This window comes from Streptococcus sp. SV2 (assembly GCF_030440175.1).
Taxonomy (GTDB): domain Bacteria; phylum Bacillota; class Bacilli; order Lactobacillales; family Streptococcaceae; genus Streptococcus; species Streptococcus raffinosi.
Window position 1 is genome coordinate 1 of the sequence record NZ_JAQFJQ010000003.1, and the last position, 57,538, is coordinate 57,538.

At 40.4% G+C, this 57,538-nt stretch carries 58 protein-coding genes and 1 other annotated feature (1 of these 59 cut by a window edge); of the genes, 49 read left to right on the forward strand and 9 right to left on the reverse strand.

What is annotated here, in order from left to right; translation table 11 throughout:
• Positions 1-164 precede the first annotated feature (164 nt).
• A complete protein-coding gene (locus PCY14_RS02230; RefSeq protein WP_004184049.1) occupies positions 165-698 on the reverse strand; it encodes a DUF402 domain-containing protein in 534 nt (177 codons plus the stop codon).
• A 70-nt stretch (positions 699-768) separates the two neighbouring features.
• Positions 769-1,545, reverse strand: coding sequence for a recombination regulator RecX (recX, locus tag PCY14_RS02235; protein ID WP_164376545.1), 777 nt, complete (start codon positions 1,543-1,545; stop codon positions 769-771).
• Positions 1,546-1,579: 34 nt separating this feature from the next.
• On the opposite strand from recX, the gene rlmD reads away from it, so the two are divergent.
• Positions 1,580-2,938 (forward strand): 23S rRNA (uracil(1939)-C(5))-methyltransferase RlmD, encoded by a 1,359-nt coding sequence (gene rlmD, locus PCY14_RS02240; protein WP_301363110.1) that lies wholly within the window; start codon positions 1,580-1,582, stop codon positions 2,936-2,938.
• 109 nt (positions 2,939-3,047) lie between these two features.
• The gene (gene asnA / locus PCY14_RS02245; RefSeq protein WP_004184045.1) at positions 3,048-4,040 is read left to right on the forward strand and encodes an aspartate--ammonia ligase; all 993 of its coding nucleotides are present in this window, start codon (positions 3,048-3,050) and stop codon (positions 4,038-4,040) included.
• Between the two features lie 413 nt (positions 4,041-4,453).
• Here the strand turns inward: asnA and PCY14_RS02250 are convergent, their stop codons facing one another.
• Positions 4,454-5,812 (reverse strand): aspartate kinase, encoded by a 1,359-nt coding sequence (locus tag PCY14_RS02250; protein ID WP_004184043.1) that lies wholly within the window; start codon positions 5,810-5,812, stop codon positions 4,454-4,456.
• Positions 5,813-5,939: 127 nt separating this feature from the next.
• On the opposite strand from PCY14_RS02250, the gene PCY14_RS02255 reads away from it, so the two are divergent.
• The 14 genes from PCY14_RS02255 to PCY14_RS02320 all read left to right on the forward strand — a co-directional run bounded on the left by PCY14_RS02255 (position 5,940) and on the right by PCY14_RS02320 (position 17,473).
• Positions 5,940-6,578, forward strand: coding sequence for an HAD family phosphatase (locus PCY14_RS02255; RefSeq protein WP_021145999.1), 639 nt, complete (start codon positions 5,940-5,942; stop codon positions 6,576-6,578).
• A 210-nt stretch (positions 6,579-6,788) separates the two neighbouring features.
• Positions 6,789-7,580 (forward strand): enoyl-CoA hydratase, encoded by a 792-nt coding sequence (locus PCY14_RS02260; RefSeq protein WP_021152290.1) that lies wholly within the window; start codon positions 6,789-6,791, stop codon positions 7,578-7,580.
• A gap of 103 nt (positions 7,581-7,683) precedes the next feature.
• On the forward strand, positions 7,684-8,118 hold the full coding sequence (locus tag PCY14_RS02265) for a MarR family winged helix-turn-helix transcriptional regulator (protein ID WP_004184037.1): 435 nt from the start codon (positions 7,684-7,686) through the stop codon (positions 8,116-8,118).
• On the forward strand, positions 8,118-9,080 hold the full coding sequence (locus PCY14_RS02270; RefSeq protein ID WP_021145997.1) for a beta-ketoacyl-ACP synthase III: 963 nt from the start codon (positions 8,118-8,120) through the stop codon (positions 9,078-9,080). The genes PCY14_RS02265 and PCY14_RS02270 overlap by 1 nt, the downstream gene beginning before the upstream one ends.
• A gap of 63 nt (positions 9,081-9,143) precedes the next feature.
• On the forward strand, positions 9,144-9,368 hold the full coding sequence (locus tag PCY14_RS02275) for an acyl carrier protein (RefSeq protein ID WP_004184034.1): 225 nt from the start codon (positions 9,144-9,146) through the stop codon (positions 9,366-9,368).
• Between the two features lie 104 nt (positions 9,369-9,472).
• Positions 9,473-10,438 (forward strand): enoyl-[acyl-carrier-protein] reductase FabK, encoded by a 966-nt coding sequence (gene fabK / locus PCY14_RS02280; RefSeq protein ID WP_004184032.1) that lies wholly within the window; start codon positions 9,473-9,475, stop codon positions 10,436-10,438.
• 22 nt (positions 10,439-10,460) lie between these two features.
• Complete coding sequence (gene fabD / locus PCY14_RS02285) at positions 10,461-11,381, forward strand: ACP S-malonyltransferase (RefSeq protein ID WP_042767051.1); 921 nt, start codon at positions 10,461-10,463, stop codon at positions 11,379-11,381.
• A gap of 12 nt (positions 11,382-11,393) precedes the next feature.
• Positions 11,394-12,128 carry a 3-oxoacyl-[acyl-carrier-protein] reductase gene (gene fabG, locus PCY14_RS02290; RefSeq protein ID WP_004184028.1) on the forward strand — a complete coding sequence of 245 codons (735 nt, stop codon included), beginning with the start codon at positions 11,394-11,396 and terminating at the stop codon, positions 12,126-12,128.
• A 61-nt stretch (positions 12,129-12,189) separates the two neighbouring features.
• Positions 12,190-13,422 carry a beta-ketoacyl-ACP synthase II gene (gene fabF / locus PCY14_RS02295; RefSeq protein WP_004184026.1) on the forward strand — a complete coding sequence of 411 codons (1,233 nt, stop codon included), beginning with the start codon at positions 12,190-12,192 and terminating at the stop codon, positions 13,420-13,422.
• A gap of 3 nt (positions 13,423-13,425) precedes the next feature.
• Positions 13,426-13,923 carry an acetyl-CoA carboxylase biotin carboxyl carrier protein gene (accB, locus tag PCY14_RS02300; RefSeq protein ID WP_008533844.1) on the forward strand — a complete coding sequence of 166 codons (498 nt, stop codon included), beginning with the start codon at positions 13,426-13,428 and terminating at the stop codon, positions 13,921-13,923.
• Positions 13,920-14,345, forward strand: coding sequence for a 3-hydroxyacyl-ACP dehydratase FabZ (fabZ, locus tag PCY14_RS02305; RefSeq protein WP_002885470.1), 426 nt, complete (start codon positions 13,920-13,922; stop codon positions 14,343-14,345). Before accB ends, fabZ begins: the two co-directional genes overlap by 4 nt.
• Positions 14,346-14,463: 118 nt before the next feature.
• Positions 14,464-15,834, forward strand: coding sequence for an acetyl-CoA carboxylase biotin carboxylase subunit (locus tag PCY14_RS02310; RefSeq protein WP_293936943.1), 1,371 nt, complete (start codon positions 14,464-14,466; stop codon positions 15,832-15,834).
• A 5-nt stretch (positions 15,835-15,839) separates the two neighbouring features.
• A complete protein-coding gene (gene accD / locus PCY14_RS02315; RefSeq protein WP_021152287.1) occupies positions 15,840-16,706 on the forward strand; it encodes an acetyl-CoA carboxylase, carboxyltransferase subunit beta in 867 nt (288 codons plus the stop codon).
• A complete protein-coding gene (locus tag PCY14_RS02320; RefSeq protein WP_004184009.1) occupies positions 16,703-17,473 on the forward strand; it encodes an acetyl-CoA carboxylase carboxyl transferase subunit alpha in 771 nt (256 codons plus the stop codon). Before accD ends, PCY14_RS02320 begins: the two co-directional genes overlap by 4 nt.
• A gap of 31 nt (positions 17,474-17,504) precedes the next feature.
• Here PCY14_RS02320 and PCY14_RS02325 read toward each other — a convergent pair whose 3' ends face one another.
• Complete coding sequence (locus tag PCY14_RS02325; protein WP_008533857.1) at positions 17,505-17,987, reverse strand: S-ribosylhomocysteine lyase; 483 nt, start codon at positions 17,985-17,987, stop codon at positions 17,505-17,507.
• A 143-nt stretch (positions 17,988-18,130) separates the two neighbouring features.
• Here PCY14_RS02325 and PCY14_RS02330 point away from each other — a divergent pair, with 143 nt between their 5' ends.
• From PCY14_RS02330 to gorA, 5 genes are all read left to right on the forward strand, one after another.
• Entirely contained in the window at positions 18,131-19,738 is a 1,608-nt protein-coding gene (locus PCY14_RS02330; RefSeq protein WP_293936945.1) for a ribonuclease Y, read from the forward strand.
• 206 nt (positions 19,739-19,944) lie between these two features.
• The gene (locus PCY14_RS02335; protein WP_008533859.1) at positions 19,945-20,691 is read left to right on the forward strand and encodes a DeoR/GlpR family DNA-binding transcription regulator; all 747 of its coding nucleotides are present in this window, start codon (positions 19,945-19,947) and stop codon (positions 20,689-20,691) included.
• Positions 20,688-21,599 carry a 1-phosphofructokinase gene (gene pfkB, locus PCY14_RS02340; RefSeq protein ID WP_008533860.1) on the forward strand — a complete coding sequence of 304 codons (912 nt, stop codon included), beginning with the start codon at positions 20,688-20,690 and terminating at the stop codon, positions 21,597-21,599. The genes PCY14_RS02335 and pfkB overlap by 4 nt, the downstream gene beginning before the upstream one ends.
• Positions 21,596-23,572, forward strand: coding sequence for a fructose-specific PTS transporter subunit EIIC (locus tag PCY14_RS02345; RefSeq protein WP_301363112.1), 1,977 nt, complete (start codon positions 21,596-21,598; stop codon positions 23,570-23,572). The genes pfkB and PCY14_RS02345 overlap by 4 nt, the downstream gene beginning before the upstream one ends.
• Before the next feature lie 158 nt (positions 23,573-23,730).
• Entirely contained in the window at positions 23,731-25,083 is a 1,353-nt protein-coding gene (gene gorA, locus PCY14_RS02350; RefSeq protein ID WP_021145982.1) for a glutathione-disulfide reductase, read from the forward strand.
• Between the two features lie 265 nt (positions 25,084-25,348).
• On the opposite strand, the gene PCY14_RS02355 is transcribed toward gorA, so the two are convergent.
• Together PCY14_RS02355 and PCY14_RS02360 are read right to left on the reverse strand one after the other, a co-directional pair.
• Positions 25,349-26,605: a folylpolyglutamate synthase/dihydrofolate synthase family protein gene (locus tag PCY14_RS02355; protein ID WP_021145981.1), complete on the reverse strand. Its 1,257-nt coding sequence runs from the start codon at positions 26,603-26,605 to the stop codon at positions 25,349-25,351.
• A gap of 44 nt (positions 26,606-26,649) precedes the next feature.
• Positions 26,650-27,129 (reverse strand): DUF6556 family protein, encoded by a 480-nt coding sequence (locus tag PCY14_RS02360; RefSeq protein WP_060933614.1) that lies wholly within the window; start codon positions 27,127-27,129, stop codon positions 26,650-26,652.
• Positions 27,130-27,238: 109 nt separating this feature from the next.
• On the opposite strand from PCY14_RS02360, the gene PCY14_RS02365 reads away from it, so the two are divergent.
• From PCY14_RS02365 to PCY14_RS02425, 13 genes are all read left to right on the forward strand, one after another.
• The gene (locus PCY14_RS02365) at positions 27,239-28,384 is read left to right on the forward strand and encodes a cysteine desulfurase family protein (protein ID WP_021152283.1); all 1,146 of its coding nucleotides are present in this window, start codon (positions 27,239-27,241) and stop codon (positions 28,382-28,384) included.
• A gap of 42 nt (positions 28,385-28,426) precedes the next feature.
• On the forward strand, positions 28,427-29,650 hold the full coding sequence (gene thiI / locus PCY14_RS02370; protein ID WP_004183994.1) for a tRNA uracil 4-sulfurtransferase ThiI: 1,224 nt from the start codon (positions 28,427-28,429) through the stop codon (positions 29,648-29,650).
• A gap of 98 nt (positions 29,651-29,748) precedes the next feature.
• Positions 29,749-31,260 (forward strand): accessory Sec system glycosyltransferase GtfA, encoded by a 1,512-nt coding sequence (gtfA, locus tag PCY14_RS02375; protein ID WP_004183993.1) that lies wholly within the window; start codon positions 29,749-29,751, stop codon positions 31,258-31,260.
• A complete protein-coding gene (gtfB, locus tag PCY14_RS02380; RefSeq protein ID WP_004183992.1) occupies positions 31,253-32,572 on the forward strand; it encodes an accessory Sec system glycosylation chaperone GtfB in 1,320 nt (439 codons plus the stop codon). Before gtfA ends, gtfB begins: the two co-directional genes overlap by 8 nt.
• A gap of 4 nt (positions 32,573-32,576) precedes the next feature.
• The gene (locus PCY14_RS02385) at positions 32,577-33,113 is read left to right on the forward strand and encodes a GNAT family N-acetyltransferase (RefSeq protein WP_004183990.1); all 537 of its coding nucleotides are present in this window, start codon (positions 32,577-32,579) and stop codon (positions 33,111-33,113) included.
• 110 nt (positions 33,114-33,223) lie between these two features.
• Positions 33,224-33,298: a sequence feature (ribosomal protein L21 leader region), on the forward strand.
• 40 nt (positions 33,299-33,338) lie between these two features.
• Positions 33,339-33,653: a 50S ribosomal protein L21 gene (rplU, locus tag PCY14_RS02390; RefSeq protein ID WP_002885597.1), complete on the forward strand. Its 315-nt coding sequence runs from the start codon at positions 33,339-33,341 to the stop codon at positions 33,651-33,653.
• A gap of 35 nt (positions 33,654-33,688) precedes the next feature.
• The gene (rpmA, locus tag PCY14_RS02395) at positions 33,689-33,979 is read left to right on the forward strand and encodes a 50S ribosomal protein L27 (RefSeq protein ID WP_004183988.1); all 291 of its coding nucleotides are present in this window, start codon (positions 33,689-33,691) and stop codon (positions 33,977-33,979) included.
• A gap of 58 nt (positions 33,980-34,037) precedes the next feature.
• Positions 34,038-34,733, forward strand: a complete 696-nt coding sequence (locus PCY14_RS02400; protein WP_286644103.1) for a GNAT family protein — start codon at positions 34,038-34,040, stop codon at positions 34,731-34,733.
• Positions 34,734-34,959: 226 nt separating this feature from the next.
• Positions 34,960-35,334, forward strand: a complete 375-nt coding sequence (locus PCY14_RS02405; RefSeq protein ID WP_002885550.1) for a DUF1149 family protein — start codon at positions 34,960-34,962, stop codon at positions 35,332-35,334.
• Position 35,335: 1 nt separating this feature from the next.
• On the forward strand, positions 35,336-36,178 hold the full coding sequence (locus PCY14_RS02410) for a DegV family protein (protein WP_301363113.1): 843 nt from the start codon (positions 35,336-35,338) through the stop codon (positions 36,176-36,178).
• Positions 36,179-36,239: 61 nt separating this feature from the next.
• Positions 36,240-37,007 (forward strand): 4-hydroxy-tetrahydrodipicolinate reductase, encoded by a 768-nt coding sequence (dapB, locus tag PCY14_RS02415; protein ID WP_004183981.1) that lies wholly within the window; start codon positions 36,240-36,242, stop codon positions 37,005-37,007.
• Complete coding sequence (locus tag PCY14_RS02420; protein WP_021145967.1) at positions 37,004-38,206, forward strand: CCA tRNA nucleotidyltransferase; 1,203 nt, start codon at positions 37,004-37,006, stop codon at positions 38,204-38,206. The genes dapB and PCY14_RS02420 overlap by 4 nt, the downstream gene beginning before the upstream one ends.
• 83 nt (positions 38,207-38,289) lie before the next feature.
• Positions 38,290-40,170, forward strand: coding sequence for an ABC-F family ATP-binding cassette domain-containing protein (locus tag PCY14_RS02425; RefSeq protein WP_021145966.1), 1,881 nt, complete (start codon positions 38,290-38,292; stop codon positions 40,168-40,170).
• 78 nt (positions 40,171-40,248) lie between these two features.
• Here PCY14_RS02425 and PCY14_RS02430 read toward each other — a convergent pair whose 3' ends face one another.
• From PCY14_RS02430 to PCY14_RS02440, 3 genes are all read right to left on the reverse strand, one after another.
• Positions 40,249-40,752 (reverse strand): HdeD family acid-resistance protein, encoded by a 504-nt coding sequence (locus tag PCY14_RS02430; protein ID WP_021145965.1) that lies wholly within the window; start codon positions 40,750-40,752, stop codon positions 40,249-40,251.
• A 77-nt stretch (positions 40,753-40,829) separates the two neighbouring features.
• The gene (locus PCY14_RS02435) at positions 40,830-41,582 is read right to left on the reverse strand and encodes an NUDIX domain-containing protein (RefSeq protein WP_293916798.1); all 753 of its coding nucleotides are present in this window, start codon (positions 41,580-41,582) and stop codon (positions 40,830-40,832) included.
• A 57-nt stretch (positions 41,583-41,639) separates the two neighbouring features.
• Positions 41,640-42,746 (reverse strand): AAA family ATPase, encoded by a 1,107-nt coding sequence (locus tag PCY14_RS02440; protein WP_021145962.1) that lies wholly within the window; start codon positions 42,744-42,746, stop codon positions 41,640-41,642.
• Positions 42,747-43,105: 359 nt separating this feature from the next.
• Here PCY14_RS02440 and gdhA point away from each other — a divergent pair, with 359 nt between their 5' ends.
• The 15 genes from gdhA to PCY14_RS02515 all read left to right on the forward strand — a co-directional run.
• Positions 43,106-44,458, forward strand: coding sequence for an NADP-specific glutamate dehydrogenase (gene gdhA / locus PCY14_RS02445; protein ID WP_021145961.1), 1,353 nt, complete (start codon positions 43,106-43,108; stop codon positions 44,456-44,458).
• A 241-nt stretch (positions 44,459-44,699) separates the two neighbouring features.
• On the forward strand, positions 44,700-46,343 hold the full coding sequence (locus PCY14_RS02450) for a hypothetical protein (RefSeq protein ID WP_021152278.1): 1,644 nt from the start codon (positions 44,700-44,702) through the stop codon (positions 46,341-46,343).
• Positions 46,344-46,507: 164 nt separating this feature from the next.
• On the forward strand, positions 46,508-46,918 hold the full coding sequence (locus tag PCY14_RS02455; protein ID WP_021145959.1) for a peptide deformylase: 411 nt from the start codon (positions 46,508-46,510) through the stop codon (positions 46,916-46,918).
• 172 nt (positions 46,919-47,090) lie between these two features.
• A complete protein-coding gene (locus tag PCY14_RS02460; RefSeq protein WP_008533888.1) occupies positions 47,091-47,534 on the forward strand; it encodes a MarR family transcriptional regulator in 444 nt (147 codons plus the stop codon).
• A 3-nt stretch (positions 47,535-47,537) separates the two neighbouring features.
• On the forward strand, positions 47,538-49,352 hold the full coding sequence (locus tag PCY14_RS02465; protein ID WP_301363114.1) for an ABC transporter ATP-binding protein: 1,815 nt from the start codon (positions 47,538-47,540) through the stop codon (positions 49,350-49,352).
• A complete protein-coding gene (locus PCY14_RS02470) occupies positions 49,342-51,120 on the forward strand; it encodes an ABC transporter ATP-binding protein (protein WP_301363115.1) in 1,779 nt (592 codons plus the stop codon). Before PCY14_RS02465 ends, PCY14_RS02470 begins: the two co-directional genes overlap by 11 nt.
• Positions 51,121-51,229: 109 nt before the next feature.
• Entirely contained in the window at positions 51,230-51,853 is a 624-nt protein-coding gene (locus tag PCY14_RS02475) for a GNAT family N-acetyltransferase (protein ID WP_021145954.1), read from the forward strand.
• Positions 51,854-52,001: 148 nt separating this feature from the next.
• Positions 52,002-52,625, forward strand: coding sequence for a GTP pyrophosphokinase family protein (locus PCY14_RS02480; RefSeq protein ID WP_004183960.1), 624 nt, complete (start codon positions 52,002-52,004; stop codon positions 52,623-52,625).
• A 1-nt stretch (position 52,626) separates the two neighbouring features.
• Positions 52,627-53,313, forward strand: a complete 687-nt coding sequence (locus PCY14_RS02485) for a response regulator transcription factor (RefSeq protein WP_004183958.1) — start codon at positions 52,627-52,629, stop codon at positions 53,311-53,313.
• A 3-nt stretch (positions 53,314-53,316) separates the two neighbouring features.
• Positions 53,317-54,540, forward strand: coding sequence for a HAMP domain-containing sensor histidine kinase (locus tag PCY14_RS02490; RefSeq protein WP_004183955.1), 1,224 nt, complete (start codon positions 53,317-53,319; stop codon positions 54,538-54,540).
• A 224-nt stretch (positions 54,541-54,764) separates the two neighbouring features.
• Positions 54,765-55,502, forward strand: coding sequence for a UMP kinase (gene pyrH, locus PCY14_RS02495; RefSeq protein ID WP_004183953.1), 738 nt, complete (start codon positions 54,765-54,767; stop codon positions 55,500-55,502).
• 14 nt (positions 55,503-55,516) lie between these two features.
• On the forward strand, positions 55,517-56,074 hold the full coding sequence (frr, locus tag PCY14_RS02500; RefSeq protein WP_004183951.1) for a ribosome recycling factor: 558 nt from the start codon (positions 55,517-55,519) through the stop codon (positions 56,072-56,074).
• Positions 56,075-56,162: 88 nt separating this feature from the next.
• On the forward strand, positions 56,163-57,020 hold the full coding sequence (cvfB, locus tag PCY14_RS02505; RefSeq protein ID WP_301363116.1) for an RNA-binding virulence regulatory protein CvfB: 858 nt from the start codon (positions 56,163-56,165) through the stop codon (positions 57,018-57,020).
• Positions 57,021-57,028: 8 nt separating this feature from the next.
• Positions 57,029-57,244, forward strand: coding sequence for a YozE family protein (locus PCY14_RS02510; protein ID WP_004183949.1), 216 nt, complete (start codon positions 57,029-57,031; stop codon positions 57,242-57,244).
• A 241-nt stretch (positions 57,245-57,485) separates the two neighbouring features.
• A protein-coding gene (locus PCY14_RS02515; protein WP_301363154.1) for a LysM peptidoglycan-binding domain-containing protein crosses the window boundary here: on the forward strand, positions 57,486-57,538 show its 5' end (the start). The gene runs 1,276 nt beyond the window's last position; only the first 53 of its 1,329 coding nucleotides appear in the window; its start codon is at positions 57,486-57,488; its stop codon lies beyond the right edge, outside the window.

Sequence of the window (57,538 nt, forward strand, 5' to 3'; positions counted from 1 at the left end):
CTTATCAAAAAGAAAAGGCGCTAGGACTTAGGAAACAGTTCTAACGCCAAAACTAAAAAATTTTCAATTACAGTATAGCACAGGAAGTGATTTTTTGCGCTTTTTTACTGTTTTTTTCAAATAAAAAGACTAGTGATAATTTACTAGCCTTTTTTATGACAACTTTAACGATTCCTTAGTTCAAGATAACGTTTGTACCAGATGTTAACATAAGATTGTGAAAATGGACCCTTTCCATTGTTAATCCAGTCTACCAAGATTTTAACATGTTCCTTTAAGATATAGTCAATGTCGTGAGAGTAATGCATTTCTTTTTTATGGGTTTCATACTCATCTACATCCAGCAATTTTTTTTCACCATCAGCAAAGACTTTGACGTCTAGGTCATAGTCAATATATTTTAGAGCTTCTTGATCCAAAACATATGGACTGGCTAAATTGCAGTAGTAGGAAATGCCGTTATCCCTAATCATGGCTATAATATTAAACCAGTATTTTTTGTGGAAATAAACAATAGCAGGTTCACGTGTAACCCATCTCCTCCCGTCTGCTTCAGTAACGAGGGTATGGTCGTTAACGCCAATAACAGCATTCTCAGTTGTCTTTAGTACCATAGTATCGCGCCAAGTACGGTGCAAACTACCATCATGCTTATAACTTTGAATTGTGATAAAGTCGCCTTCCTTTGGTAATTTCATGGCGTCCTCTTTCTACAATAAAGGTTATCCCCATTATTGTATCATAATTTTGTAAAAAGAGGGGGAATTCCTATAAATATTCTCTAAGAGCAGATGCTATAGCATCAAAATCATAGCCTTTACGAGCTAAAGATTGAGTCAAACGTTGTTTTAGTTCATATCCATTATATTTTTTGCTAAATTTGTTATATTGTTTATCTATTTCCTTATATAGCAAGGCTTGCTCAGTTTCTTCATCTGGTTCCAATTCTAATTGATTGATAGCAAGCTTACTTTCTTGAAATGAGAATCCTTTGTTGATGAGGCTCTGAGTCAATTTATCTTTGAGCGCTTTTGCCGGTAATTTTCCTTGATATTTTCGTAATAGTTTTTCTGCTACTTTCATTGCTACTTCTGAAAAATCAAATTGGATTAAAATATCGTCAATAACTTGTTTGTCGCAACCTTTTTGTCGCCACTTTTGTTTAAGGACATAAGCCCCCTTATCACCTGAGTTAAGATTCTGTTGGGCTAGACTCTCTAGTAGTTTGTAATCATCTATCCAATGGTCTTTTTTAAGATTAGTAATGATTTTTGGGATTATGTGTGGATTGATATCATGTTTAAACAGATAATCTTTTACTTCTTTCTCGGTTCGTTGTTTGAAGGAAATATAATAGAGAGCAAGGTTTTTACCGTGTGAAAATTGGGCAAAAATCTTAATATCTTCTAGTTGTTTTTTGTCAATAGTCATGCCTTTAGTTAGCATGTATTTGACGATAGTGTCTTCAGTAACATACAGACTTTCTTTTTGGTCTATCTCAAGGAGATAGAGTCTTTTTTTCTTCTCGATTTTTGTGATTTTCATAGTTATTATTATATCAAAATGTTAGAATGGTAGTATGAATTTACAAGTGAAACAGCGAATCCCGCTTAAGATTAAACGTTTGGGAATCAATGGTGAAGGTATTGGGTTTTATAAGAAAACTCTGGTCTTTGTCCCTGGGGCTTTGAAGGGTGAAGAGGTGTTCTGTCAGGTTGTTTCTGTTAGAAGGAACTTTGTTCAAGCCAAATTATTGAAGATTAATAAACCTTCTAAGTTTCGTGTAGAGCCAGAATGTGGCGTCTATAAAGAATGTGGTGGTTGCCAATTAATGCACCTTCGTTATGATAAGCAATTGGAGTTTAAAACAGACCTGTTAGGACAAGCTTTGAAGAAGTTTAAACCAGAACATTTTGAGTCTTATGATATTCGTCCAACAATAGGAATGAAGGAACCTCGGCATTACCGTGCCAAATTACAATTTCAAACACGTTCATTTGGTGGTGGCTCAGTTAAAGCTGGTTTATTTGCTGAGGGAAGCCATCGTCTCATTAATATCAACAATTGCGTCGTACAAGATAAGCTAACACAGGCTATTGTGAACCAAGTGGTAGTTTTATTGGATAAGTACAAGCTACCGATTTATGATGAACGTAAAATTTCTGGTATTAGGACGGTAATGATTCGACGTGCCTTAGGGTCTAATCAGGTACAGTTAATCTTTGTCACCTCTAAATCGGTTTCTTTCGCTAAGTTGGTCAAGGAGTTAACTGCAATCTACCCTGAAATCGTAACCATTGCTATCAATTATAATTATTCGAAATCTAGTGAGATTTATGGACAGGAGACAGAAATTATTTGGGGACAGGATACAATTAGAGAAGAGGTACTTGATTATAGTTTTGAACTCTCTCCCCGTGCCTTCTATCAGTTAAATCCACAGCAAACAGAAGTACTCTATGGTCAGGCAGTTAAGGCTTTGGATGTGGACAAGAATGACAATCTTATTGATGCCTATTGCGGTGTTGGTACTATTGGTCTTGCTTTTGCAAATAAAGTTAAGGACATTCGAGGTATGGACATTATTCCAGAAGCTATTGACGATGCACGGAAGAATGCTGAAGCACTTGGGTTAGAGAATTATCACTATGAAGTCGGTAAAGCTGAGGATATTATTCCACGATGGTACAAGGAAGGGTATCGAGCAGATGCTCTTATTGTAGATCCACCTAGAACAGGTCTTGATGATAAGTTACTTCAGACTATCTTAGAGTATGTACCAGAGAAGATGGTATACGTTTCATGTAATGTCTCTACGTTATCCAGAGATCTTGTTTCTTTAACTCAGGCTTATGAAGTAAATTACATCCAGTCGGTAGACATGTTCCCTCATACTGCTCGAACAGAGGCCGTCGTGAAGTTGACAAGGAAAATGTAATAAAACCTAACATAAAAAACAAGAAATTTTCCAAATTGTTGGAAAATTTCTTTATTTTTCCAATGAATAGGAGTATAATAGGACTATCGATTTTTTAAAGGAGGAGCGTATGAAAAAGAGCTTCATTCATCAACAAAAGGAGATTTCTTTTGTTAAAAATACTTTTACACAGTATTTGATTGATAAACTTGACGTCATCGAAGTGCAAGGGCCTATTTTAAGCAAGGTCGGGGATGGTATGCAGGATAATTTGAACGGTATTGAAAATCCTGTAACTGTTAATGTGCTTCAAATCCCAGACGCTACATACGAAGTTGTTCACTCATTAGCAAAATGGAAACGCCATACATTGGCTCGTTTTGGTTTTAATGAAGGTGAGGGGCTTGTAGTTAATATGAAAGCTCTTCGTCCAGATGAAGATTCGTTGGATGCAACGCACTCTGTTTATGTTGACCAATGGGACTGGGAAAAGGTTATTCCCGATGGACACCGTAATATTGCTTACTTGAAAGAAACTGTTGAAACTATTTATAAGGTCATCCGTTTGACTGAGCTCGCAGTTGAAGCACGTTACGATATTGAAGCCATTTTGCCTAAGAAAATCACCTTCATCCACTCAGAAGAACTTGTTGAGAAGTATCCTGATTTGACACCGAAAGAGCGTGAAGATGCTATTACTAAGGAATATGGGGCTGTATTCTTGATTGGTATTGGTGGTGTTCTTCCTGATGGCAAACCACATGATGGTCGTGCACCTGACTATGACGATTGGACTACTGAGTCAGAAAAGGGTTATCATGGCTTAAATGGAGATATCTTGGTTTGGAATGAACAGTTGGGTCACGCTTTTGAGTTGTCATCTATGGGTATTCGTGTGGATGAGGATGCTCTTAAACGTCAGGTTGAAATCACTGGCGACCAAGATCGTTTGAAATTAGATTGGCACCAAGCCTTGTTACATGGTCTTTTCCCACTTACAATTGGTGGTGGTATCGGTCAATCACGTATGGCTATGTTCTTACTTCGTAAAAAACATATCGGTGAGGTACAAACGTCAGTTTGGCCAGATGATGTTCGTGAAACTTACGAAAATATCTTGTAACTAAAGAAGAGTTAATATGTACTAACCTCAAAAAGTTAGACAATTTATTTAAGCAAAGGATTTGGTTCTGTATTATAGAGGACCGAGTCCTTTTAGTTTTACTTTTATTCGTTTCTTGTTATATGGGAACAGTTGATAAACTAATTCGCTAAGTGAATCTTATTTTATCTAAAGGGGACCATGTCCGTGCCTATAAGAAAAAGGAGTGATACAGAATAATCGTACTCAGATTATTCTGTATCACTCCTTTAAATTTCAAAGGGGCTCATAGTTCTTTTTAAACCTGTAGATAAAGGGAAAGTTACTTTGAGAGATTTATACCTCAACCTCATCTTGAACAATTAGCTACTGTATCATACAGTTATTGCTACACTTATTCAGCCCTTGGAGCTTTTTGTTAAACTGGTAGAAAATTAGTCTTTATTACGGAAGAAGGCATCATAAAGTGCTCTAACGGCTTCTTTTTCTTGCACAGTATCAATAACAAACATAACAGAAACCTCACTAGATCCTTGAGAAATCATTTCTAGGTTAATGTGTTTTTCAGAAAGTGCCTTGGCAGCTGTTGCTGTAACACCTATATGATCTCGCATATTCTCACCTACAATCATAAGAATAGAAAGGCCGTGTTCAAATTCTACATCATCAACACCTAGTTCACGAGTCAAGTATGAGTAGATTTCTTGTTCTTTAATAGGGGTGAGTTCACGTTCACGAATAATGACTGAGAGGTCATCAATTCCAGAAGGCATGTGTTCCCAACGAATATTTAAATCTTCCAAGATTTGAAGTACCTTACGACCAAAACCTACTTCACGGTTCATAAGATACTTAGTCATGTTAATGCTAACAAATTTATCATCGCTGGCGATACCTACAACAGGTACAGTTGCACCCTTGTGTTCTAGAATAATACGTGTACCTGGGTGCTCAGGATTGTTAGTGTTTTTGATAACCAATGGAATTTTACCACGGTAAGCAGGAAGAAGAGCTTCATCATGCAAGACTGAGAAACCAGCATATGCCAACTCACGCATTTCCTTGTAGGTCAATTCTGGAATCGAATGAGGCTCGTGAACCACACCAGGGTGGGCAGCAAAAATACCGTCTACATCAGTGAAGTTTTCATAAAGGTCTGCTTTAACCCCAGCCGCAACGATAGAACCAGTGATGTCAGAACCTCCACGTGAGAAGGTACAGATTTGATTGTCAGTGGTAACACCAAAGAACCCAGGAATAACAAGCACCTCATCTGATTCACGGAGTTCTTCTAGTTTATCATAGGCTCCTGGAAGAATACGGGCATTTCCTGGTTCGTTTGAGACAAAGATACCGGCTTGGCGAGGATGCACATAACGTGCCTCAATGCCATTATTACGGAAATACTCAGCAACCAGTTTAGCATTATTGTCTTCTCCGGCTGCTAGAAAAGTATCATAGAGAAAATCGTTATTATCAATGGGAAGCGTAGCGAGATCAGTAATCGATTTGGCAATTTTAGCCATTTCTGCTGATTTGAAACCTAATTCATCCACCATAGCTTGGTAGCGATTAATAATCCATTCCTGATCAGCTTTAACATCAGCTCCCTTTGTATAATGTTTGTAGTATTTAATCAAAGCGTCTGTTACTTTAGTATCTTCATCGTTTCGTTTACCAGGTGCGGAAACAACGACGAAACGACGTTCAGGATCAGATTTTACAATGTTTAAGACTTTTTCTAATTGTGTGGCTGAAGCGAGTGAGCTTCCACCGAATTTGATGACTTTCATATGTTCTCCAAAAAATTTAAATTACTCTACAATTATAGCAAAATTCTGACAATTTGTCACATTGTTTTTAAAGCCAGTACGATTTACTTTGATTATGGTACAATAAAATAAAAAAGGAGAAACTCCAGTGGTTGAGGCAATTATTTTTGATATGGATGGTGTCCTTTTTGACACGGAAAAGTATTATTATGATCGACGAGCTAGCTTTTTAAACCAAAAGGGAATATCTATAGACCATTTACCTCCATCTTTCTTTATAGGAGGTAACACCAAACGGGTTTGGGAAAATATTTTAAGAGATGATTATGATAAATGGGATGTCTCAACCTTACAGGAAGAGTACAATGCTTATAAGAAAAATCATCCCCTACCTTATAAAAAATTGATTTTTCCTGATGTTTTAAAGGTTTTGAATGAAGTCAAATCTCGAGGGTTAAAAATCGGTTTAGCCTCTAGCTCAGTAAAAGCAGATATCCTAAGAGCTTTGGAGGAAAACCATTTGCAAGGTTTCTTTGATGTGGTGCTCTCTGGAGAAGAATTCAAAGAAAGTAAACCCAATCCGGAGATTTATTTAACCGCATTGAAGCAATTAGGGGTGGAAGCTAATAAAGCTCTCATTATCGAGGATAGTGAAAAGGGAATTGCTGCTGGGGTTGCTGCAGGTGTTGAGGTTTGGGCGATTAAAGATAATCGTTTCGGCATGAATCAAGAAGATGCAAATGGCTTATTAGACAGTCTTAAAGATGTTTTAGATTTATTGAAGTGAAAGAAAGCACCGAGTTTTAATGCTCGGTTTTTTGGTATATTAACCAAAAAACTTAAGTTTATGTTGACCTTTATGTTGACTATGGTATACTAGAAAATAATGGTGAATGATTTGATTATCAAATTATCTATTCATCAAATAAAATATGACAAAAAAGTCAAATAACATGCGGTTTTTATATAGGAACTAGTTATCGGAGGAATGCTAAAAATGGCTTACGAAACAATTCTTTATAGTGTCGAAGAGGGAGTGGCAACTTTGACGCTCAATCGTCCAGAAGTTCAAAATGGGTTTAATATCCCTGTTTGTGATGAAATTATGGCTGCCATTGAGGAAGCTGGTCAGGATGCCTCAGTGAAGTTCTTGGTTATTAAGGCTAACGGAAAGGTCTTTTCTGTTGGTGGTGATCTTGATCAAATGCAAAAAGCGGTTGCCGTAGATGATGTCCAATCTTTGGTTCGTATTGCTGAGCAGGTAAATGAAATTTCTTTTGCTCTTAAAAAATTGCCTAAGCCAGTCATCATGGTAGTTGATGGACCATGTGCAGGTGCTGCAGCTAACTTAGCTGTTGCAGCAGACTTTACGATTGCATCTGATAAAGCTAAATTTATCCAAGCTTTTGTAGGTGTTGGTTTGGCACCTGACGCTGGAGGTCTCTACCTTTTGACACGTTCAATCGGTATTAACCGTGCTACTCAAATTACGATGACTGGAGAACCTGTGTCTGCTGACAAAGCTTTAGATTGGGGAATTGCTTATAAAGTTGTTGAATCAGAAAAACTTGAAAAAACTGTCAGCCAATTAATTAAGAAATTAAATCGTTCTTCAGTAAACTCATTTAAGGCAATTAAAGAAATGGTTTGGGAATCTGAATTTGCAGGTTGGGAAAATTATGCCAAGTTAGAGCTTGATTTGCAGAAATCACTTGCATTTACAGAAGATTTCAAGGAAGGTGTTCGTGCTTATAGTGAACGTCGTCGTCCGAAGTTTCAAGGAAAATAAACTCATTTTCTGAAATTAAAACTAAGGTTTTCTAATTCGACTTGCTAAATTAGTTTGAGTCTGATATAATTTGAAAGTCAAAGTTTATTGAAAGGAGTCTGGTGTGAATTACGATAAAATTGATGGCTATCTTGTTGATATTTTTAATAACGTGGTTATTATCGAAGAAGCAAGTTTGAAAAATTCAAAATTTAATGATGTTTCCCTCAAGGAAATGCATACCATTGATGTGATCGGTACACATCCAGATACAACACCGAGTGCTGTGGCTAAAGAACTTATGCTAACTCTAGGTACTGTGACAACTTCTCTCAATAAACTAGAAAAGAAAGGGTATATTATCCGTACGCGTTCATCTGTTGACCGACGTGTGGTTCATTTGTCACTTTCTAAAAAGGGTCGTCTAGTATACCGTCTTCATCGTCGTTTCCATAAGTCAATGGTGATGAAGATTACAGATGGCTTTAATGACGAGGAATTGAAGGTTATGAGCAAGGGATTGGAAAATCTCCACGCCTTTCTTGAGGAGTTGAAATAATGGCATTTGCAAAAATTAGTCAGGTTGCCCATTATGCACCTGCTCAGGTCGTGACCAATGATGACCTATCAAAAATCATGGATACCAGTGATGAGTGGATTCGTACACGCACAGGTATCCAAGAACGTCGCATCTCATTGACCGAGAATACGAGTGATTTGGCTACTCATGTTGCTCAACAGCTATTAGAAAAGTCAGGAGTATCTCCTGAAGATTTGGACTTTGTTTTAGTTGCAACGATTTCACCAGATAGTTCGATGCCATCGGTGGCAGCGCGTGTTCAAGGAATAATCGGAGCGGTCAATGCTTTTGCCTTTGATATTACTGCAGCTTGTAGTGGTTTTGTCTTTGCTTTGGCAACTGCTGAAAAATTGATTCGTTCGGGTGTCTACAAAAAGGGTCTCGTTATTGGAGCAGAGGTTCTTTCCAAAACTTTGGATTGGTCTGATCGTACTACAGCTGTTCTCTTTGGAGATGGTGCAGGGGGTGTCCTCCTAGAAGAATCTGATGAAGAACATTTCTTTGGAGAGTCCCTAAATACCGATGGTAGCAAGGGTGGTCTGGAGTCAGGAGCTTCGGCGGTAATCTCACCTTATTCTGCTCAAACTGAACAGTCTAACCCATACATGAAAATGGATGGAAAAGCAATTTTTGACTTTGCAGTGAAGACTGTTTCAAAGAGCATCAAAACATTGGTTGAAGAAAAAGGTGAACCGGATTACTTCCTTCTTCATCAAGCCAATATTCGTATTTTAGATATTATGGCTAAGAAAATTGATGTTAGTCGTGACAAATTCTTGGCAAACATGATGTCTTATGGTAATACCAGTGCGGCAAGTATCCCGATTTTGCTTTCTGAAAACGTAGCAAATGGGACCCTTAAATTAGGCAGCGGTCAAACAATTCTACTATCAGGTTTTGGTGGGGGTTTGACATGGGGCAGTCTTATTGTTAAAATCTAGTTATATAAATTATGCACCAGCATAGATTATAAGAAATATATTTATCTTAAAGGAGAATGTAAAATGGCAGTATTTGAAAAAGTACAAGAAATCATCGTTGAAGAACTCGGGAAAGATGCAGAAGAAGTAAAATTGGAAACTACTTTTGACGAACTTGATGCTGACTCTCTTGACGTATTCCAAGTTATCTCAGAAATCGAAGACGAATTCGATATCCAAATCGAAACTGAAGAAGGTCTTAACACTGTTGGTGACCTTGTTGCTTACGTAGAAGAAAAAACTAAATAAGCAGGGCATAGAGAATATTCTTATTAGGGATATTCTCCTTTGTTTATACAATTACTTTGATTATTAAACTATTTATTTGATTAGAAAATCGAAAAAGGTGAAAAATGAAATCTCGTATTACAGAACTGTTAGGAATTAAATATCCAATCTTCCAAGGTGGTATGGCCTGGGTTGCCGATGGTGACTTGGCTGGAGCCGTTTCAAATGCTGGTGGACTCGGAATTATTGGTGGTGGTAATGCCCCTAAAGAAGTGGTAAAAGCTAATATTGATAAAGTAAAATCAATTACTGACAAACCATTTGGTGTTAATATTATGCTTTTGTCACCATTTGCAGATGACATCGTTGACCTTGTTATTGAAGAGGGTGTAAAAGTTGTTACAACTGGTGCAGGAAACCCAGGTAAATATATGGAACGACTCCATGAAGCTGGTATCACAGTTATTCCAGTTATTCCATCAGTAGCACTTGCTAAACGTATGGAAAAACTAGGCGCTGATGCCGTTGTTGCGGAAGGTATGGAAGCTGGTGGTCATATTGGTAAATTAACAACTATGACCTTGGTTCGTCAGGTCGCAGACGCAGTTTCAATTCCTGTAATTGGTGCTGGTGGTGTTGCCGATGGTCATGGTATGGCAGCGGTACTTATGTTGGGTGCGGATGCTGTTCAAGTTGGAACACGTTTTGTTGTTGCCAAGGAATCTAATGCACACCAAAACTTCAAAGATAAGATTTTGAAGGCTAAAGACATTGACACTGTTATCTCTGCCTCTGTTGTGGGACACCCAGTTCGTGCGATTAAGAATAAATTGGCTACAGAGTACAATCAGGCTGAAAAAGATTTCTTGGCTGGTAAGAAAACTCAAGAGGAAATTGAAGAGCTTGGTGCAGGTGCACTTCGTAATGCCGTTGTTGATGGAGATGTGGAATATGGTTCAGTTATGGCTGGACAAATTGCAGGTCTTGTTCGTAAAGAAGAAACTTGTGCAGAAATCTTGGAAGATTTGTACACAGGTGCTGCTAAGGTAATTAAAGAAGAAGCTGCTCGTTGGGCAGATGTAAACGTCTAAAAACGTCGAAAGGATTAGGATAGTGACAAAACGTGCGTTCTTATTTGCTGGTCAAGGAGCTCAGAAATTGGGTATGGCAAGCGATTTGTATGCGACTTATCCAATTGTCAAAGAAACATTTGATACAGCTAGTCGTATTTTAGGTTATGATTTGCGTGAATTGATTGATTCTAACGAAGAAAAGCTTAATCAAACACGTTACACACAGCCAGCTATTTTGACAACGTCAGTAGCTATTTATCGTCTCTTGGCAGAAAATGGTATCACTCCTGATATTGTTGCCGGCCTTTCTCTTGGGGAATATTCTGCCCTAGTGGCGGCTGGTGCCCTTTCATTTGAAGATGCAGTAGCCTTGGTTGCTAAACGTGGTGAATTCATGGAAACTGCAGCTCCAGCTGGAAGTGGAAAAATGGTTGCTGTCATGAATACAGACCCTAGTTTGATTGAAGAGATTTGTCAAAAAGCTTCTGAAAAGGGTGTGGTGACTCCTGCTAACTATAATACTCCAGCACAAATTGTTATTGGTGGTGAAGTTGAGGCAGTTGATTATGCTGTGGAATTACTTAAAGAAGCTGGTGCTAAACGTCTGATTCCTCTTAAGGTTTCAGGACCATTCCACACAGCTTTACTTAAGTCAGCTAGCCAAAATCTAGCGGAAGAACTTGAGAAAGTGTCCTTCAATGACTTTAAACTTCCTTTGGTAGGTAATACTGAAGCTAAAATTATGAAGTCAGAAGAAATCAAAGCGCTTTTGGCACGTCAGGTCATGGAACCTGTACGATTTTACGATTCAATTGCGACAATCCAAAAATTTGGGGTTGATGAAGTGATTGAGATTGGTCCTGGGAAAGTCTTGTCAGGCTTCTTGAAAAAAATTGACAAAAGTCTACCAACTCATAATGTGGAAGATCAAGCGAGCCTTGAGGCCCTTCTTAATGCTTAAAACGAGGTAAACATGGAACTTAAGAATAAAAATGTTTTTGTAACAGGTTCAACACGTGGAATTGGATTAGCCGTGGCGCACAAATTTGCGAGTCTAGGTGCTAATGTTGTCTTGAATGGACGTTCAGAGATTTCTGATGAGTTACTGGCACAATTTGCGGACTATGGTGTAACAGTTATTGGTATCTCAGGTGATATTTCTAATGGCGAAGATGCCAAACGTATGGTTGCAGAGGCTACTGAAAAGCTTGGTAGCATTGATGTTTTAGTAAATAATGCTGGTATCACCAATGATAAGCTTATGCTTAAGATGACTGAAGAAGATTTTGAACGTGTTTTAAAAATCAACTTGACTGGTGCTTTCAATATGACGCAAGCCGTTTTGAAACCTATGTCTAAGGCCCGTCAAGGTGCTATTATCAATATGTCATCTGTTGTAGGTCTCATGGGAAATGTTGGTCAAGCTAATTATGCAGCTTCAAAAGCAGGTTTGATTGGTTTCACAAAATCAGTGGCTCGTGAAGTTGCGGCTCGTGGCGTTCGTGTTAATGCTATTGCTCCTGGTTTCATTGAGTCAGATATGACTGATGCGATTCCAGAAAAAATGAAGGACGCTATGATTGCTCAAGTACCAATGAAACGTATTGGTCAAGCAGAAGAAGTTGCTGAAGTCGCAGCTTTCTTGGCTAGCCAAGAGTATCTCACAGGTCAAACCATCGCTATTGATGGTGGTATGACTATGCAATAATTGCTTGTCAATTATCAAGAATTATTTATTTGAATATCCATCCGACAAAAGGAGAATATATATGTCTACAAATCGTGTTGTTGTTACAGGTTACGGTGTAACCTCACCAATCGGTAATACGCCAGAAGAATTTTGGAACAGTCTTCATGACGGTAAAATCGGTATCAAACCAATTACTAAGTTTGATGCCTCTGAAATTCCAGTTTTTAATGCTGGTGAGATTCAAGATTTCCCATTCGATAAATATTTTGTGAAAAAAGATACGAATCGTATGGATACTTACTCACTTTATGCGATCTATGCTGCTATGGATGCCCTAGAGAACTCAGGACTTAACATGGAAGAAGAAAATCGTGATCGTGTTGGTGTTATTGTGTCATCTGGTATTGGTGGTTTGCAAGAGCTTGAAGATCAAATTATCCGTATGCATGAACGTGGTATGAAACGCATCAAGCCAATGTTTATCCCTAAAGCTCTTTCAAACATGGGGGCAGGTAACATTGCTCTTAAGATTGGTGCTCAAGGGGTATGTAAATCAGTAACAACTGCTTGTGCTTCTGCCAATGACGCTATTGGTGAGGCCTTCCGTGAAATTAAATTTGGTTTGCACGATGTTGTCTTGGCTGGTGGTGCTGAAGCTTCAATCACTAAGATTGGTATTGGTGGTTTTAACGCTCTTACAGCTCTTTCAACAACAGAAGATCCAGAACGTTCTTCAATTCCATTTGATAAAGACCGTAATGGTTTTGTTATGGGTGAAGGTGCTGGGGTTCTCGTTATTGAAAGCCTGGAACATGCGCAAAAACGTGGTGCTAATATCTTGGCTGAGATTGTTGGTTACGGATCAAACTGTGATGCCTACCATATGACAACACCAACACCAGACGGTTCAGGTGCGGCTAAAGCCATTAAATTGGCTATCAATGAAGCTGGTATCAAGCCTGAAGATGTTGATTATGTCAATGCGCATGGGACATCAACACCTGCCAATGAGAAAGGTGAAAGTGGTGCTATCGTTTCTGTACTTGGTAAAGAAGTCCCAGTTTCATCTACTAAATCATTTACAGGACACTTGCTTGGTGCTGCTGGTGCCGTTGAAGCGATTGCAACAATCGAAGCCATTCGTCACAGCTATGTACCAAAAACTGCTGGTACCAAAGAATTGTCTGATTACATTGAAGCGAATGTTGTCTACGGTGAAGGTCAAGAAGCTGATATCAAGTATGCCATCTCAAATACTTTTGGTTTTGGTGGACACAATGCGGTTCTTGCCTTCAAACGTTGGGAGGACTAATCTATGAATATTTCTGAAATTAAAGATTTGTTGGCTCAATTTGATGCCTCAACTTTACGTGAATTCTCATATAAGAATAATGGTGAAGAATTGAGCTTGAGTAAGAACCAAACAAGTTCAGTGGTGGGAGCTCCTGTAGCTCCTACAGTTGAAGTGGTTGCGCCTGCTCCTCAAGCTCCAGCTGCACCAGCAGTGGCTCCTGCTCCAGCTGTTGAAACAGCTTCAGCATCAGCGGAAGATGTTGTAGCACCAGCGTCAGCTGCAGAAGGGGACGTGGTGGAGAGCCCTCTAGTAGGTGTAGCTTACTTGTCATCAGCTCCTGATAAACCAGCCTTTATTTCAGTTGGTGATACTGTTAAGAAAGGTCAAACCCTTCTTATCGTTGAAGCAATGAAGGTCATGAATGAAGTGCCAGCACCTAAAGATGGTGTTATCACTGAAATCTTGGTAACAAACGAAGAAGTTGTTGACTACGGAAAAGGATTGGTACGCATCAAATGACAATTGATATTAATGCAATTCGTGAAGCTTTACCTCACCGTTATCCAATGCTTTTGGTTGACCGTGTTCTAGAAGTTTCAGAAGATGAAATCACAGCTATTAAAAATGTAACTATCAATGAACCTTTCTTCAATGGACATTTTCCTCAATACCCAGTTATGCCAGGTGTTCTCATCATGGAAGCACTCGCACAAACTGCTGGTGTTCTTGAATTGTCAAAACCTGAGAATAAAGGCAAATTAGTCTTTTACGCAGGTATGGATAAGGTTAAATTTAAAAAACAAGTTGTTCCTGGAGATCAACTTGTAATGACAGCTAAGTTTGTTAAACGTCGTGGAACAATCGCTGTTGTCGAAGCTAAGGCTGAAGTCGATGGTAAACTGGCTGCATCAGGGACTTTGACTTTTGCTATTGGAAGCTAATGTTTGGTGAAAATCCTTCTGGCGACAGTCGGAAAGGATTTTTCTTTAGATATTGGCCTATCACATAGAAAGGAAATAAACACAGACTTCCAAAAGATGTCTGATGTTATCTTGTTTTATGTTTAAAAAATTATTGATTGCTAATCGTGGTGAAATTGCCGTTCGTATTATCCGCGCAGCACGTGAATTGGGAATACAGACGGTTGCTGTCTATTCAGAAGCTGATAAGGATTCTCTTCATACGATTTTGGCAGATGAAGCTATTTGTATTGGACCAGCGAGATCCACTGAATCTTACTTAAATATGAACCGTGTCTTGTCTGCGGCTATTGTAACAGGTGCACAAGCTATTCACCCAGGGTTTGGATTTTTGAGTGAAAACTCTAAATTTTCTACTCTCTGTGAAGAAATGAACATCAAGTTCATCGGACCATCAGGTGAAGTGATGGACAAGATGGGTGACAAAATCAATGCTCGTGCAGAGATGATAAAGGCTAATGTTCCCGTTATTCCTGGTTCAGATGGTGAAGTCTTTACAGCTGAAGAAGCTCTAGAAGTTGCCAATCGCCTTGGTTACCCAGTAATGCTTAAGGCTTCTGCTGGTGGTGGCGGTAAGGGAATTCGTAAAGTCAGCACTGAGGAAGAGTTGGCTCCTGCTTTTGAATCGGCGTCCCAAGAAGCTAAGGCTGCCTTTGGTAATGGGGCAATGTATATCGAAAAAGTTATCTACCCAGCCCGTCACATTGAGGTTCAAATTTTGGGGGATAGCTATGGTAACATCGTCCACCTAGGTGAGCGTGACTGTTCTCTTCAACGTAATAACCAAAAAGTTTTGGAAGAATCACCTTCAGTTGCCATTGGTAAAACCCTTCGTCATGAAATTGGGTCTGCGGCTGCCCGTGCTGCTAAGGCGGTTAATTATGAAAATGCGGGTACAATTGAGTTTCTTCTTGATGAAAAAACAGGTCAGTTCTACTTCATGGAAATGAATACCCGTGTTCAAGTTGAGCACCCGGTCACAGAATTTGTTAGTGGTGTGGATATCGTCAAAGAACAAATTTGTGTAGCTGCGGGTGAGAAATTATCTGTAACCCAAGATGATATTAAAATCAATGGACATGCTATTGAGTGTCGTATCAATGCAGAGAATCCTAAGTTTAATTTTGCACCAAGCCCAGGTAAAATTAGTAATCTTTACTTACCAAGTGGTGGTGTTGGACTTCGTGTTGATAGTGCCGTATATCCTGGCTACACTATCCCACCTTACTATGACTCAATGATTGCCAAGATTATTGTTCATGGAGCAAACCGTTTTGAAGCACTCATGAAGATGCAACGTGCTCTTTACGAGCTTGAAATTGATGGTGTAATGACTAATGCTGACTTCCAGTTGGATTTGATCTCAGACCGTAGCGTTATTGCTGGGGATTATGATACTTCCTTCTTGATGGAGACTTTCTTGCCAGCTTATCAGAATCGTGAGGAATAGGACTTATGGGATTATTTGATCGAAAAGAAAAGTATATTCGGATCAATCCTAACCGTTCTGTACGTAATGGGGTTGATCACCAAGTGCCAGAAGTTCCAGATGAGCTTTTTGCCAAATGTCCTGGATGTAAACAGGCTATTTATCAAAAAGACTTGGGACAAGCTAAGATTTGTCCAAATTGTTCTTATACTTTCCGTATCTCAGCAAAGGAACGTCTGGATTTAACAGTTGATGAAGGTTCTTTCCAAGAACTGTTTACAGGCATTAAAACTGAAAATCCATTGAATTTTCCAGGCTATATGGAGAAATTGGCAGCAACCAAGGAAAAAACAAGACTTGATGAAGCCGTTGTGACTGGTGTTGCGACCATCAAGGGTCAAAAGACTGCCTTAGCAATCATGGATTCTCACTTTATCATGGCATCAATGGGAACTGTAGTTGGTGAAAAAATCACAAGACTTTTTGAGCATGCCATTGAAGAAAAATTGCCAGTTGTTATCTTTACAGCATCTGGTGGTGCCCGTATGCAAGAAGGAATCATGAGCTTGATGCAAATGGCTAAGATTTCAGCAGCGGTAAAACGTCATTCGAATGCTGGTCTTCTTTACTTAACTGTGTTGACAGATCCGACAACTGGTGGGGTTACAGCAAGTTTTGCTATGGAAGGTGATATTATCTTGGCTGAGCCACAAACCTTAATTGGTTTTGCGGGTCGTCGAGTGATTGAAAATACTGTACGTGAGACTTTGCCAGATGGTTTTCAAAAGTCTGAGTTCCTTAAAGAACATGGATTTGTTGATGCTATTGTCAAACGTACAGAGTTGGCTGATACTATTGCCACACTCTTATCATTCCATGGAGGTGTTCAATGAGCGACGTAACACGTATTTTAAAAGAAGCGCGTGATCAAGGCCGTTTGACTGCTTTGGACTTTGCCCAAGGGATTTTTGATGATTTTATCGAACTGCATGGTGATCGTAACTTCCGTGATGATGGTGCCGTTATCGGTGGTATTGGTCGCTTAAATGGCCAAGCCGTAACTGTAGTGGGTATTCAAAAAGGTAAGAACCTACAAGATAATCTAAGTCGAAACTTTGGTCAGCCCCATCCAGAGGGCTATCGTAAGGCTCTTCGTCTTATGAAGCAGGCTGAAAAGTTTGGTCGTCCAGTCGTTACTTTTATCAATACGGCAGGTGCATATCCTGGTGTTGGTGCAGAGGAGCGTGGACAAGGTGAGGCGATAGCTCGTAACCTTATGGAGATGAGTGACCTTAAAGTTCCAATTATTGCCATTATTATTGGTGAAGGTGGTTCCGGAGGAGCTCTTGCTTTGGCAGTGGCTGATAAGGTTTGGATGCTGGAAAATACCATTTACTCTATTTTGAGTCCAGAAGGCTTTGCGACAATTCTCTGGAAAGATGGTTCACGTGCAGAAGAAGCAGCAGAATTAATGAAGATTACTTCAAGCGAGCTGCTTAATATGGGAATTATTGATAAAATTATTCCAGAACGTGGTTACTTCACTAGTGAAATTCTTGAAGCAGTCAAGACAGCAATTGTCGATGAGTTGAAAGAATTGAGTCAATTGTCAACTGAGGACTTGCTTGAGGCACGTTATCAACGTTTTAGAAAATATTAAAAAACATTGGGATATCTGTCCCAATGTTTTTTTAAACGATATGACGTTCAAAGGCTTGGTCTGAGATTCCTTGTTCAAGGATAAGTTTAGCCCATTCTTTAGCTGAATGAAGGCTGTGATCCTTGTAGTTTCCACAAGATTCAATGGTAGTTCCTGGAACATCTTCCCAAGTGACATCATTTGCAATAGCTTCAAGACTAGACTTGATAACTTTAGCAATTTCTGTAGGGTCTTGTTTGCCCCACATAATCATGTGAAAACCAGTACGACAACCAAATGGTGAACAATCAATGAGTCCATCAATACGTTGACGAATTAGTTTAGCAAGTAGGTGTTCGATAGTGTGAAGACCGCCGGTATCAATACTGTTTTCGTTTGGTTGAATTAAACGGATATCAAAGTTTGTGATAATATCTCCCTTAGGTCCGACTTCTTCTGAAATAAGACGAACGTAAGGTGCCTTTACAATCGTGTGATCAAGTTCGAAACTTTCAACAGTTACGTCTTTTGGCATGGTAATACCTCCCTATTCTAATAGAGCTATCATACCACAAAATCAGTTTAAAGTTCTAGTATTTATTTGAGAATTAGCTGTAAATATGGTACACTAGAAGACGGTTTTCTTTAGGGGAACCTTAGAAAAGTTGAGGTAAAGACATGTTAAACATGATAATTTTAGTTGTCTTTGCATTCATTGGTTTAGTCGTTGGATATTTAGCAATTTCTATCAAACTTAGCAAGGCTAAGGAACAGGCAGAAACTACTTTGCTAAAAGCAGAGCAAGATGCTGTCAACCTTCGTAGTCAGGCTGAACACGATGCAGATCATCTGCGTGTTACTGCCGAACGTGATAGCAAGGCTCAACGCAAAGAGTTCTTGCTAGAAGCAAAAGAGGAAGCTAGAAAATATCGAGAAGATATTGAAAAAGAATTTAAATCTGAGCGTCAAGAGCTTAAGCAAATGGAAAATCGTTTAACAGAACGTGCTACTAGTCTTGATCGTAAAGATGAAAATCTATCAAATAAAGAACTTGCCCTCGAGAAGAAAGAGCATAGTCTTGCTGACAAATCTAAACATCTGAATGAGCGTGAAGAGAATGTGACTCAGTTGGAGGCTGAGAAGCAGGCAGAACTTGAACGTGTTGGTCAAATGACCATTGCAGAGGCGCGTGAGGTAATCTTAACAGAGACTGAGAATAACTTAACTCATGAGATTGCAACACGTATTAAAGATGCAGAAGCACAGGTCAAAGATACTGTTGATAAAAAGGCCAAGAATCTGTTAGCGCAAGCCATGCAACGTTTGTCTGGAGATTATGTTACTGAGCAAACAGTAACGACTGTTCATCTCCCAGATGACAATATGAAAGGCCGTATTATTGGACGTGAGGGTCGTAACATTCGTACCCTTGAGAGCCTGACTGGTATTGACGTCATTATTGATGACACGCCAGAAGTAGTTGTCCTTTCTGGCTTTGATCCAGTCCGTCGTGAGATTGCACGCATGACTCTTGAAGCTTTGATTAAAGACGGTCGTATTCATCCAGCTCGTATTGAGGAGTTGGTTGAGAAGAATCGCCAAGAAATGGATAATCGTATTCGTGAATATGGTGAAGAGGCGGCTTATGAAATTGGTGCTATGAATCTTCATCCTGACTTGATCAAGATTATGGGACGTTTGCAGTTCCGTACATCATATGGTCAAAATGTTCTTCGTCACTCGGTTGAAGTTGGTAAATTGGCCGGTATTATGGCGGGCGAATTGGGTGAAAATGTTGCCCTTGCTCGTCGTGCTGGTTTCCTCCATGATATGGGGAAAGCTATTGACAAAGAAGTTGAAGGTAGTCACGTAGAAATTGGTGCTGAGTTCGCCCGTAAATATAAAGAACATCCAGTGGTTGTTAACGCTATTGCCAGTCACCATGGAGATGTGGAACCAGAAAGTGTTATTGCGGTCCTAGTAGCAGCTGCGGACGCGTTGAGTTCTGCTCGTCCAGGTGCTCGTAATGAGTCTGTTGAGAATTATGTCAAACGTCTTCGTGATTTGGAAGAAATTGCATCAAGCTTTGAGGGTGTGCAAACTAGCTTTGCCCTTCAAGCAGGTCGTGAAATTCGTATCATGGTTCATCCAAATAAAATTTCAGATGATGAGGTCACTATCTTGTCTCACAAGGTACGTGAGCAAATTGAGAAGAACTTGGATTATCCAGGAAATATTAAGGTTACTGTCATTCGTGAATTCCGTGCGATTGACTATGCCAAATAGGACAAGAAAGCCGAAAGGCTTTTTTGTTTTGTCAGGTTAAGCAATGTCTACCTAGTTGAAATGTGTGACGATTCTTAGTAGAATGCGTCATTTTGATAGAATAGTGAGTGTATATGGAATATTTTGGATTTTTTTGACCGTTTTTGTTGACAAGTATTAAAAATTTTGTATAATAGAACATGTAAACGATTGCAGAAGGAGAGATTATGATAAAGTCTGAACGTAAGCAGATTATCTTGTCTCAATTGAAACAAGATGGTTTTGTCACTTTAGAAAATTTGACCGTTTTATTAAGTGATACTTCTGAGTCAACGATTCGTCGTGATTTGGATGAGTTAGCGGCAGATGGTCAACTGAAACGTGTTCATGGTGGCGCTGAAAGCCTTCGAGGTCTGAAGGAAGAAATTGCCAACAGTCAGAAAGCCATCAGAAATGTTCAAGAAAAGTCACAATTAGCTAGCTATGCTGCTGATTTAATTAAGGAAGGTGATGTCGTCTTTCTTGAGGCTAGTACAACGAATGAACTGTTGATTCCTCATTTGCTCAATCGTCAGGTGACGGTTGTGACTAATTCTATCCATCATGCAGTTAAGCTGGTAGATTTTGGTATTAGCACCAGAATTATTGGTGGGAAGGTTAAGCACTCTACAGATGCCTCCATAGGGAGCACTGCTCAGGAGCAAATCAGACAACTGAATTTTGACTGTGCCTTCATTGGCGCTAATGGTGTTGATGCCAATTATTTTACAACACCTGACATGGAGGAGGCAGTCATTAAACGGACAGTGATTGCTAATGCACGAAAAGCTTACGTTTTAGCCGATGCTTCGAAACTTGGTCAGATTACCTATGCAAAGGTAGCGGAGGTTGAGAAGGTCACTATAATCACAAACGCTTCGGAAGAAGAGCTCCTGAAAGAATTAAAAGAGAAAACGAGGGTTATTGAAGTATGATTTATACTGTAACGCTAAATCCATCCATCGACTTCATTGTTCGTATTGATAAGGTAGAGATTGGTGAAGTTAACCGTATGGACAGTGATGATAAATTCGCTGGTGGTAAGGGAATTAACGTTAGTCGTATTCTACAACGTTTAGGCATTGATAATACCGCTACGGGCTTCATCGGTGGTTTTACAGGCCGTTTTGTAACAGATGGTTTGGATGCTGAAGGTATTAAAACTAAGTTTGTAGCCGTCGACCAAGATACACGTATCAACGTTAAAATTAAGGCCGATCAAGAAACTGAAATTAATGGAACGGGTCCAATTATCACAGAAGAACAGTTGGCTGAATTGGAGGCAATCCTTTCAAGTATCACTGCAGATGATGTGGTTGTCTTTGCTGGTTCTGCACCAAGCAATCTTGGAAACAAGGTCTATAACAAATTGATTCCACTGGTTCGTGAAACTGGTGCTCAGGTGGTTTGTGACTTTGAGGGACAAACGCTTCTTGATTCATTAGCTCACCAACCACTCTTGGTTAAACCAAATAATCATGAGCTTGAAGCTATTTTCAATGTCAAACTTAATGGTATTTCTGATGTTGAAAAATATGCACGTGAAATCCTGGCTAAGGGGGCGCAGAATGTTATCATCTCAATGGCTGGTGATGGGGCACTCCTTGTTACACCAGAGGCTGCTTACTTTGCCAAACCAATTAAGGGGACAGTTAAAAACTCTGTTGGTGCGGGTGACTCAATGGTTGCTGGTTTCACTGGTGAGTTTGTTAAATCAGGTGACCCAATTGAGGCGCTTAAATGGGGAGTGGCGTGTGGTACGTCTACAGCCTTCTCAGATGACTTGGCGACAATTGAATTTATTAAAGAAACATACAATAAAGTAGAGGTAGAAAAACTATGAAAATTCAGGATTTACTGAACAAAAAAGTAATGTTGCTTGACCTTCAAGCAACTACAAAAGAAGCTGTTATCGATGAAATGATTAACAGCCTGGTTGACAATGGTGTTGTGACCGACTTTGATGTTTTCAAAGCAGGTATTATGGCTCGTGAAGCACAAACATCAACTGGTTTGGGTGATGGAATCGCTATGCCACACAGTAAAAATGCTGCAGTCAAAGAAGCAACAGTACTTTTTGCTAAATCTAATAAAGGTGTAGATTACGAATCACTTGATGGTCAACCGACTGACCTCTTCTTTATGATTGCAGCTCCAGAGGGAGCAAATGACACTCACTTGGCAGCCCTTGCTGAGTTGTCAAAATACCTTATGCAAGATGGTTTTGCAGTTCGTTTGCGTAAGGTGACTTCTCCAGATGAAGTCATTGCTGCTTTTAATACTGGTGAAGAAGAAGCACAGGCTGAGGAAGCTAAGAAAGCACAAGCTGTTAAGGAAGCAGCTTCAAGCGATAAACCCCTTATCGTAGCCGTAACAGCTTGTACAACTGGTATTGCGCACACTTACATGGCTGAAGAATCACTGATTAAAACAGGTGAAGAAATGGGAGTCAATGTTCGTGTTGAAACTAACGGTGCTTCAGGTGTTGGAACACCATTGACTGCTGAAGAAATCAGTAAGGCTGTAGGTGTTATCGTAGCAGCGGACAAGGCAGTTGAAACAGCACGTTTTGACGGTAAGAAATTGATTTCTAAACCGGTTGCTGCGGGTATTCGTCAACCTCAAGAATTAATCCAAAACATCTTGGATGGTAAAGCTGAAGTCTTCCATGCTGAAAATGCTGGAGCTGCTCAAGAATCAAGTGAGAAATTGAGTCTTGGTGGTGCCTTCTACAAACACTTGATGAGTGGGGTATCACAAATGCTTCCATTCGTTATTGGTGGTGGTATCATGATTGCCCTTGCCTTCTTGCTTGACCAAATCATGGGTGTTCCTAAAGATCAATTGTCACAACTTGGTTCTTACCATGAAATTGCTGCTCAATTCAAAGCAATTGGTGGTGCGGCCTTTGGATTCATGCTTCCAGTACTTGCAGGTTACATTGCTTACTCTATTGCCGAAAAACCAGGTTTGGTTTCAGGTTTCGTAGCTGGTGCTATTGCTTCAAGTGGTGCAGCTTTTGGTGGTGTTCCATTTGCTTCAGGAGGTAAAGCAACCCTTGCCCTTGCTGGTGTATCTTCAGGTTTCCTTGGAGCCCTTGTTGGTGGTTTCCTTGCAGGTGGTGTTATCCTCGTTCTTCGTAAATTCTTGGCAGGTATTCCACGTGCTCTTGAAGGAATCCGTTCAATCTTGCTCTTGCCACTTCTTGGTGTATTTGCTACAGGTTTCTTGATGTTGGCAGTAAATATTCCGATGGCAGCAATCAATACTGGTCTTAATAACTTCTTGTCAAGCTTGTCAGGTAGCTCAGCAGTGCTTCTTGGTCTCCTTGTCGGTGGTATGATGGCAGTGGATATGGGTGGACCAGTCAATAAAGCGGCTTATGTCTTTGGTACAGGTACTCTCGCAGCAACAGTAACTTCAGGTGGTTCAGTTGTTATGGCGGCAGTTATGGCGGCTGGTATGGTTCCTCCATTGGCAGTATTTGTGGCAACACTCTTGTTTAAAGATAAATTCACTGAAGAAGAACGCAACTCTGGTTTAACAAACATTGTTATGGGACTTTCATTCATCACTGAAGGTGCGATTCCATTCGGCGCAGCTGACCCAGCACGCGCTATCCCAAGCTTTATCGTCGGTTCAGCTCTTACAGGTGCTCTCGTAGGTATGGCAGGAATCAAATTGATGGCACCACACGGAGGTATCTTCGTTATTGCCCTCACTTCAAATGCCCTTCTCTACCTTCTCTTCATCTTGATTGGTGCTGTGGTATCAGGTATCCTTTTCGGATTCCTCCGCAAACCACTTGATAAATAAGATATGATAAAACAATCTCGTTGAGTACGGGGTTGTTTTTTTGTGTCGTAGCGGATTTTTGTCAGGATATTTAATTTATGATAAAGTAAAACCAGAAATGGCTTACAAGGCTTATCTAGAAGCTCATATGCTCCATAAAGAAATATAAGAGGTAAATTATGGTAAAAGAATACGATTATATTGTCATCGGTGGTGGCTCTGGCGGGATTGCCAGTGCTAATCGTGCTGCTATGCACGGCGCTAAGGTTATTCTTTTTGAAGGAAAAGAGGTCGGCGGTACCTGCGTCAATGTGGGCTGTGTACCTAAAAAGGTCATGTGGTATGGTGCTCAGGTTGCTGAGACTCTTCACCGCTATGCGGGTGAATATGGCTTTGATGTGACGCTTAATAAGTTTGATTTTGCGACCCTTAAGGCCAATCGTCAGGCTTATATCGACCGTATCCATGGTTCTTATGAGCGTGGTTTTGATAGTAATGGCGTTGAACGTGTATACGAGTATGCAAAATTTGTTGACCCTCATACAGTTGAAGTAGCTGGGGAGCGTTATACAGCGCCACATATCCTTATTGCAACAGGTGGACATGCCCTTTATCCAAATATTCCAGGTAGTGAATATGGGATTACTTCAGATGGTTTCTTTGAGTTAGATGAGGTACCAAAACGTACAGCTGTTATCGGTGGTGGCTATATCGCCGTTGAGGTTGCTGGTGTTCTCAATGCTCTTGGCAGTGATACGCATCTCTTTGTGCGTAAGGATCGCCCATTACGTACCTTTGACAAGGATATTATCGATGTCTTAGTCGATGAGATGGCTAAATCAGGTCCGACCCTTCACACGCATGCTAATGCTACAGAAGTAGTGAAAAATGCTGACGATTCTTTGACCATTAGCTTTGACAATGGAGAAACAGTAACTGTTGATTGCCTCATTTGGGCTATTGGTCGTGCAGCCAATACCTCTGGCTTTGGTCTTGAAAAGACGGGCGTTGAGTTGACTGAACGAGGTAACATTTATTCAGACGCCTTTGAAAATACATCAGTTCCTGGTATCTACGCCCTTGGTGATGTGACTGGTAAACTAGATTTGACGCCAGTTGCAATCAAGGCGGGACGTCAATTGTCAGAGCGACTCTTCAACAATAAAGCTGATGCTAAGCTTGATTATACAGATGTTGCTACTGTGGTCTTTAGCCACCCAGTCATTGGTTCTGTTGGTTTGACTGAGGAAAAAGCAATCGCTAAATATGGTGCGGAGAATATCAAGGTCTATAAATCTAGTTTCACTCCAATGTATACAGCTCTTGCAAACAATCGTCAGCCGTCAACTATGAAATTAGTAACACTTGGTGAGAATGAAAAAATCATCGGTCTTCATGGCATTGGCTACGGTGTCGACGAGATGATTCAAGGCTTCTCTGTGGCTATTAAGATGGGAGCAACTAAGGCTGATTTTGATAATACGGTTGCCATTCATCCAACCGGATCAGAAGAATTTGTAACGATGAGATAAAAAGGTAAAGTCTGTCTACTTAAATGGATAGGCTTTTCTTTATGGCTGAATGGCCTCAATTGAAAGTGATCGCAAGGAAGTCCCTTGCGAATTTCCATAGCCTTTTTGGCTATGGAAACCATTCATCCAACCGGTTCAGAAGAATTTGTAACGATGAGATAAATAAGTGAGGTCTGAATACCAAGAGTTTCAGGCTTTTCTTTGTGCTCAAATAGCAGCCCACACTTTGTGTGTAGCAAATAACTTGTCTAAATAAAAAAAGGCATTAGGCCTTTTTTTCATTAATCAAATAATTTCTGACTTCTGAGATAAAGTAAAGGGACCCAGTAATGACAAATAAATCATCAGGACTCGCTGAATCAGCTTGGATTAGCCAGTCTTTATAGTCGGTCGCCTGTTTGAAGTGTTGAGGATAGTCATCCAAGGGCAGTGCTTCAAAAAAGTCAAAGCTAGTTACCGTTATATCATAAGCTTTCAGCTCCTCTAGTAAGTCTGCTAGAGGCTTCCGCCTAAGTCCTGCAAAGAGGATGTGGACCTTACGATTGGCGAAGTTATCTTTTAGTACCTGTTTTAAACTGGCAATACCTTGAGGATTATGGGCGCCATCTAGGTAAATGTTATTTCCAATCCACTCACTGCGACCAGGCCAATGCGTCTCTTCGATGCCTTCTTGGATACTCTTATCGGTAATCTTAGGAAATATTTGAGTCAATAGATGGGCAGCAGTGACGGCTAAACCAGCATTATTTTCTTGATGCTGTCCTAGCATGGAGAGCTTAAGTTTTGAACTCTGCCACTTACCATAAGAAACTTGAAGAGCTTGATTGGATGCATGAATGAGCTGGATTTCCCTATCAATAACAGCCAAAGGAGCCTTACATTCATGTGATTTTTGTCTAAAGAGCTGTTCAACTTCTTCAGGAACACGACCTAGTAAGGTAGGGGTATTTTTTTGCATGACACCAGCTTTATGCTCAGCAATTTCCTTAAGACTATTACCTAAAGTTTCAGTGTGGTCAAAGCCAATCGAAGTACAGATGACAAGCTCTGGTGAAAGCACATTGGTCGAATCAAGACGGCCACCAATTCCGGCTTCGATGATAGCAATATCAACCTGTTTCAAATCAAAGTAGAGAAACATGAGTAGGGTGACCAACTCAAATTCCGTTGGTCGGTCAAAATAAGTGTTATGTTCTAAATCATTGAGAAAAACTTGAGCTTTCTCAACAATAGCAATCAGGTCCTTATCAGGGATCTCTGTGCCATTAATACTAATACGCTCGTTAAATCGAGTAATGTAAGGAGAAGTAAAGGTTCCGACTTGATAGCCTGCCTTACTTAGGATATGTTGTAAGTAACTGGTTGTTGATCCCTTACCGTTGGTTCCGACGATATGGACTGTTGGATAGTGCATTTGAGGATTTCCAGCTTGCTCCAAAAGCCAGCGCATACGCTCAAGCTTGGGACGACGACCATTACCTTTAAAAGAGTGAATGAAATTTATGGTTTCTGTATAGTTCATAGGATTATAGAAAAAGGCAGGAAACTCCTAGCCTTTCAAATGTTTTAGTTGGAAGCAGCGCCACCAGTTGTTGCACCACCAGTTGTTGCACCACCAGTTGTCGCATTGCCAGTAGTTGTGTCTGCAGTGGCTGCTGATGAAGAAGTAGTTGTATTTCCACCAGTTGTTGTATCTGCTGATGAAGAATAAGTGTTATTACCAGCTTGGCTGCTTGTTTCTGTTTCTGAGTCAGTCGCATTACCATAGCTAGATGAGGCAGCGCTTGAATCTTGGGTCTTATTGTTACCTTCTTTGATGACTACAGTTGATTGATTTGCTGAAGAATCAGATGTATCTTTATCTTTATTAGAAGATGTGAAATTCATAATAGTGATAGACGCTACGATGATTGACAAAATGGTCCCGACAGCAGTAAGGACTTTTTGGAAGGCAGTGAAGCCTTTAGAAACGTGTTCAGTCACTTTAGGGGAAGATTTGCTTTCTTCATTGGACGTATGGTTACGGCGTGAGTAATTTTCAGACATGATGCTCTCCTTAAAAATTATTTCGTACTCTCTATTATATGATTTTCTCGCAAAAAATGCTAAAAAAATTATGCTATAATAGGGAGTAACTATTAATCGAGGAAAAAACATGATTTATTTTGATAATTCAGCTACAACCATGCCCTATCCAGAGGCTCTTAGAACCTACCAAGAAGCGGCAACGAAAATTTTTGGGAATCCTTCTAGCTTGCACCAATTAGGAACATCTGCGACACGTATTTTGGAGGCTTCTCGTAAGCAAGTTGCGGACCTCATTGGAAAATCAGCCGATGAGATTTTCTTTACGTCTGGTGGAACCGAAGGAGACAACTGGGTCATTAAGGGCGTGGCTTTTGAAAAAGAGCCTTATGGTAAACACATCATCGTTTCTGACATTGAGCATCCTGCGGTTAAAGAGTCTGCCAAATGGCTTTCTGAGCATGGTTTTCAAGTGTCCTATGCGCCAGTTAATGCTCAAGGGTTCGTGGATGTGGAAGCTCTTGCTCAACTGTTGCGACCTGATACCATCTTGGTTTCAGTGATGGCCGTTAATAATGAAATCGGATCTATCCAACCCATTCAAGCGATTTCAGATCTTCTAGCTAATGAGCCGACGATTTCTTTCCATGTGGATGCTGTTCAGGCTATTGGTAAAGTTCCTGTATCGTCTTATTTAACTGACCGTGTAGACTTTGCGACCTTTTCTGGTCATAAGTTCCATGCCGTTCGTGGTGTCGGTTTTGTCTACAAAAAAGCTGGCAAAAAGATTACGCCTCTCTTAACAGGTGGAGGTCAAGAAAAAGACCTTCGTTCAACGACTGAAAATGTTGCTGGGATTGCAAGTATGGCTAAGGCCTTGCGCTTAGTCACTGATAAAGAGGCCTTATCTCTGACTAAAATTGCCAAGATGAAAAAGGTTATCTTTGACGAATTGTCGAAGTATGAGGACATTACTCTCTTCTCAGGTGAAGGTGATAACTTTGCTCCCAATATTTTGACCTTTGGCATCAAGGGTGTTCGTGGTGAAGTTGTTGTCCATGCTTTTGAGGAACATCAAATCTATATTTCAACGACATCAGCCTGCTCCTCAAAAGCCGGTAAGCCAGCAGGAACCCTTATTTCTATGGGTGTGCCAAGTAAGTTGGCCCAAACTGCCGTTCGTATCAGTCTCGATGATGACAATGATATGGGACAGGTTGAACAATTTCTCACGATTTTCAAGCAGGTCTACGCTAAGACACAAAAAGTGAGATAAAACGATTAAATAAAATTAAATTCAAGTTCAAAAGGAAAAGGAATGACACTAACGTATTCAGAAATTATGGTGCGCTACGGGGAATTGTCAACCAAGGGCAAAAACCGCATGCGTTTCATCAATAAACTTAAAAATAATATCAAGGATGTCCTATCCATCTATCCAGAGGTGAAAGTGACTTTTGACCGTGACCGTGGACACATCTATCTAAATGGCACAGACTACGAACCAGTCGCAGAGTCTTTGAAACAGATTTTCGGGATTCAGGCCTTTAGTCCTGTTTACAAATGTGAAAAAAATGTCGAAGTATTGAAAAAAGCTGTTCAAGACATTATGACTGGGCTTTATCATGATGGACTTACCTTTAAGGTGACGGCTAAACGTAGTGACCACGACTTTGTTCTCGACAGTCGTGAGCTCAACCTTACTTTAGGAAATGCTGTATTTGATGTATTGCCTGATATTAAAGCACAAATGAAGGGTCCAGATGTTAATCTTAAGGTAGAGATTCGTGCGGAGGCTGCCTATATTTCTCATGAGGAAATTAAGGGTGCTGGTGGATTACCTGTAGGGACAGCTGGGAAAGGCATGCTCATGCTTTCAGGTGGGATTGATTCGCCTGTTGCAGGTTATCTAGCCCTTAAGCGTGGCGTGGATATTGAGGCTGTCCATTTTGCAAGTCCTCCATACACCAGTCCTGGTGCACTGAAAAAGGCTCAAGATTTGACCCGTAAGTTGACTAAGTTTGGTGGCAATATCCAGTTCATTGAAGTACCCTTTACTGAAATTCAAGAGGAAATCAAGGAAAAAGCACCAGAGGCTTATTTGATGACTCTGACTCGTCGTTTTATGATGCGTATTACTGACCGCATTCGTGAGGAACGACGTGGTCTTGTCATTATCAATGGAGAAAGTCTTGGTCAGGTTGCCAGTCAGACTATGGAGTCTATGCAGGCCATTAATGCTGTCACCTGTACGCCAGTGATTCGCCCAGTTGTGACTATGGATAAGTTGGAAATCATTGATTTGGCACAAAAAATTGATACCTTCGACATTTCTATTCAACCTTTCGAAGATTGCTGTACCATCTTTGCACCGGACCGTCCAAAGACCAATCCCAAAATTAAAAACGTTGAACAATATGAGCGTCGTATGGATGTTGACGCCTTGGTTGAACGGGCGGTTGCAGGAATTATGGTGACTGAAATCACACCTATCGAAGAGGCACAAGACGAAGTAGACACACTTATTGATGACTTGCTCTAGTCCCAAAGTATATAGTGACTGCTTAGATTTTATTAGCATCAGCTGTATCAAATAAAGAAATAATATCGATGTTGCATTTTACCTAGAAAGGAAAATACATGACTGTTTATAACATCAATTTAGGAATTGGTTGGGCGTCAAGTGGTGTCGAATATGCTCAGGCCTACCGTTCTACCATTTTTAAAAACACTGGTATCAAGGCTAAGTTTGTCTTTATGGATATGTTCTTGCAGGACAACCTGTCTGATTTGACCCGTAATATGGGTTTTGCGGACGAAGATGTCATCTGGCTCTATAGCTATTTTACAGACCTTAAGATTGCCCCAACGACCTATACCGTCAAGGATTTGGAAAATGAAATTCCTTATGATATTACACGTCGTGAAATTAATGGTAAGGTAGTGAAGCTCTTTTGTGCTAAAGAGGACATTTTTTATGCAGCATACTTGCGTAAAGAGGGTGAAGAGATTGTTCACCGTGTGGAAAAGGTTTCTCGTGGTTGCTTGATTCGTAAAGATTTTTACTCTTATACCAAGATGTTCACAGAGTATTACACACCAGTGGACAACAAGGCTCATCTTTACCAACGTCGTTTCTTCAATGAAGATGGTAGTGTTGCCTATGACGAAATCGTTGATGGAAAGGATAGTATCTTCCGTTTTTCAGATAAGATTTTGTCTTCTAAGCACGAGTTTATCGCTTACTTTATGTCTCAACTTGGCCTCACGGACAAAGATATTGTCATCTTGGACCGTGCAACTGGTACAGGGCAAGCCGTTTTCCGTAATGCTAAACCTGCCAAACTTGGGGTAGTGGTCCATGCAGAACACTTTAGTGAGAATGCGGTAACAGACAAGACCATTCTTTGGAATAATTATTACGAGTATCAATTTAGTAATGCGGACAAGGTCGATTTCTTTATCACGGCGACAAATCGTCAGCGTGATATCATGCTAGATCAGTTCAACAAGTACACACCATTTAGGCCTCATATCGTAACCATCCCTGTGGGAAGTGTGGATAAACTGAGAAAACCTGATGGCAATCGTAAACCATTCTCTATCATTACCGCTTCACGTTTGGCCAATGAAAAACATGTGGACTGGTTGGCTAAGGCTGTCGTTAAGGCCAAGGAGAGCTTGCCACAAGTTAATTTTGATATCTTTGGTACAGGGGCTGAGGAGGCTAAACTTAAGGCTATTATTGAGGAAAATCAAGCTCAGGATTACATCCATCTCAAAGGTCATCAGGAGTTGACAGAAGTCTACAAGGACTACGAGCTTTACCTGTCAGGTTCTAAGAGTGAAGGCTTTGGCTTGACTCTTTTAGAAGCTGTTGGTTCAGGTCTTGGTATGATTGGATTTGACGTGCGCTATGGGAACCAAACCTTTATTAAAGATAATGAAAATGGTTACCTCATTCCTCGTTTCGAAAAAGATGATGAACCTGCCATTGTAGCGGCTTTGGCAGAGAAAATTGTAGCCTTCTTTAACCGCACAGATTTGGACCATGTTCATCAAGTCTCTTATGATATCGCTAAAGGCTTTTTGACAGAGGAAATTGAGCAGAAGTGGCTTAACTTAGTAAAGGAGATGACTAGTCATGATTAATTTATTTGAAAGTTATAGTCAGGGTAGTTGGGATCTCCATTACTCCTTAATCGTTGCTGGCTATGCCAATACAACGGTTTGCCTTTCGGATGATGGCTTTCTACCTAGTGATGTAACCTCGCCCTACCTTTATTTCACTGGTTTTGATAAGGTTCAGGGATCTGCTCTTTACTTTAATCAAGTGCCCGTGCCAGATTACTGGGAAATTTTAGGGACTAATAGTAATGCAGAAATTTTCCGTTTTGATAAAAAACGTGGACATATTCATTATGCGCATCCTGAACATCAACGTTTGGTAAATGCTGTGGACTGGTATGATGAGTCAGGCCGCTTGCGCGTGACTGACCGCTATAATAACAAGGGCTATCGTTTTTCTCAGACAACGTACAACGTTAAACAAGAAGCGACTATCACTAGTTATTTCACGCCAGACAACAAGGAAGTTATCGTTGTTAACCATTTGACCAAGGATGTTATCTTGAATTGGAAGGAAAAAGTCTACATTTTCAAAAATAAGTCGGAATTTGTAGTCTTCTATCTCCAAGAGGCGGGTTATGATTTAAGTCGTATCCTTTATAACTCACTGTCAACGCCTTTCTTGACAACGATGAACCTTCCAAATTCTGGCCAAGATGTGCTTTTCTGGCAAGAGCCAATTACAGACACAGTTCCTGGCAATATGCGTTTGCTCCTTGATAGCAATCACCGTCAAACCAAGATTGTTGTTCAGGATTACACAGCCTACACGAATTTGCTAAAATTGATTAGTCCCCAGCAGGCTTCTCATGTAGCTTTCCTTGGCTTCATGTATCCATTTGCACGTCAAAATCATTTCCAAAACCATGCACTTATCTTGACCAATTCCGATCAGGTTGAACATCTGGAAAGTATTGTTAGTGAAGTACCTACCATGCACTATCATGTCGGGGCTATTACAGAGATGTCAAGTCGCTTGATGGATTTGGCTAAATATAGCAATGTTAGTCTTTATCCTAACATTACAACAGAACAGGTTAAACGCCTTTATCAAGAAGCTGATTTCTACTTGGATATTAACCATCAAAATGAAATCTTGTCAGCGACCCGTGCTGCTTTCGAAAATAATATGCTTATCCTTGCCTTTACGAACACTAGTCATGGTTCAGAGTATACAGCGCCAAGCAATATCTTTTCACCGATGGATGCCGGTCACTTCAAGCAAACCCTTCATGAAGCCTTGGGCAACCATGAGTTCTTTAGACATCTTCTTGACCGTCAACGTGAGCATGCTCGTGTGGCGACACCAGAAGATTATCAAAAGGTCATTGGTTAGGGTCATGGCAGTTCAGGTTCGTAAGGTTTACCCTTTTACACCAACGTTTAGACAGGTCGCTTCGCTTTATGAAGCGGCTTTTCCTGCTTGTGAGCGTCTTCCCCTCTGGCAATTGTCTTGGAATGGCTTGAAAAAAGGACAGGAATTTCTGGCTTATTATGATAAGCAAACTTTTATTGGCTTAACCTATACCATCTATACTGACAGCCTAGTATACTTACTCTTTCTTGCGGTTGAAGAAAGTAAACAGTCTCAGGGATACGGTAGTCAGATTTTGGCACAAGTTAAGAAAGAAGCAGGCGTTTGCCCATGTGTTCTCACGATTGAGCCCATGGATGATCCTAATGTTTCTAATCGAGCTCAACGTCTAAAACGTCTAGCATTTTACGAAAAAAATGGCTATCAAGCTTTGAATCATTTCTATTTTGAAGGGACTGAGCGTTATCAGATTTTAACAACCGATAAGACGCTTTCCCTAGCAGCTTTGGAGAACGCTTTGGCTAAGACCTTTTTAGGAAAGCATGGTGTCAGAGTGGATTAGAAGCTTGATTTTGTAGTTAAATCTAAGTTGACAAAATAAGAAAAACTAAAAACTTTTTCTCTTGCTATTAGAGTAAAAAAATGATAGAATTGAAACGTTGACTAAATGCACGTCCTGTGCAACCGCACGACTACTGTTTGCAAGTGGGTTCGTCCCCGCAGTACTAGGCGAGTCTTCACAGAGGGAAACCTCAGACACATTAAAAATTTTAATAGGAGGTGCATCATGAGCACATACGCAATCATCAAAACTGGTGGAAAACAAGTTAAAGTTGAAGTAGGTCAAGCGATTTACGTTGAAAAAATCAACGCTGAAGCTGGATCAGAAGTAACTTTTAACGAAGTTGTTCTTGTCGGTGGTGATAAAACTGTAGTAGGTACTCCAGTTGTTGAAGGAGCTACTGTTGTCGGAACTATCGAAAAACAAGGTAAACAAAAGAAAGTTGTTACTTTCAAATACAAACCTAAAAAAGGTAGCCACCGTAAACAAGGTCACCGTCAACCTTATACAAAAGTTGTTATCAACGCTATCAACGCGTAAGCTAACGACTAATCACTAAGAAAGGACACAATCTTATGTTGAAAACTCTTGAAAACTTGCAACTTTTCGCCCACAAAAAAGGTGGGGGTTCTACTTCCAATGGTCGTGATTCAGAAGCTAAACGTCTTGGTGCCAAAGCTGCTGATGGTCAAACTGTAACAGGTGGATCAATCCTTTACCGTCAACGCGGTACACACATCTATCCAGGTGTAAACGTAGGCCGTGGTGGTGACGATACACTCTTCGCTAAAGTTGAAGGTGTTGTACGTTTCGAACGTAAAGGTCGCGACAAAAAACAAGTATCTGTATACCCAGTTGCTAAATAATTCAGCTAAAGTCTGCACTTTTGTGTAGGCTTTTCTTATTTATGAAAGGAAGATGACTATGCCTTTGAATCAGTACCAACAAGAAGTCGGACCAAGCTTAGCGGATGCCAGACCTGGGAAGATGCCGGACATCACTCTCTTGGACGGTCGCTATTGTAGCGTTGAACATTTGACAGTAGCAGAACACTACGAGGATATTCTTGACTTTTACTTTACCAATCGGATTCTTTCTGACTGGACCTATATGTATGCGGATCCTTTTGAATCTGAAGAAGCAGTACGCCAGTGTTTGGAAGACTATGAGCAGTCTTCTAATCCTTATTTCTTTGCCATTAGGGATAAGGCCTCAGGAAAGGTTCTGGGCACTTTCTCACTCATGGCTATTACGCCTAAAAATCGGAGTGTAGAGATGGGACGGGTCATTTTGGCTCCAGCCTTACAAAAAACGCGAGCAGCTACCGAAGCCCAATATTTAGTGATGACCTATGTTTTTGACGTGCTAAACTACCGTCGCTATGAATGGAAATGTGACAGTCTCAACCGTCCTTCCGCCAATGCAGCACAGCGACTAGGTTTCACCTTCGAAGGGCGTTTCCGTAACCATGCTATCTATAAGGGACGTAGCCGTGATACGGACTGGTTCTCTATTATTGACAGTGAGTGGCCTGCACTAAAAGAGCGTTTTGAGAACTGGTTAGCTCCTGATAATTTTGACGAAAATGGACAACAGAAACGTTCATTAAAGGAATGTTAGTGCTTGTTTAAAGGGTTCTCTTATTGTTGAGAGGGCCCTCTTTTAGTTCTTTACTCGTTCATTCAAGTTTTGCCCTACTCTCGTCTTTATTTTCATTTGTCAGTCACTCCCGAATTATAGTGTTAAAAACTCATTAAAATACTCATTTTTCTGTCAATAATATTTCCATCAAAAACCATATTTATGCTATAATAAAGAGTAATTGTATCAAGGAGAATAATGACTAATGGATTTAATTCGCGAAAAAGTATTCGTTAACCGTTACCACTATGATGTTCGTAACCATGAGTGGGAAAAAGAAAATGGTGTTCCTAAAACTAATGTTGAGGTAACTTTCCAGTTGCATAATAAAGATGAAGAAGCTAACAACACGTCGGTTGTTGCTGTTTTGCAATTTATGATTGTCCGTGATGAGTTTGTTATCTCAGGGATTGTCTCTCAAATGGATCATATTCAAAACCGTATCGTCAATGAACCTAAAGACTTTTCACAAGAAGAAGCTGAGGCTTTGGCAGCCCCTTTGTTGGATACGCTTCAACGTTTGACTTATGAAGTCACTGAGATTGCCTTGGATCGCCCAGGTATCAACTTGGAGTTCTAAGATGTCTCTTGCAGTTATTACGGATTCGTCGGTTAATCTCCCTGCTGATATTCAGGGACATGCTGATGTATATATTTTAGATATTCCGGTCATCATTGAGGGTCAGCCTTTTGTTGAAGGAAAAAACTTGGACTTGAAACAGTTTTATGAGCAAATGGCGAACTCAGAAGAACTGCTCAAGACGTCGCAACCTAATCTGGCTGATTTGGATAACCTACTGATGGAGTTAGAGGATAAAGGTTACACCCATGTCATTGGGCTTTTCCTTTCTTCAGGCATTTCTGGTTTTTGGGCCAACAGTCAATTTTTGATTGAAGATCATGTCAAGTTGAAAATTGCTTTTCCTGATACTAAAATAACGGCAACTCCTATGGGTGCCATGGTGAGAAACGTTTTGCATTGGTCAGCTCAAGAGATGTCTTTTGACAATATCTTGAAGAAACTAGATGAGCAAATTGCACAAACAACAGCTTATATTCTCGTGGATGACCTTAACCATTTGGTTAAGGGAGGACGTTTGTCGAATGGTTCGGCGATTTTAGGAAATCTTTTGTCTATCAAACCTATTTTGAATTTTAATGATGAAGGAAAAATCGTTGTTTTTGAAAAGGTGCGTACAGAGAAGAAAGCTGTGAAGCGTTTGGTTGCCCTAGCTGAGGACAATCAAAACATGGAGCTCAGCATTTTGCATACCAATGTTCCTGAAAAGGCAGAGGATTTTAAAGAACAGCTTGAAGCCCAAGGTGTTGAGGTTTCAACAGTGGTGTCTCTCTGTGCCGTGATTGCTACCCACTTGGGAGAGGGAGCGTTGGTTCTAGGCTTGACACCTAAGTTCACCAAATAAAGAACAATCCATTTTGAATGGGGATTGTCTACGACTATGATCAATAGAGAGGAAAAATGATATGTCTATTAAAGTTATTGTTGCTGGATTTAAAGGAAGAATGGGTTCAACTGCGGTTGATATGGTCAAGGGAGATGATGAATTGACCTTGGCTGCCTTGCTTGACCCATTTGCGACAGAAAAAGAAGTGGACGGTGTTCCTGTCTTCACAGATAAGGCGGATTTGGTTGGCTTTGACGCAGATGTCTGGGTGGATTTCACCATGCCAGCTGTTGCCTATGAAAATACCCATTTTGCTTTGGAAAATGGTTTTGCACCAGTTGTGGGTACGACAGGATTTACAGAAGCACAGATTCAGGACTTGACAGCCCTTTCTAAAGACAAGTCAATTGGTGGCTTGATTGCTCCAAACTTTGCTATTGGTGCCATCCTTCTGATGAAGTTTGCGGCAGAAGCCAGCAAATACTTCCCAGACCTTGAAATCATTGAGCTTCACCACGATAAGAAGAAGGATGCCCCTTCAGGTACAGCAGTGAAAACGGCTGAACTTATTCGTGAAGTTCGTGAACCTAAACGTCAAGGAGCTGAAGATGAGGTGGAAACACTTGCCGGGGCACGTGGTGCGGAGTTTGATGGCTTCCGTATTCACAGTGTGCGTTTGCCAGGTCTAGTGGCTCACCAAGAGGTCATCTTTGGTGCCCAAGGAGAAGGCTTGACCTTGCGTCACGACTCTTACGACCGTATTTCCTTTATGGGTGGTGTTAATCTTGGGATTAAAGAAGTGGTTAAACGTGACCAGCTTGTTTATGGTTTGGAACATTTACTATGAGATTAAGTTATTTGCCTTCTGAGTTTCAGGAGGCTTTACCAATATTAGAGAAAATTAAGGCGGCTGGATTTGAGGCTTACTTTGTTGGAGGATCTGTTCGTGATGCTCTTCTCAATCGTCCCATCCATGACGTGGACATTGCATCGTCTTCTTACCCTGAGGAAACCAAACAGATTTTCGAGCGTACGGTAGATATCGGCATAGAGCATGGGACGGTCTTGGTTTTGGAAAATGGCGGTGAATATGAGGTGACGACCTTCCGCACAGAGGATGTCTATGTAGATTACCGTCGTCCGTCCAGTGTGTCCTTTGTGCGTTCGTTGGAAGAGGATCTTAAGCGTCGTGATTTTACAGTCAATGCTTTTGCTCTTAATGAAAATGCTGAGGTTATCGACAAGTTCAATGGTCTTGCTGACTTGGACAACCGTGTTTTGAGGGCTGTTGGTAAGGCTGAGGAACGCTTTAACGAGGATGCCCTTCGCATCATGCGTGGGTTACGTTTTGCAGCAAGTTTAGACTTTGATATCGAAGTAAAGACTTTTGAGGCGATGACCAGCCATGCTCCGCTTTTGGAAAAGATTTCGATTGAGCGAAGTTTCATCGAGTTTGATAAGCTACTTTTGGCCCCACATTGGAAGAAAGGAATCAAGGCTCTTCTAGCGACCAAGGCCTATCAGTACCTTCCAGATTTTCAAGAGACAGCTGAGAAATGGCAGTCTTTTGTGGCAGATTATGCTGAGGGATTTAGATTTACAAGTTCTGAGCAGGCCTGGGCAGCAACGCTTTTGGCTCTCAAGCATGACAATCCACGCTCTTTCCTTAAAAAATGGAAGACCTCTGTGAATTTCCAGAAGACAGTACAATCTCTGGTTGAGATTTTCAAATTCCGTATGGAGAGAGATGTGACCAAGCAAGATGTTTATAAGTATGGTAAGGAGCTCCTAGAGGAAGCTGAAGGTTTGAGACAAGCTCAGGGCTTGACAGTCGATTATGAGCGTATTGCTGAGTTGGATGGTCAGTTGCTCATCCATGATAAGCACGAAATTGTTGTAAATGGCGGTATGCTGATGAAAGAGCTGGGTTTCAAACCTGGACCGGACCTTGGTCGTGCACTCAAAGCTATTGAAAATACTATTGTTGATGGAAATCTAGCTAATGACAAGGAAGCCATTATAGCCTTTGTTCAAGCTATGAAATGAGCCTTTAGACGTTATAAAAATGACACACCGCTACAGAGCATGCGTAAGATCCGTAGCGGTGTTATTTGTAAAAAGGAGGTAAGATGTCAGATTTTATTGTTGAAAAATTAACCAAGTCCGTTGGAGATAAGACGGTTTTTAAAGAGATTTCATTCATTATCCATGATTTGGATCGTATTGGGATTATTGGTGTCAATGGGACAGGTAAGACAACCTTGTTAGATGTTGTGTCTGAGCGTATTGGCTTTGATGGTGATGTGTCACCTTTCACCAAGGCCAATGGCTACAAGATAGCTTATTTGACTCAGGAGCCAGAATTTGATGATAGCAAGACAGTTCTTGATACGGTCTTGTCATCGAACCTTCGTGAGATGGCCTTGATTCGTGAGTATGAAACGCTTATGGCGGATTATTCTGAGGATAATCAGGCTCGATTGGAGAAGGTTATGGCTGAGATGGATAGTCTGGATGCTTGGTCTATTGAAAGTGAGGTTAAGACAGTCTTGTCTAAGCTGGGTCTTTCAGACCTCTCGCAAAAGGTTGGTGACCTCTCAGGGGGTCTTCGACGTCGTGTTCAGTTGGCTCAGGTTCTCTTGAATGATGCTGATCTTTTGCTTTTGGACGAGCCAACCAACCATTTGGATATTGATACCATTGCCTGGTTGACAAATTTTCTCAAGTCGTCTAAAAAAACCGTGCTTTTCATTACCCACGACCGTTATTTCTTAGATAATGTGGCAACACGCATCTTTGAGCTAGACCAGGCTAATCTGATTGAGTACCAAGGAAATTATCAAGATTACGTGCGACTCAAGGCTGAACAAGATGAGCGTGATGCTGCAGCTCTACACAAGAAAAAGCAACTCTATAAGCAGGAGTTGGCCTGGATGCGAACGCAACCACAAGCTCGTGCGACCAAACAACAAGCTCGTATCAATCGTTTTAAGGATCTAAAGGGTGAGGTTCACCAAACGGTCAATAATGACGATCTTGAAATTAACTTTGAGACTAGCCGTATTGGTAAGAAGGTGGTTAACTTCGAGCATGTCGATTTTGCTTATGAAGCTGGCAAGCAAATTCTCAGTGATTTCAACCTTATCATGCAAAATCGTGATCGTATCGGTATTGTTGGTGATAACGGTGTCGGGAAATCGACCTTGCTCAATCTCATTAATGGTGATCTTGTGCCTACAGCTGGTGTCCTAGATATTGGTGAGACGGTACGTATTGGTTATTTCTCACAGCAAATTAAGGACATGGATGAGAGCAAGCGTGTCATTAACTACTTGCAAGAAGTGGCGGATGAAGTCAAGACAACAGTTGGAACAACCAGTATCACCGAGCTCTTGGAGCAATTCCTTTTTCCTCGTTCTACCCATGGAACACAGATTGCTAAGCTCTCTGGTGGGGAAAAGAAACGTCTTTATCTACTTAAGATTTTGATTGAAAAGCCCAATGTTCTGCTCTTGGATGAGCCGACAAACGACCTGGACATTGCAACTTTGACGGTTTTGGAAAACTTCCTTAATGGTTTTGGTGGCCCTGTCGTTACCGTAAGTCACGACCGCTATTTCTTGGACAAGGTAGCAAACAAGATTCTAGCCTTTGAAGATGGCGGCGTGCGTGAGTTCTTTGGCAATTATACGGACTACCTTGATGAAAAAGCCTTCTTACAAGAGCAATCGGCCCTTCTTGAAAAGGAAAAAGCACAAGCTAGCGTTAAGGTTGAAAAAGTCAAAGAAGACAAAAAACGCATGAGTTACTTTGAAAAACAAGAGTGGGCGACTATTGAAGATGAAATTGCCGAGCTTGAAGCTAAAATCGAAGAGATTGAAGCAGCCATGCTCGAAAATGCAAGCGATTATGGACAGCTAGCCAGCCTTCAACGTGACTTGGATGCCACTAATGAAAGCTTGCTTGAAAAATATGAACGCTATGAGTATTTGAGTGAGCTAGAAGGCTAAGTTCTTTAGTAATCAAAGTATGACAAAAGCCCTGCAGATGCAAGGCTTTTTTATGTTTATCTAGTGAATGGTTCTATCCTACCACAAGCGGAATGAAAAGGAGAGAACAGAGACACCTGCAAAAATAATCAATGAAGCTACCAAGCGCCCAATCAGAAAGGCTGAGAAAAATGGTGCGCTAAAGAGCAGTAGTCCAAAGACGAGGCAAATCAAGGCAATTGACAGGGTAGGTTGACCTGAAAAGCCAAACTGACGTTGGCGATAGGCGTGAAAACCCTGAGTAAAGGCTGAGACCAGCAACCACCAAGCGATGATAGTTACGGCAACACCTGAGAGTACCCATGCTGATGTTGAAAGTAAAATAATACCAAAAATGATTGAAATAATACTTTGAAGAAGTTGAATAAAGGAACGCTTCTCATTATCTCGTTTGAAATAGACCATGAGGCTTGATACACCTGATACTAACATCACTAGAGCAAAAAGCCAACCGACGATGGCCAGAAGATTAGTAGGATTAGCGAAGAAAAAGACACCCAAGAGGGTTATGAGGATTCCGCTAATCAATGTAAAACTTTTCATACGATACCTCTTTTTAATTTTTCTTAATACTACTATGTGAGAGTCGAATTGTCAAACAAAGACCTTCTTTAAGGAGTCTAGATTTTATAGGAATAAGTGGCAGCTTTTTTGGTTCTCGTTGCCATCTGGCGGCCTGTTTTTTGAAAAATATGTTTAAAGCGACGCAAGAAATTTGTGGAATCCATTTTGAGATAATCCTCGTTAAAAGTCCCAAAAAGCTGACGGTAGGTGGTTAAGGTGTTTTCATCAGGCATGATGCTGAGTATGGTTGGATGATATTCTAATCGTCCCTTAATGCGTTTCATGGCAGTCAACAGAATATCCCAATGGTCGAAAGCAAGGTCATCTTGAGTCAGTTGCTTGTCACCGTCAATCAGTTGTAACTGGCCATTTATCATCGCAATGTCTAGCCAATGGGTAGATGCGGCATCATCTGCAGCCTTTTCTACTTGGTAGTCATCATAAGACATAAAACAGAGGTAGGCTACTGAAATTGTCCACATTCGGGGGTCACGATAAGGTGTCCCAACGGTGATGAGTTGTTCAATATGTTCTGGATTGAGTTGAACCGATGTTTCTTCAAGAACTTCGCGACAAACAGCTATATTGAGATCTTCTTGTTCTTGGACGAAGCCCCCACTAAGCGCATATTTTCCCAAGAAGGGATGGTTTTTTCGCTTGATAAGTAAGGTTTGAACGCTTCCCTCATAATAGCGGAAGATGACTGAGTCTACAGTTACTGAGGGTCTGACATACTTATCCATTTCTTCTTGTTGGTAGATTTTCAAGAAGTCCTTTTCACTACCAGAATTTTCAAAGGTTTTCGACATGTTTTTTCCTCCTTGTCTTTGATGCTAAGTTGAGAGATGAACGCTTGAAGAGGTCATCTAAACCTCAATATGCAACCGTTCATTGATTGCCTTTTTGGCAAAATGGTAGTTGTCTGCAAAAAAACTATCACTGTCACTATTATCCCCTAAAATAACGATTTTGTCTTTAAATGGTGACAGTAGGTCTAAAAGATGTTTGGTAAACCAGTCACGTGTATGATGGTCAGCCATGGTCATATCGCGAAAACCATCATCAACATAGTTTGACTTTGGTAGAATGACAAAAATCAAATCCCATTTTTCACGAGCTTGAGTGACTTGATAGAGGCGGTCCAAGGTGTCAAATTCTTCCTGAGAAATACTCTCCTTCAAATAGTAGTCAATATAAACCTTTGTCACCGTTGAATTGGTATCTGCAAAGATAAGACCTGAGTGTTGTCCCTTATCAATGATGTCAGCGGTCTGTGCATATTGGTCGGTCAAGAGGTGAATATAGTCATTGGTATCCAATTCATCATCACGAACATTATACTTTTCTTGATACTCACGGGCATATTCCAGAGAACAGGGAGCATTGTATGTACGAGCCAAATCTTTCACGAGGGTAGTTTTTCCACCGCTAGCAGATCCGACAACCAGGACTTTTCGTGTAAAATGGCGACGGAAAGGCTTAGTGATAAATCGCCAATTTTCCATAGGGTTATCACGAATCTCGGTAGCAGAGATGTCTATAATGGAACGTTCGATGAGCTCTACCTGAGCTTGGGGATAGTGTTCATTGAGTTCAGCCACATACTCGGGCTCACCAACATAAAAGGTGATTTTTTCAGGGGTGTCGGTATTTTTCGCGATAAGCTCCTTAACATGCTTAACCCATGGAATCCAGCCCTCAGGGTAGGCAGGCATCCCTTCTTCATCTAATTTATCTACGACAACAAGTTCGTCATTATAAAATACTTCACGAACGTAACGAAAGCGTCGATTGAGTGATAGGCCTGCGCGTGTTCCACGATCTTCCTGACCATTACTGCCACTAACGATTACTAGAACGTTGTCGTTATAGCGTTTGGCTTTGGTGATGAGGTCAACATGCCCAATGTGCATTGGAGCGAAAGTTCCAAACACAATCCCAATACGCTTTCCTGATAGCTGTTTTCTTTTCATAAGAATAATCCTTTATTTGAAATATAGTAAAATTACTAAATTAATAGTAGCATAGCTCAAAGTCTTTGTAAATAGAAAATAGTAAAATTACTAAATTGCTTTTCACGTCCAATATGGCATGAAAATTTCAAAAAAGGCAAAATTTTTTCCAAGAAAAAGCTGAAAAAAGCTAATGCGCTTACATTGCTGAATTGATAAGGTTTTAGAAAAGACTTAAAATAGATAAAATTGAATTGATGTCATAAAATCTAACATACAAATCAAAAAAATAAAAAAAATACTTGACAAGAAGATTCTGAAAATTTATACTATTCATGTAATTAAATTACTAAGGTAATTATTTGAAAGGAAACATTGATATGACAACAGGTAAAGAATACGTTGCTAGCGTTTTTGAAAAAGTGAAAGCTCAAAACAGACACGAGGCTGAGTTCCTTCAAGCAGTTGAAGAAGTTTTCGATTCACTTGTCCCTGTCTTCGATAAATATCCTAAGTATATTGAAGAAAACCTTTTGGAACGTTTGGTTGAACCAGAACGTATCGTTTCATTCCGTGTACCATGGGTTGATGATAAAGGTCAAGTACAAGTAAACCGTGGTTTCCGTGTACAATTCTCATCAGCTATTGGTCCTTACAAAGGTGGTCTTCGTTTCCACCCATCAGTAAACCAATCAATCATTAAATTCCTTGGTTTCGAACAAATCTTTAAAAACTCATTGACTGGTCAACCAATCGGTGGTGGTAAAGGTGGATCAAACTTTGATCCTAAAGGTAAATCAGATAACGAAATCATGCGTTTCTGCCAAAGCTTCATGACTGAATTGAGCAAACACATCGGTGCAGATACAGACGTACCTGCAGGTGATATCGGTGTTGGTGGACGTGAAATTGGTTACCTCTATGGCCAATACAAACGTCTTCGTAACGAATACACAGGTGTTCTTACTGGTAAAGGTTTGAACTGGGGTGGTTCACTTGCTCGTACAGAAGCAACTGGTTACGGTGCTGTTTACTTTGCAGAACAAATGCTTAATGCACGTGGTGAAAACTTTAACGGTAAGACAGCAGTTGTTTCAGGTGCTGGTAACGTTGCCATCTACGCTATTGAAAAATTGCAAAGCCTAGGTGCTAAAGCTGTGACATGTTCTGATTCATCTGGTTTTGTTTATGATCCAGACGGAATCGACGTTGACTTGTTGAAAGAAATCAAAGAAGTTAAACGTGAACGTATCGTGAAATATGCAGAAGCTCGTCCAAATGCAACTTACACACCTGCTGGTGGTGAAAAGACAGTTTGGTCTATCAAAGCTGACTTGGCTTTCCCATGTGCAACTCAAAACGAATTGGATGAAACAGATGCAGAAACACTTGTAGCAAATGGCGTTCTTGCTGTTTCAGAAGGTGCTAACATGCCTTCAACTTTGGGAGCTATTGATGTCTTCCTTAAAGCTGGTGTATCATTTGGTCCTGCCAAAGCTGCTAACGCTGGTGGTGTTGCTGTATCAGCTCTTGAAATGGCACAAGATAGCCAACGTACACAATGGACATTCGAAGAAGTTGATGCTAAACTCTACGATATCATGAAAGGTATCTACGAAAATGCTGCAGAAGCTGCTAAAGAATTTGGTCATGAAGGTAACCTTGTTGTTGGTGCCAACATCGCTGGATTCCTTAAAGTTGCAGATGCAATGTCAGCTCAAGGTATTGTTTAATTAGCAGACCTGACCTGATTAATAAGCCTCTCGATAAAATAAGAAAAGAAGCCTGCGGGTTTCTTTTTTTGCTTGAAAGGCTATGGCAGGTGGATCAAGCTGTAGTGGATAGTCTGTCTGGTTGTCAGGAACGTAATCTTTTAAAGAGGTAAAAAGTTTCCTGCTGGATTTTTGGTATAATGAGGGAGCAAAGAATCTCTTTTTATAGCTAATTTTATGATTTAATACGAGAGGAAGAATTGTGATTATTGAACAAAGTCCCTTTGGGGAAAGAGAGAAGAACTCTAGTAATTGGGGAGTCCTTGTACTGAGTTTTTTGATAAGTTTCGTGTCAATCTTGCCAATGTTCTTTTTTAGAGATAAGCTTTATGGCGATGATGTGGTTTTTCATATTAACCGTCTTTTGTCTCTAGACACCATTTGGAAGAGTCCTATCAATTTTACGACCAATGGAGGCACTGGCCAGTTAATCAATACCTTTTATCCTTGGTTGACCTACTATCCAATCTTCTTAGTATATAAGCTGACGCAATCTATTTTTGTAGCTTGGATGAGTTTTCAGTTTCTTGTTCGCTTTGCAACCTGTTTGCTTAGTTTTTATGGCTTACGTTTATTGAGGTATTCTGATAAGCAGGTGCTGATATTTTCTACCTTCTATCTCTTTTCAGGTTATTTCTTGCATAATTCCTACTATAGGGCAGCGGTTGGCGAAACGCTGGCGATGATTTTTCTGCCCCTAGTTTTTGTAGGCGTGCGTTTGCTAACTTTTGGAGATTACAAAAAATGGTGGGTCTTGACCCTTGGGATGCTTGGCCTTGTCTATTCCCATGTTTTATCGGTCGTCTTAGCCTCTGTTTTGATTTTCTTAGCAGTGGTAACCAGTTTTTGCATTTGGGACTCTAAGAAAGAGCGGTTACTGGGCTTTCTTAAGGCTACTCTAGTAACTTTGGGAATGTCTCTGGCCTATTTTGTACCCATGATAGAGCAATTTAGGTATGTGACTTTGCGGATGACATTTAAGCCTTTTCTAGCCAAAATGGCTTTGAGTTTGTCAGATACCTGGGGGCTTATTGTAAGTAGTGATTTAAGGACCCCATCAGTTAATCTGCTTTATCTTATTGGTTTAGTGTTAAGTCTAGCCTTTGCTAAGCGTTTTGTGAAGGATAGGGAAGCTAGAATTTACCTTTTTATATCTCTTGTTTTAGCCTTTTTAACCTTGAAGAGTTTTCCTTGGCAGTTATTGCAGGAAAGCCCGGTGTCCAATCTTCAATTTCCTTGGAGATTATGGAGTTTTGCTTTGCTATTTTTCAGCTTAGCCCTGGCTAATATCTTAAAGACTATTTCTCTAAAAGCTACGACGGTACTTGTCCTGATTGGTATTTGCCTAAATATGTTTCAGATTGTTACTGTTCAAGATAAGATGACTAAAGTCAAGAACATATTGCCGAGTAATACAAAAGTTACGAAAGGCATGCTGGCTAAGGGAACTTACAAAAATATCAACGGCGACTATACCAATAAAGAAGTTCCCTTTAAGTTTGTCTTTGATAAACACCTTTTTCTAGATACTCAGGAAATTAAGTCAGCTATCAAGCAATCTCCTCATGAGTTGTCATTTAAGGTGACTAATAATTCTCAAGCTGAGAAAGTTTTGTCACTGCCTGTTTTCTACTACAAGGGGCAGGAAGTGACGATTGCTGGGAAGCCAGCAACAACTTACTTATCCAATGAAAAGAATCCAACTAATTTAGTCTTGCCACCAGGCAAGCATCGAGTTGTAGTGACCTATAGTTATACCCCGGTTGCTAAAATGGCAATGAGTGTTTCAGCGATTAGTTTTTTAGCTTTTATTGGCTATTTGTATAGAGTGAAGAAAGAACGATGAAAAGAAGCCTTTGGGTTTCTTTTTTCGTCTGCTTTCCTAGGGGTCCGCCATTTTTGATATAATAGGTTGAGGTTATTATGTCTGAAAATAAAAACCGTTGGCTCAGATAAAAGAAGGACATATGATGTCATAGCTTAAGAAAGAAATGATAAGGGAGTAAAGAGATGATAAAACCTATCGTAAAGGATGTCTTTTTTCTAGGACAAAAATCGACAGAAGCGACTAAAGAAGACCTCTATTTGGCTAAGGATTTGCGTGATACACTGGAATTTCATAAAGATGCTTGTGTGGGTATGGCAGCCAATATGATTGGGGTTAAAAAGCGTGTTATCATCGTCAATATTGGTTTTGTCAATCTGGTTATGTTTAATCCTGTTTTGGTAAGCAAGTCTTCGCCATTTCAAACCGAGGAGTCTTGTTTATCTTTAGAGGGAAGTCGTCCAACTAGACGTTATGAATCAGTTGAGGTGGCCTATTTAGATGAACAATGGATGCCTAAACAGTTAAGTTTTTCTGGTATGCCAGCCCAAATTATTCAACATGAATTGGATCATTTAGAGGGTATTATTATCTAAAAGATACTTGAAATAGATTCTAAGAGAGACAAATTACAGTTGCAGAGTGAGAGTAGACACTAAAAATTCCTACCTCACTTTTTTTTAGTTCTCATAGGAACTTTTTTCTTGACAATAATTCTCATGAGAACTAAAGTAGTTTCCATGAGAATTATTTAAGGAGGAAGATGCAATGCATGGAAAAGATCCCTTTAGTGAATTTAGAGAGTTCATCAATACCATGGAATCTCGCGTGCAAGAGCTAGGTAAAGCGCATGGTGTTGAGCATCTAGCTGGTCCTCAAGGTTTTGCTGTCAAGTATTTGTCTGACAACCAAGATAAGGAAATTTTTATTAAAGACATTGAGAAAAGACTATGTATCTCTAAATCGGTGGCTAGTAATCTGGTCAAACGGATGGAGAAAAATGGTTTCGTTGAATTGGTGACATCAGATAAGGACAAACGCTACAAGTATGTACATCTGACAGACTTGGGCAAAAAGAAGGCCCAAGATGTCGAACATTTCCGAGAGGCCATTCATGAGCAGTTGTTAGAAGGTATATCAAAAGAAGATGCCGAGACGGCTTTTCGAGTCTTTCATCAAATTCGCAAGAATTTAGAGAAAAATAAGGAGTAACTTATGTTTAAAATATTTAAACGTTTGACGGCAAAAGAGTTAAGTATGATTGTCTTAGCTGTGGTTTTTGTTTGCTTGAACGTCTATCTAAACTTGAAAATTCCAGACTATATGTCTGACATCACAACCCTCTTATCAACCAAGGGGACTAAAGCATCAGATATTTTCGCCTGGAATACGGATGTCCCAGGGATGCGAATGCTTTTGATGTCCTTTGCGGGCTTTATGGCCTCTGTAGCAGTTGGATTTCTAGCTGCCAGAACAGCGGCAAGTTTCACTACTCGTCTTCGAGATGATATTTTCCATCAGGTTCTTGATTTTTCGGATGCTGAGATTAAGAAATTCTCCATACCTAGTCTTTTGACCCGTACGACAAATGATATTACCCAGTTGCAGATGGTGCTTACCATGGGGTTACAGGTTGTTACACAAGGGCCAATCATGGCAATCTGGGCGATTACTAAGATTGCAGATAAAAATGGAAATTGGCTCCTAGCCTTGCTCGTTGCTGTGGCGGTGATTGCCATTCTCTTGCTTTTCCTTTTAATCATGGTTATGCCTAAACAACGCTTGATTCAAACTCTGACAGATAAACTCAATAGCGTGACACGTGAATCTCTTACTGGAATTCGTGTGGTGCGTGCCTATAACGCCGAAAGTTATCAAGAAGATAAATTTGAAGATGCCAATATAGCCTTGACTCGAAATAATCTTTTTATCGGACGCTCTTTTGCATTACTAACACCAGTTATGACAGCTGTATCCAGTGGTTTAACCTTAGCTATTTATTGGATTGGTGCGCATTTGATTGAAGATGTTAAGATTCCAACAGATCCAACTAAGATTGCTGGTGCCATGGAAGATAAAATCCATCTCTTCTCAGATATGGTGGTTTACTCCTCTTATGCCATGCAGGTTGTTATGGGATTCATGATGATGATTGTTGTCTTCTTCCTTCTTCCACGTGCTGTTGTAGCGGCTGGACGTATCAATGAAGTTTTAGATACCCAATCTTCAGTTTCTTACCCTGAAAATAACTCTGAAAAGCCTAAAGAAGTCGGTACTGTCGCATTCGACGATGTTTCCTTCCGTTATTCTGAAACTTCAGAGCCTGTTTTGGAGCATGTTAGCTTCAAAGCTAAAAAGGGTGATACGGTTGCCTTTATTGGTTCGACTGGTTCTGGTAAATCAACGCTTGTCAACCTTATCCCACGTTTTTACGACGCCACGCAAGGGACTATCAAGGTTGATGGTGTAGATGTACGTCAGTATGACCATGACACCTTGCACAATATTGTCGGTTATATTCCACAAAAGGCAGTACTTTTCTCAGGGGACATCACGTCAAATATGACGATGGGAACCAGCAATAATAGTCCCCTTGATGATGCTAAGATTTGGGATGCTCTCGAATTGGCTCAAGGAAAAGACTTTGTTGAAAATAAAGAAGGTCAACTTAGGGCAGAAGTGGCTCAAGCTGGGTCTAATTTCTCAGGTGGTCAAAAACAACGTTTGGCTATTGCGCGTGCCTTGGCTCGTAAGCCTGAAATCTTGATTTTTGACGATTCCTTCTCAGCTTTGGACTATAAGACAGACCGTAAACTGCGTCAAGAATTAGCTGAAAAAACACAAGATATGACCAAGTTGATTGTTGCTCAACGTATCTCTACCATTATGGATGCTGATCAAATCTTGGTGCTTGACCAAGGTAAGGTTGTTGGTCAAGGAACCCCCAAGGAACTCTTAGCTAATAATGAAGTCTACCAAGAAATTGCCTATTCACAATTGTCTAAGGAGGAGTTAGAAAATGGAAAATAAGCCAAAAACATCGTCCTATAAACGCTTAAAACCCTATATTAAAGGCTTCCAAATTCCCTTTGTCTTAGCGATTTTTGGAGCTATTATTTCAGCGGTCATTACAGTTATTGGACCTGATAAATTAAAAGAAATCACCAATCTTATTACTGATGGGATTACACCAACTAAGATGGGAGTTATTCCCGGTATTGATTTAGACAAGGTGGGCAGCATTGCTTTAACCTTGGCTGTTCTCTATGCTATCTCAGCCATTGTTGGTTATTTGCAAAGCTTTACGGTTGCGACGGTTACACAACGCTTTTCACAACGTTTCCGTACCGCTATCCAAAAGAAAATCAACAGTGTACCTCTTAATTATTTTGACAGTCACTCTCAAGGGGACACCCTCTCTCGTGTGACCAATGACGTTGACCTTTTGGGGCAATCGCTCAGTCAAGGACTGGGTACCCTAATTACTTCAAGTGTTCTCTTGGTCGCAGCCATTATTATGATGTTTTACTCAAATGTCACTATGGCTTTCACTGCCATTGGTTCTGTCTTGATAGGATTTGTTCTAGTAGCCTTCATCATGGGTTTCTCACAACCCCTTTTCAAACGTCAACAAGAAAATTTGGCTAACATTAATGGATATATCGAAGAAATCTACACTGGTCAAGCTGTTGTAACGAGCTATAATGCCACTGAAGAGAGCAGTAAGGCATTCAAGGCCCTAAACGATAAACTTTATAAGTCGATGTGGCAGTCTCAATTTATCTCAGGTATTATGATGCCACTTATGATTTTCATTGGGAACTTTGGTTACGTTATGGTCTGTCTTGTGGGAGCTATTAAGGTTATTGATGGTAGCTTGACTATTGGTGATGTGGTAGCCTTCATGACCTATGTTCGTATCTTCTCACAACCCCTTTCTCAAATTGCGCAAGGGATTACACAACTCCAATCAGCAACTGCAGCTATTGGGCGTATCTTTGAATTTTTGGAAGAAAAAGATATGGATGACGAGTCAGCCAAGACAGCTGAGTTGACAGATACTAAGGGTCAAGTTGTCTTTGACCATGTTTCCTTTGGGTATACGCCTGAAAAGACTATCATTCATGATTTTTCAGCAGTCGCAAAACCTGGACAAAAGATTGCTATTGTTGGTCCAACGGGTGCTGGTAAGACAACCATTGTTAACCTGCTCATGAAGTTCTATAACATCGACCAAGGTAGTATCACTATTGATGGTGTGGATACTAATGATATGAAACGTGAAACTGTCCATGATCAATTTTCTATGGTGCTTCAAGACACTTGGCTCTTTGAAGGTACTATTCGAGATAATTTGATTTACAATCAAGAAAATATTTCTGACGAGCAAGTTATTGCTGCGGCCAAGGCTGTCGGTGTTCACCACTTCATCACCACGCTTCCAAAAGGTTATGATACTTATTTGGATGACTCGGTTACACTTTCAGTTGGTCAGAAACAGCTTTTGACCATTGCCCGTGCCCTTCTTAAAGATGCCCCTCTCCTTATCTTGGACGAGGCAACATCATCAGTTGATACACGTACTGAAGAATTGATTCAAAAAGCTATGGACAAGCTTATGGAAGGTCGTACTTCCTTTGTCATTGCCCACCGTTTGTCAACCATTCGAAATGCTGACCTTATCCTTGTGATGAAAGATGGTAATATTATTGAACAGGGTAATCATGCTGACCTTATGGCGGCAGATGGTTTCTACGCTGATCTTTATAATAGTCAGTTTACCGAAGAAGTTGCCTAGGATTTTCTTACAAAATTATAATATTTAACAAATTTTCATAAAACGTATGACTATAGGTCGTGCGTTTTATGTTATACTGAGAAAAAACAGATAGATTAGGAGACCCGTCATGCAATATCGTCAAGCAAGACAAGATGAAGTTCAGGAAGTTGCACAAGTATGTGCAGATGCCTTTGAAGATTATCCCTATCTCTCAATGATTGCCAGTAATTTAAAGAAACCTAAGCAGTATAAGGAATTTGTCTTAGCCTTGCAGGAAATGTTAGTGCGTTTGGCAATAAAGATGGATTCTTGCTTGGTAGCCGAACAGGATGGTCGCATTGTTGCGGTAGCTATTTTGCAACATCAGACGGTTTCCATGCTTAACTATTTGCAAAATGGAGCGACCAAGCTGTTCCGCTTCATCAGTATTACCAAGTTGTTTAAATATTTTAACTTTGTCGAAGAATCAGAGAGACATTTGGAAGATTCTGCAGAATACGACTGGTACCTGATGATGTTGGCGGTAACTCCTGATTTTCAAAGAAAGGGAATCGGAAGCCGCTTCTTACTTGAAGGTGTTGAACCCTTTGTGCGTAGCACAGGAGGCCGTAGTCTTGGCTTGATTACTAACCGTGACTATAATGTACCTTTTTATGAGAAGAATGGCTATAAGCTATGTGGTTACAAGGTTTTGACCTATGAAAAACACAAACTGGGCAACTGGCCTTTTGTCAAATCTCTTGAAGAATAGTCCAGTGGAAGGAAAACTTAGAGATACAAAATGAATCTGGCTTCGGCTGGATTTTTTTCATAGTCACAATGCCAGCTCTATTAGGCTCATTCCTTATTTTTAAGCCTATCTATGCTATAATGAAGAAACGCTATTAGAGGAGGTTTTTATGTCAACTCCAAGTATTTATGGGGAATATGCTCAGTATCTCCCCAACATTTTACAAGAAATAACTGACCCTATTATTGCGGCTAATATTGCGAGCAAAAAAGAAACAGGCTTTAAACTCTATGAACATTTTATTTCACGGATTAAGGAAAGTGACTCCATGCGTGAAAAGTGTCGTAGGAAGAATTTGCCTGAGACTAGCCAGTCTGCCCTCAAGGAAATTCGTGACAGTATTGGAATCCGTATCGTTTGTGGCTTTGTTGATGATATTTACAAAACTATCGAAGTGATAAAGGCTATTCCTGGTGTCACGGTCCACAATGAGAAGGATTATATTTCAAATGCCAAGCCTAACGGTTATCGTTCTTATCACCTCATTTTGGAAATAGAAACAGACTTTCCAGATGTGCTAGGAAATGAGAAAGGTACTTATTTTGTGGAGGTTCAGCTTCGGACCATCGCTCAGGATTCCTGGGCCAGTCTGGAACATCAGATGAAGTACAAGCATGATATCAAGAATCCTGAAATGATTACCCGTGAGCTTAAGCGTTGTGCAGATGAATTGGCTTCATGTGATTTGACCATGCAGACCATTCGTAACTTAATTCAAGAAGGAGGGGACTAAAATGGCTCTGAAAATTCTATTAGCAGAGGATGAGGAGGCTCTTTCCAGGGTTTATAAAGCAGCTCTTGAACATCAGGGGTACGAAGTGGATCAGGCCTTTAATGGGCAAGAAGCAGTGGATTTGGCTGCCCAGAATGCCTATCAAGTGATGATCATGGATATCATGATGCCCATCAAAACAGGTATTGAAGCCCTAAGAGAAATTCGCTCAACTGGGAATACCACGCATGTCATTATGTTGACGGCCATGGCCGAAATTGATGACCGTGTGACGGGACTTGATGCTGGTGCGGATGACTACTTGACCAAGCCCATGTCTCTAAAGGAACTTTTGGCTCGTTTGCGTTCATTGGAGCGCCGTTTTAGTGAAACATTTACGGCAAAAGTTTTGACGCTTGGCTCGGTTTGTTTGGACCAAGAGGATCAAGAGTTAGTGGCTGGCAATAGTATTCGCCTTTCAAGTCGTGAGACCAAGTTAATGGCTTATTTCATGCACAATCCTACCAAGAAGTTAAGTACTGAGCACCTCTTTAAAACCATCTGGGCTGATGAAGATGACGTTGATGAATCAATTGTCTGGGTTTATATTTCCTATCTGCGCCAGAAATTGCAAGCTATTAAGGCTGATATTAGCATTTTGGGCGAAAAGGGTGGCGACTTTTGTCTTGAGCTAATGAGAGAGGAGTAGGCTATGTTTAGACGATTACGCCTGCAATTTATTACGATTGCTTCCTTGGCCATCCTCTTTATCTTGGTCTTTATGGTGGGAATCATCAATACCGTGAGGTCTTTTCAGACGGAGCAGGAAATTAGCAAGGTACTCAACACCCTTTCGGAAAATAATGGTAGCTTTGGGAAAACCACAAAAATTGAGATCAATCAAGGACGTGAGATTCCTTCAGACAGTTTTCGATTTTTCAGCGTGACCTTATCGGGTGATAAGGTTGTTAGCCAGGATACCAGCCATACGGCCCTAATAAACGACGAGGAAGCGGCTAGCTATGCCCTGACAGTTAGCCGTTTGACCAATAATCTAGGCACGATTCGAGAAAAAAACATCAATCTTAGCTATCAAGTAAGTAAGGTCAGTAAAAATAAGGTTTTGGTAGTCTTTTTGGACACGTCTTCTTATTATAATTCTTCCCAAGCTTTAATGAGTCTTTGTATCCTTTTATCACTGTTTGGCTTCATCTTTTTTGTCGTTATTGTCAGTGCTTTGTCTGGAATCGTCATTCGCCCCTTCATTCGAAACTATGAAAAGCAACGGCGTTTTATCACAAATGCAGGTCATGAATTGAAGACTCCATTGGCCATTATTTCTGCCAACACGGAGCTACAGGAACTCATGACTGGGGAAAACGAATGGACCAAGTCTACTAACGACCAGGTGGCACGATTGACCACTCTAATCAATTCGCTTGTGGCCTTATCTCGGCTTGAGGAGCATCCTGATATCGTTCTTCAAGATGTGGATTTTTCGTATGTTACTGAGGATGCAGCAGAGGACTTTAAGGGACCAGTTGTTCGTGACGGGAAATCCTTCCTTATGGATATTTCTCCAGACATCCATGTTAAGGCAGAGGAAAAATCTCTCTTTGAACTTGTAACTCTTCTGGTTGATAATGCAAACAAGTATTGTGACCCAGAAGGGACGGTTACGGTAAGGCTTCGTCAAGTCGGAAGAACTCGTAAACGGGCTCGCCTGGAAGTGTCGAATACCTATAAGGATGGTAAGGCAGTCGATTATAGTAAGTTTTTTGAACGCTTCTATCGTATCGAAGAATCCCATAATAACAAGGAAAATAAAGGTTTCGGTATAGGTCTATCCATGGCTCAAAGTATGGTCAAATTATTTAAAGGGCGTCTCTTTGCCTCCTACAAAGATGACACCATCACTTTTACAGTCATCTTGTAAGGATATTTTAAAATATTTGACTAGGTGAAAACCCTAATTTATGATAAAATAGTAAGGATGAAGATTTAGTGTTCGCTTTGTCATAAAGAGACCATTTGTCAATCTGGAAAGAGCTTGTAAGAGCTTAATCTCCTTCTTAAAAAGATGGTCATTTACGGATTAGGAATGATAAATCTGAGCCAAGAATACAATCAGAAAAACAACATAGTTAATAGGGAGAAATCATGGTAGAACCAAAATACAAACGTGTCCTCATTAAACTTTCAGGTGAAGCTTTGGCTGGTGAACGTGGTGTTGGGATTGATCTTCCAACCGTACAGACAATGGCTAAAGAAATAGCAGAAGTCGCAGAATCAGGTGTTCAAATCGCCTTGGTTATCGGTGGTGGTAACCTTTGGCGTGGCGAACCTGCAGCCGAAGCAGGAATGGATCGTGTTCAAGCGGACTATACGGGGATGCTTGGAACAGTTATGAATGCCCTTGTTATGGCAGACAGTTTGAAACAACTTGGTGTTGACACACGTGTTCAAACGGCTATTGATATGAAATCTGTGGCTGAACCCTATATCCGAGGTCGTGCCCTTCGTCACCTTGAAAAAGGACGTATCGTTATCTTTGCAGCAGGTATCGGTTCTCCATACTTCTCAACTGATACCACAGCAGCCCTCCGTGCCGCTGAAATTGAGGCTGACGCTATTCTTATGGCGAAAAATGGTGTGGATGGTGTCTACAATGATGACCCACGTAAGAATGCTGATGCGGTTAAATTTGATGAATTGACCCATGTGGAAGTTATCAAACGTGGTCTTAAAATTATGGACGCAACAGCTTCTACCTTGTCAATGGATAACGACATTGACCTCGTAGTCTTCAACATGAATGAACCAGGTAATATTAAACGTGTTATTCTAGGTGAACACATCGGAACTACCGTTTCAAATAAAGCAGACGCACACAAGTAAGAAAGAGAGAAATTATGTCAAACGCAATTATTGAAAAAGCTAAAGAACGCTTCGCCCACTCACATGAGTCATTGGCTCGCGAATTTGGTTCAATCCGTGCAGGTCGTGCCAATGCGTCACTTCTTGACCGCATCACAGTCGAATATTATGGTGCCCCAACGCCTCTTAATCAATTGGCTTCAATCACTGTTCCTGAAGCACGTGTTCTTTTGATTTCACCATTTGATAAAGGTTCAATCGCTGATATCGAACGTGCCATCAACGAATCTGACCTTGGTATCAACCCAGCAAACGACGGTTCTGTTGTGCGCTTGGTTATCCCAGCACTTACAGAAGAAACTCGTAAGGAATTGGCTAAAGAAGTTAAAAAAGTTGGTGAAAATGCTAAAATCGCTATTCGTAACATCCGTCGTGATGCTATGGATGAAGCTAAAAAGCAAGAAAAAGACAAGGAAATCACAGAGGACCAATTGAAAGGTCTTGAAAAGGATATCCAAAAAGCAACAGACGATGCTGTTAAGAAAATCGACAGCATGACAGCAGAAAAGGAAAAAGAACTCCTTACTGTTTAATCAATAGAAAAATAAGGAGAGTGGGACAGAAGCAAAAAAGCATGGACTATGTTAGCTTCCTTGTCCGGCTCTCTTTTTGAGGAAAAATATGAATACACTACTTGGAACCATCATTACTGCCTTAGTAACTGATGAAAATGATCGCTTTTACTTTGTCCAAAAGGATGGCGTGACCTTTGCTTTGGCTAAAAATGAAGGAAATCATGCGATTGGTGACATGGTAACAGGCTTTGCCTACACTGACAGCAAGCAGAAATCACGTTTGACACAAAAGGAAATTAAGGCAACTCGTGATTCTTATGATTGGGGAGAAGTCACTGAGGTTCGTAAGGATTTAGGTGTCTTTGTGGATGTGGGAATCCCAGATAAGGAAATTGTCGTCTCTCTTGATGTGCTGCCGGAACTCAAAGAGCTTTGGCCTAAAAAGGGTGATAAACTCTACATCAAACTAGACGTCGATAAAAAAGGCCGTATTTGGGGGCTTCCTGCTGAACTTGAAGTCTTTCAACGTATGGCTGGGCCTGCCTATGACAATATGCAAAATCAAAAATGGCCTGCTATCGCCTATCGTCTCAAGCTCTCAGGAACCTTTGTTTACCTACCAGAAAATAACATGCTTGGCTTCATCCATCCGTCAGAACGTTATGCTGAGCCACGTTTGGGTCAAGTCCTTGAAGCCCGTGTGATTGGTTTTCGTGAGGTCGATCGTACCCTGAATTTGTCTTTGAAACCACGTTCTTTTGAGATGCTTGAAAATGATGCTCAAATGATTTTGACCTATCTAGAAAGCAACGGTGGTTTTATGACTCTAAACGATAAATCATCACCAGCAGATATAAAGGCAACCTTTGGTATTTCAAAGGGGCAATTTAAAAAGGCCTTGGGTGGTTTGATGAAGGCTAAAAAAATCAAACAAGATCAGTTCGGAACAGAATTAATCAGTTAGGAGAAAGTATGAGAAAATCTTTTTATACTTGGCTGATGACGCAACGTAACCCTAAATCCAATGAACCAGTAGCCATTTTAGCTGACTTGGCGTTTGACGATTCAACCTTTCCTAAACATACTGATGACTTTGAAGAGGTGAGTCGCTACTTGGAAGATCAGGCTAGTTTCTCTTTCAATCTAGGTCAATTTGATCATATTTGGGAAGACTATCTAGCGCATTAATAGTGTTTAATCTCTATTAAAGGACAGACCTATCTTGACAAAAACATTTTCAAGAAAACAGCAGTTGAGGGAGAATGAATTGTTACATTTTTTTACAAATGTCTCAGCTTTTTTTCAATAAATTAGGCGTATTACAACTAGTTAGTAATTGCTTTAAAGTGCAATAATTTGCCACTTTTTTGACTAGAAGTATGGTATTATTGTAAGTGTTAAAATTGTTAAAAAAGGAATGAATTTATACATGTTATCAAAATCAAAAACAACTAAGGCACTTCTATACTCGACCGCAGCTCT

What these genes read in the sequence shown, in the direction of transcription:
- PCY14_RS02440 (WP_021145962.1), bottom strand. Translation starts at nt 42,746, where the DNA reads ATGAAAAGAAAACAGCTATCAGGAAAGCGTATTGGGATTGTGTTTGGA.
- PCY14_RS02320 (WP_004184009.1), top strand. Translation starts at nt 16,703, where the DNA reads ATGAGCGACGTAACACGTATTTTAAAAGAAGCGCGTGATCAAGGCCGT.
- rplU (WP_002885597.1), top strand. Translation starts at nt 33,339, where the DNA reads ATGAGCACATACGCAATCATCAAAACTGGTGGAAAACAAGTTAAAGTT.
- PCY14_RS02270 (WP_021145997.1), top strand. Translation starts at nt 8,118, where the DNA reads ATGGCATTTGCAAAAATTAGTCAGGTTGCCCATTATGCACCTGCTCAG.
- asnA (WP_004184045.1), top strand. Translation starts at nt 3,048, where the DNA reads ATGAAAAAGAGCTTCATTCATCAACAAAAGGAGATTTCTTTTGTTAAA.
- PCY14_RS02325 (WP_008533857.1), bottom strand. Translation starts at nt 17,987, where the DNA reads ATGCCAAAAGACGTAACTGTTGAAAGTTTCGAACTTGATCACACGATT.
- recX (WP_164376545.1), bottom strand. Translation starts at nt 1,545, where the DNA reads ATGAAAATCACAAAAATCGAGAAGAAAAAAAGACTCTATCTCCTTGAG.
- PCY14_RS02330 (WP_293936945.1), top strand. Translation starts at nt 18,131, where the DNA reads ATGTTAAACATGATAATTTTAGTTGTCTTTGCATTCATTGGTTTAGTC.
- cvfB (WP_301363116.1), top strand. Translation starts at nt 56,163, where the DNA reads ATGAATACACTACTTGGAACCATCATTACTGCCTTAGTAACTGATGAA.
- PCY14_RS02430 (WP_021145965.1), bottom strand. Translation starts at nt 40,752, where the DNA reads ATGAAAAGTTTTACATTGATTAGCGGAATCCTCATAACCCTCTTGGGT.
- PCY14_RS02480 (WP_004183960.1), top strand. Translation starts at nt 52,002, where the DNA reads ATGTCAACTCCAAGTATTTATGGGGAATATGCTCAGTATCTCCCCAAC.
- PCY14_RS02490 (WP_004183955.1), top strand. Translation starts at nt 53,317, where the DNA reads ATGTTTAGACGATTACGCCTGCAATTTATTACGATTGCTTCCTTGGCC.
- accD (WP_021152287.1), top strand. Translation starts at nt 15,840, where the DNA reads ATGGGATTATTTGATCGAAAAGAAAAGTATATTCGGATCAATCCTAAC.
- accB (WP_008533844.1), top strand. Translation starts at nt 13,426, where the DNA reads ATGAATATTTCTGAAATTAAAGATTTGTTGGCTCAATTTGATGCCTCA.
- gorA (WP_021145982.1), top strand. Translation starts at nt 23,731, where the DNA reads ATGGTAAAAGAATACGATTATATTGTCATCGGTGGTGGCTCTGGCGGG.
- PCY14_RS02470 (WP_301363115.1), top strand. Translation starts at nt 49,342, where the DNA reads ATGGAAAATAAGCCAAAAACATCGTCCTATAAACGCTTAAAACCCTAT.
- PCY14_RS02475 (WP_021145954.1), top strand. Translation starts at nt 51,230, where the DNA reads ATGCAATATCGTCAAGCAAGACAAGATGAAGTTCAGGAAGTTGCACAA.
- PCY14_RS02360 (WP_060933614.1), bottom strand. Translation starts at nt 27,129, where the DNA reads ATGTCTGAAAATTACTCACGCCGTAACCATACGTCCAATGAAGAAAGC.
- frr (WP_004183951.1), top strand. Translation starts at nt 55,517, where the DNA reads ATGTCAAACGCAATTATTGAAAAAGCTAAAGAACGCTTCGCCCACTCA.
- gdhA (WP_021145961.1), top strand. Translation starts at nt 43,106, where the DNA reads ATGACAACAGGTAAAGAATACGTTGCTAGCGTTTTTGAAAAAGTGAAA.
- PCY14_RS02275 (WP_004184034.1), top strand. Translation starts at nt 9,144, where the DNA reads ATGGCAGTATTTGAAAAAGTACAAGAAATCATCGTTGAAGAACTCGGG.
- PCY14_RS02335 (WP_008533859.1), top strand. Translation starts at nt 19,945, where the DNA reads ATGATAAAGTCTGAACGTAAGCAGATTATCTTGTCTCAATTGAAACAA.
- fabK (WP_004184032.1), top strand. Translation starts at nt 9,473, where the DNA reads ATGAAATCTCGTATTACAGAACTGTTAGGAATTAAATATCCAATCTTC.
- PCY14_RS02405 (WP_002885550.1), top strand. Translation starts at nt 34,960, where the DNA reads ATGGATTTAATTCGCGAAAAAGTATTCGTTAACCGTTACCACTATGAT.
- PCY14_RS02250 (WP_004184043.1), bottom strand. Translation starts at nt 5,812, where the DNA reads ATGAAAGTCATCAAATTCGGTGGAAGCTCACTCGCTTCAGCCACACAA.
- PCY14_RS02510 (WP_004183949.1), top strand. Translation starts at nt 57,029, where the DNA reads ATGAGAAAATCTTTTTATACTTGGCTGATGACGCAACGTAACCCTAAA.
- PCY14_RS02310 (WP_293936943.1), top strand. Translation starts at nt 14,464, where the DNA reads ATGTTTAAAAAATTATTGATTGCTAATCGTGGTGAAATTGCCGTTCGT.
- PCY14_RS02355 (WP_021145981.1), bottom strand. Translation starts at nt 26,605, where the DNA reads ATGAACTATACAGAAACCATAAATTTCATTCACTCTTTTAAAGGTAAT.
- PCY14_RS02410 (WP_301363113.1), top strand. Translation starts at nt 35,336, where the DNA reads ATGTCTCTTGCAGTTATTACGGATTCGTCGGTTAATCTCCCTGCTGAT.
- PCY14_RS02425 (WP_021145966.1), top strand. Translation starts at nt 38,290, where the DNA reads ATGTCAGATTTTATTGTTGAAAAATTAACCAAGTCCGTTGGAGATAAG.
- rpmA (WP_004183988.1), top strand. Translation starts at nt 33,689, where the DNA reads ATGTTGAAAACTCTTGAAAACTTGCAACTTTTCGCCCACAAAAAAGGT.
- dapB (WP_004183981.1), top strand. Translation starts at nt 36,240, where the DNA reads ATGTCTATTAAAGTTATTGTTGCTGGATTTAAAGGAAGAATGGGTTCA.
- fabF (WP_004184026.1), top strand. Translation starts at nt 12,190, where the DNA reads ATGTCTACAAATCGTGTTGTTGTTACAGGTTACGGTGTAACCTCACCA.
- PCY14_RS02385 (WP_004183990.1), top strand. Translation starts at nt 32,577, where the DNA reads ATGGCAGTTCAGGTTCGTAAGGTTTACCCTTTTACACCAACGTTTAGA.
- PCY14_RS02345 (WP_301363112.1), top strand. Translation starts at nt 21,596, where the DNA reads ATGAAAATTCAGGATTTACTGAACAAAAAAGTAATGTTGCTTGACCTT.
- gtfB (WP_004183992.1), top strand. Translation starts at nt 31,253, where the DNA reads ATGATTAATTTATTTGAAAGTTATAGTCAGGGTAGTTGGGATCTCCAT.
- PCY14_RS02465 (WP_301363114.1), top strand. Translation starts at nt 47,538, where the DNA reads ATGTTTAAAATATTTAAACGTTTGACGGCAAAAGAGTTAAGTATGATT.
- PCY14_RS02435 (WP_293916798.1), bottom strand. Translation starts at nt 41,582, where the DNA reads ATGTCGAAAACCTTTGAAAATTCTGGTAGTGAAAAGGACTTCTTGAAA.
- thiI (WP_004183994.1), top strand. Translation starts at nt 28,427, where the DNA reads ATGACACTAACGTATTCAGAAATTATGGTGCGCTACGGGGAATTGTCA.
- PCY14_RS02485 (WP_004183958.1), top strand. Translation starts at nt 52,627, where the DNA reads ATGGCTCTGAAAATTCTATTAGCAGAGGATGAGGAGGCTCTTTCCAGG.
- PCY14_RS02460 (WP_008533888.1), top strand. Translation starts at nt 47,091, where the DNA reads ATGCATGGAAAAGATCCCTTTAGTGAATTTAGAGAGTTCATCAATACC.
- fabZ (WP_002885470.1), top strand. Translation starts at nt 13,920, where the DNA reads ATGACAATTGATATTAATGCAATTCGTGAAGCTTTACCTCACCGTTAT.
- PCY14_RS02455 (WP_021145959.1), top strand. Translation starts at nt 46,508, where the DNA reads ATGATAAAACCTATCGTAAAGGATGTCTTTTTTCTAGGACAAAAATCG.
- fabG (WP_004184028.1), top strand. Translation starts at nt 11,394, where the DNA reads ATGGAACTTAAGAATAAAAATGTTTTTGTAACAGGTTCAACACGTGGA.
- rlmD (WP_301363110.1), top strand. Translation starts at nt 1,580, where the DNA reads ATGAATTTACAAGTGAAACAGCGAATCCCGCTTAAGATTAAACGTTTG.
- PCY14_RS02260 (WP_021152290.1), top strand. Translation starts at nt 6,789, where the DNA reads ATGGCTTACGAAACAATTCTTTATAGTGTCGAAGAGGGAGTGGCAACT.
- pyrH (WP_004183953.1), top strand. Translation starts at nt 54,765, where the DNA reads ATGGTAGAACCAAAATACAAACGTGTCCTCATTAAACTTTCAGGTGAA.
- PCY14_RS02365 (WP_021152283.1), top strand. Translation starts at nt 27,239, where the DNA reads ATGATTTATTTTGATAATTCAGCTACAACCATGCCCTATCCAGAGGCT.
- gtfA (WP_004183993.1), top strand. Translation starts at nt 29,749, where the DNA reads ATGACTGTTTATAACATCAATTTAGGAATTGGTTGGGCGTCAAGTGGT.
- pfkB (WP_008533860.1), top strand. Translation starts at nt 20,688, where the DNA reads ATGATTTATACTGTAACGCTAAATCCATCCATCGACTTCATTGTTCGT.
- PCY14_RS02400 (WP_286644103.1), top strand. Translation starts at nt 34,038, where the DNA reads ATGCCTTTGAATCAGTACCAACAAGAAGTCGGACCAAGCTTAGCGGAT.
- PCY14_RS02420 (WP_021145967.1), top strand. Translation starts at nt 37,004, where the DNA reads ATGAGATTAAGTTATTTGCCTTCTGAGTTTCAGGAGGCTTTACCAATA.
- PCY14_RS02230 (WP_004184049.1), bottom strand. Translation starts at nt 698, where the DNA reads ATGAAATTACCAAAGGAAGGCGACTTTATCACAATTCAAAGTTATAAG.